At 63.5% G+C, this 57671-nt stretch carries 48 protein-coding genes and 8 pseudogenes (2 of these 56 running past the window's edge); 44 read left to right on the top strand and 12 right to left on the bottom strand.

Annotated features, from left to right (window positions below):
• The 5 genes and pseudogenes from GO608_RS00860 to GO608_RS00840 form a co-directional block, all read right to left on the bottom strand.
• Positions 1-1309, bottom strand: the 5' portion of a protein-coding gene (locus GO608_RS00860) for an aldehyde dehydrogenase family protein (RefSeq protein WP_169199930.1). It extends 164 nt beyond the left edge of the window; 1309 of the gene's 1473 nt are visible here — the first part of the coding sequence; it begins with the start codon at positions 1307-1309; its stop codon lies off the left edge, out of view.
• Positions 1310-1666: 357 nt separating this feature from the next.
• Positions 1667-1837 (bottom strand): annotated as a pseudogene (locus GO608_RS19620) (transposase); the annotation flags it as partial.
• Between the two features lie 750 nt (positions 1838-2587).
• The gene (locus GO608_RS00850) at positions 2588-4906 is read right to left on the bottom strand and encodes a diguanylate cyclase (RefSeq protein WP_169199931.1); all 2319 of its coding nucleotides are present in this window, start codon (positions 4904-4906) and stop codon (positions 2588-2590) included.
• A 21-nt stretch (positions 4907-4927) separates the two neighbouring features.
• Positions 4928-5467, bottom strand: a complete 540-nt coding sequence (locus GO608_RS00845) for a hypothetical protein (protein ID WP_169199932.1) — start codon at positions 5465-5467, stop codon at positions 4928-4930.
• Positions 5464-6532, bottom strand: a pseudogene (locus tag GO608_RS00840) (ABC transporter ATP-binding protein). The gene GO608_RS00845 and the pseudogene GO608_RS00840 overlap by 4 nt, the downstream one beginning before the upstream one ends.
• A gap of 86 nt (positions 6533-6618) precedes the next feature.
• On the opposite strand from GO608_RS00840, the pseudogene GO608_RS00835 reads away from it, so the two are divergent.
• From GO608_RS00835 to GO608_RS00820, 4 genes and pseudogenes are all read left to right on the top strand, one after another.
• Positions 6619-6744: pseudogene (locus tag GO608_RS00835) on the top strand (transposase); the annotation flags it as partial.
• A 333-nt stretch (positions 6745-7077) separates the two neighbouring features.
• The gene (locus GO608_RS00830) at positions 7078-8103 is read left to right on the top strand and encodes a sensor histidine kinase (protein WP_169199933.1); all 1026 of its coding nucleotides are present in this window, start codon (positions 7078-7080) and stop codon (positions 8101-8103) included.
• Positions 8078-8719, top strand: coding sequence for a response regulator (locus GO608_RS00825; RefSeq protein WP_169199934.1), 642 nt, complete (start codon positions 8078-8080; stop codon positions 8717-8719). The genes GO608_RS00830 and GO608_RS00825 overlap by 26 nt, the downstream gene beginning before the upstream one ends.
• A 19-nt stretch (positions 8720-8738) precedes the next feature.
• On the top strand, positions 8739-9905 hold the full coding sequence (locus GO608_RS00820) for a patatin-like phospholipase family protein (RefSeq protein WP_169199935.1): 1167 nt from the start codon (positions 8739-8741) through the stop codon (positions 9903-9905).
• On the opposite strand, the gene GO608_RS00815 is transcribed toward GO608_RS00820, so the two are convergent.
• Together GO608_RS00815 and GO608_RS00810 are read right to left on the bottom strand one after the other, a co-directional pair.
• A complete protein-coding gene (locus GO608_RS00815; protein WP_169199936.1) occupies positions 9895-10674 on the bottom strand; it encodes a 3-hydroxybutyrate dehydrogenase in 780 nt (259 codons plus the stop codon). The genes GO608_RS00820 and GO608_RS00815 overlap by 11 nt on opposite strands.
• A gap of 55 nt (positions 10675-10729) precedes the next feature.
• Positions 10730-11077, bottom strand: a complete 348-nt coding sequence (locus GO608_RS00810) for a carboxymuconolactone decarboxylase family protein (RefSeq protein ID WP_169119692.1) — start codon at positions 11075-11077, stop codon at positions 10730-10732.
• 487 nt (positions 11078-11564) lie between these two features.
• Between GO608_RS00810 and GO608_RS00805 the strand changes: the two genes are divergently transcribed.
• The 13 genes and pseudogenes from GO608_RS00805 to GO608_RS00745 form a co-directional block, all read left to right on the top strand.
• Positions 11565-12020 carry a hypothetical protein gene (locus GO608_RS00805; protein ID WP_211159544.1) on the top strand — a complete coding sequence of 152 codons (456 nt, stop codon included), beginning with the start codon at positions 11565-11567 and terminating at the stop codon, positions 12018-12020.
• Between the two features lie 135 nt (positions 12021-12155).
• Positions 12156-12626 (top strand): plastocyanin/azurin family copper-binding protein, encoded by a 471-nt coding sequence (locus tag GO608_RS00800; protein WP_169199937.1) that lies wholly within the window; start codon positions 12156-12158, stop codon positions 12624-12626.
• A 78-nt stretch (positions 12627-12704) separates the two neighbouring features.
• On the top strand, positions 12705-13109 hold the full coding sequence (locus tag GO608_RS00795) for a DUF488 domain-containing protein (RefSeq protein ID WP_169199938.1): 405 nt from the start codon (positions 12705-12707) through the stop codon (positions 13107-13109).
• Positions 13081-13791: an FAD-dependent oxidoreductase gene (locus GO608_RS00790; protein ID WP_169199939.1), complete on the top strand. Its 711-nt coding sequence runs from the start codon at positions 13081-13083 to the stop codon at positions 13789-13791. Before GO608_RS00795 ends, GO608_RS00790 begins: the two co-directional genes overlap by 29 nt.
• 226 nt (positions 13792-14017) lie before the next feature.
• Positions 14018-14641, top strand: a complete 624-nt coding sequence (locus GO608_RS00785; RefSeq protein ID WP_211159546.1) for a DUF1674 domain-containing protein — start codon at positions 14018-14020, stop codon at positions 14639-14641.
• 146 nt (positions 14642-14787) lie between these two features.
• Positions 14788-15210 carry a succinate dehydrogenase, cytochrome b556 subunit gene (gene sdhC, locus GO608_RS00780; RefSeq protein ID WP_169199940.1) on the top strand — a complete coding sequence of 141 codons (423 nt, stop codon included), beginning with the start codon at positions 14788-14790 and terminating at the stop codon, positions 15208-15210.
• On the top strand, positions 15207-15620 hold the full coding sequence (sdhD, locus tag GO608_RS00775; RefSeq protein WP_169199941.1) for a succinate dehydrogenase, hydrophobic membrane anchor protein: 414 nt from the start codon (positions 15207-15209) through the stop codon (positions 15618-15620). The genes sdhC and sdhD overlap by 4 nt, the downstream gene beginning before the upstream one ends.
• Before the next feature lie 23 nt (positions 15621-15643).
• Complete coding sequence (sdhA, locus tag GO608_RS00770) at positions 15644-17440, top strand: succinate dehydrogenase flavoprotein subunit (RefSeq protein WP_169199942.1); 1797 nt, start codon at positions 15644-15646, stop codon at positions 17438-17440.
• A gap of 23 nt (positions 17441-17463) precedes the next feature.
• Positions 17464-18243 carry a succinate dehydrogenase iron-sulfur subunit gene (locus tag GO608_RS00765; RefSeq protein WP_169199943.1) on the top strand — a complete coding sequence of 260 codons (780 nt, stop codon included), beginning with the start codon at positions 17464-17466 and terminating at the stop codon, positions 18241-18243.
• 53 nt (positions 18244-18296) lie between these two features.
• Positions 18297-21113, top strand: a complete 2817-nt coding sequence (gene acnA / locus GO608_RS00760; RefSeq protein ID WP_169199944.1) for an aconitate hydratase — start codon at positions 18297-18299, stop codon at positions 21111-21113.
• Positions 21114-21300: 187 nt separating this feature from the next.
• Positions 21301-21642, top strand: coding sequence for a CBS domain-containing protein (locus tag GO608_RS00755; RefSeq protein WP_211159547.1), 342 nt, complete (start codon positions 21301-21303; stop codon positions 21640-21642).
• Positions 21555-21743: a CBS domain-containing protein gene (locus GO608_RS00750; protein WP_211159548.1), complete on the top strand. Its 189-nt coding sequence runs from the start codon at positions 21555-21557 to the stop codon at positions 21741-21743. The genes GO608_RS00755 and GO608_RS00750 overlap by 88 nt, the downstream gene beginning before the upstream one ends.
• Before the next feature lie 98 nt (positions 21744-21841).
• Positions 21842-22450 (top strand): annotated as a pseudogene (locus GO608_RS00745) (transposase); the annotation flags it as partial.
• A gap of 176 nt (positions 22451-22626) precedes the next feature.
• Here GO608_RS00745 and GO608_RS00740 read toward each other — a convergent pair.
• Positions 22627-23550, bottom strand: coding sequence for a CheR family methyltransferase (locus tag GO608_RS00740; RefSeq protein WP_247002716.1), 924 nt, complete (start codon positions 23548-23550; stop codon positions 22627-22629).
• A gap of 260 nt (positions 23551-23810) precedes the next feature.
• Here GO608_RS00740 and GO608_RS00735 point away from each other — a divergent pair, with 260 nt between their 5' ends.
• Together GO608_RS00735 and GO608_RS00730 are read left to right on the top strand one after the other, a co-directional pair.
• Positions 23811-24362, top strand: a complete 552-nt coding sequence (locus GO608_RS00735) for a phasin family protein (RefSeq protein WP_169199945.1) — start codon at positions 23811-23813, stop codon at positions 24360-24362.
• 188 nt (positions 24363-24550) lie between these two features.
• Positions 24551-25608 (top strand): annotated as a pseudogene (locus GO608_RS00730) (IS256 family transposase); the annotation flags it as partial.
• On the opposite strand, the gene GO608_RS00725 reads toward GO608_RS00730, so the two are convergent.
• Positions 25593-25907 carry a helix-turn-helix domain-containing protein gene (locus tag GO608_RS00725; protein WP_169199946.1) on the bottom strand — a complete coding sequence of 105 codons (315 nt, stop codon included), beginning with the start codon at positions 25905-25907 and terminating at the stop codon, positions 25593-25595. The pseudogene GO608_RS00730 and the gene GO608_RS00725 sit on opposite strands and share 16 nt — an antisense overlap.
• 449 nt (positions 25908-26356) lie before the next feature.
• Here GO608_RS00725 and GO608_RS00720 point away from each other — a divergent pair, with 449 nt between their 5' ends.
• From GO608_RS00720 to GO608_RS00680, 8 genes and pseudogenes are all read left to right on the top strand, one after another.
• The gene (locus GO608_RS00720; protein ID WP_169200785.1) at positions 26357-26518 is read left to right on the top strand and encodes a hypothetical protein; all 162 of its coding nucleotides are present in this window, start codon (positions 26357-26359) and stop codon (positions 26516-26518) included.
• Between the two features lie 93 nt (positions 26519-26611).
• A complete protein-coding gene (locus GO608_RS00715; RefSeq protein WP_169200659.1) occupies positions 26612-27877 on the top strand; it encodes an IS256-like element ISAzo34 family transposase in 1266 nt (421 codons plus the stop codon).
• A 32-nt stretch (positions 27878-27909) separates the two neighbouring features.
• The gene (locus tag GO608_RS00710) at positions 27910-28581 is read left to right on the top strand and encodes a hypothetical protein (protein WP_247002714.1); all 672 of its coding nucleotides are present in this window, start codon (positions 27910-27912) and stop codon (positions 28579-28581) included.
• Complete coding sequence (locus GO608_RS00705; RefSeq protein WP_247002712.1) at positions 28581-28979, top strand: phage holin family protein; 399 nt, start codon at positions 28581-28583, stop codon at positions 28977-28979. Before GO608_RS00710 ends, GO608_RS00705 begins: the two co-directional genes overlap by 1 nt.
• On the top strand, positions 28976-30163 hold the full coding sequence (locus GO608_RS00700) for a DUF3618 domain-containing protein (protein WP_247002710.1): 1188 nt from the start codon (positions 28976-28978) through the stop codon (positions 30161-30163). Before GO608_RS00705 ends, GO608_RS00700 begins: the two co-directional genes overlap by 4 nt.
• 328 nt (positions 30164-30491) lie before the next feature.
• Positions 30492-30731 (top strand): helix-turn-helix domain-containing protein, encoded by a 240-nt coding sequence (locus tag GO608_RS00695; RefSeq protein WP_169199908.1) that lies wholly within the window; start codon positions 30492-30494, stop codon positions 30729-30731.
• Positions 30732-30835: 104 nt separating this feature from the next.
• A pseudogene (locus GO608_RS19615) lies at positions 30836-31301 on the top strand (IS91 family transposase); the annotation flags it as partial.
• Positions 31302-32514: 1213 nt separating this feature from the next.
• Positions 32515-33003 carry a hypothetical protein gene (locus tag GO608_RS00680; RefSeq protein WP_169199906.1) on the top strand — a complete coding sequence of 163 codons (489 nt, stop codon included), beginning with the start codon at positions 32515-32517 and terminating at the stop codon, positions 33001-33003.
• Positions 33004-33169: 166 nt separating this feature from the next.
• On the opposite strand, the gene GO608_RS00675 is transcribed toward GO608_RS00680, so the two are convergent.
• Positions 33170-34768 carry a hypothetical protein gene (locus GO608_RS00675; RefSeq protein ID WP_169199905.1) on the bottom strand — a complete coding sequence of 533 codons (1599 nt, stop codon included), beginning with the start codon at positions 34766-34768 and terminating at the stop codon, positions 33170-33172.
• Between the two features lie 557 nt (positions 34769-35325).
• Between GO608_RS00675 and GO608_RS00670 the strand changes: the two genes are divergently transcribed.
• The gene (locus GO608_RS00670; protein WP_169199904.1) at positions 35326-37299 is read left to right on the top strand and encodes a methyl-accepting chemotaxis protein; all 1974 of its coding nucleotides are present in this window, start codon (positions 35326-35328) and stop codon (positions 37297-37299) included.
• A 246-nt stretch (positions 37300-37545) separates the two neighbouring features.
• Here GO608_RS00670 and GO608_RS00665 read toward each other — a convergent pair.
• Positions 37546-37719, bottom strand: a pseudogene (locus tag GO608_RS00665) (tyrosine-type recombinase/integrase); the annotation flags it as partial.
• A gap of 258 nt (positions 37720-37977) precedes the next feature.
• Here GO608_RS00665 and GO608_RS00660 point away from each other — a divergent pair.
• The 14 genes and pseudogenes from GO608_RS00660 to GO608_RS00595 all read left to right on the top strand — a co-directional run bounded on the left by GO608_RS00660 (position 37978) and on the right by GO608_RS00595 (position 55090).
• Positions 37978-38619 carry a response regulator gene (locus tag GO608_RS00660; protein ID WP_169199902.1) on the top strand — a complete coding sequence of 214 codons (642 nt, stop codon included), beginning with the start codon at positions 37978-37980 and terminating at the stop codon, positions 38617-38619.
• A gap of 202 nt (positions 38620-38821) precedes the next feature.
• Entirely contained in the window at positions 38822-39394 is a 573-nt protein-coding gene (locus tag GO608_RS00655; protein WP_343316726.1) for a chemotaxis protein CheD, read from the top strand.
• Positions 39395-39406: 12 nt separating this feature from the next.
• Positions 39407-40213: a CheR family methyltransferase gene (locus tag GO608_RS00650; RefSeq protein ID WP_169199900.1), complete on the top strand. Its 807-nt coding sequence runs from the start codon at positions 39407-39409 to the stop codon at positions 40211-40213.
• A 13-nt stretch (positions 40214-40226) separates the two neighbouring features.
• The gene (locus tag GO608_RS00645) at positions 40227-41315 is read left to right on the top strand and encodes a protein-glutamate methylesterase/protein-glutamine glutaminase (protein WP_169199899.1); all 1089 of its coding nucleotides are present in this window, start codon (positions 40227-40229) and stop codon (positions 41313-41315) included.
• Between the two features lie 155 nt (positions 41316-41470).
• A complete protein-coding gene (locus GO608_RS00640) occupies positions 41471-41839 on the top strand; it encodes a response regulator (RefSeq protein WP_169199898.1) in 369 nt (122 codons plus the stop codon).
• Positions 41840-42485: 646 nt separating this feature from the next.
• Positions 42486-43133 (top strand): annotated as a pseudogene (locus GO608_RS19610) (methyl-accepting chemotaxis protein); the annotation flags it as partial.
• 12 nt (positions 43134-43145) lie between these two features.
• A complete protein-coding gene (locus GO608_RS00630) occupies positions 43146-43481 on the top strand; it encodes an STAS domain-containing protein (protein ID WP_169199897.1) in 336 nt (111 codons plus the stop codon).
• A 25-nt stretch (positions 43482-43506) separates the two neighbouring features.
• Entirely contained in the window at positions 43507-45753 is a 2247-nt protein-coding gene (locus GO608_RS00625; RefSeq protein ID WP_169199896.1) for a chemotaxis protein CheA, read from the top strand.
• A 3-nt stretch (positions 45754-45756) separates the two neighbouring features.
• A complete protein-coding gene (locus tag GO608_RS00620) occupies positions 45757-47400 on the top strand; it encodes a methyl-accepting chemotaxis protein (RefSeq protein ID WP_169199895.1) in 1644 nt (547 codons plus the stop codon).
• Positions 47401-47561: 161 nt separating this feature from the next.
• On the top strand, positions 47562-49205 hold the full coding sequence (locus GO608_RS00615; RefSeq protein ID WP_169199894.1) for a methyl-accepting chemotaxis protein: 1644 nt from the start codon (positions 47562-47564) through the stop codon (positions 49203-49205).
• Between the two features lie 9 nt (positions 49206-49214).
• Positions 49215-49787 carry a chemotaxis protein CheW gene (locus GO608_RS00610; protein ID WP_169199893.1) on the top strand — a complete coding sequence of 191 codons (573 nt, stop codon included), beginning with the start codon at positions 49215-49217 and terminating at the stop codon, positions 49785-49787.
• Between the two features lie 169 nt (positions 49788-49956).
• On the top strand, positions 49957-51030 hold the full coding sequence (locus GO608_RS00605; protein WP_247002729.1) for a response regulator: 1074 nt from the start codon (positions 49957-49959) through the stop codon (positions 51028-51030).
• A gap of 141 nt (positions 51031-51171) precedes the next feature.
• Positions 51172-54792, top strand: a complete 3621-nt coding sequence (locus GO608_RS00600; protein WP_169199891.1) for a PAS domain S-box protein — start codon at positions 51172-51174, stop codon at positions 54790-54792.
• A complete protein-coding gene (locus GO608_RS00595; protein WP_169199890.1) occupies positions 54785-55090 on the top strand; it encodes a hypothetical protein in 306 nt (101 codons plus the stop codon). The genes GO608_RS00600 and GO608_RS00595 overlap by 8 nt, the downstream gene beginning before the upstream one ends.
• Positions 55091-55496: 406 nt before the next feature.
• On the opposite strand, the gene GO608_RS00590 is transcribed toward GO608_RS00595, so the two are convergent.
• On the bottom strand, positions 55497-55838 hold the full coding sequence (locus GO608_RS00590) for an alpha/beta fold hydrolase (protein ID WP_169199889.1): 342 nt from the start codon (positions 55836-55838) through the stop codon (positions 55497-55499).
• A gap of 451 nt (positions 55839-56289) precedes the next feature.
• On the opposite strand from GO608_RS00590, the gene GO608_RS00585 reads away from it, so the two are divergent.
• Positions 56290-57288, top strand: coding sequence for a UPF0149 family protein (locus tag GO608_RS00585; RefSeq protein WP_211159535.1), 999 nt, complete (start codon positions 56290-56292; stop codon positions 57286-57288).
• Positions 57289-57507: 219 nt separating this feature from the next.
• Positions 57508-57671, top strand: partial view of a PepSY domain-containing protein gene (locus tag GO608_RS00580; protein ID WP_169199888.1) — the 5' end (the start) only. It continues 256 nt past the right edge of the window; 164 of the gene's 420 nt are visible here — the first part of the coding sequence; its start codon is at positions 57508-57510; its stop codon lies beyond the right edge, outside the window.

Below are 57671 nucleotides of genomic sequence, written 5' to 3'. Positions count from 1 at the left end.
TGCCGGCGCGGATACGCTGGGCGAACTGCATGCCACGGGAGATATCCCTCGTGAATACGGCGCTGGATAGCCCGTACTCGCTGCTGTTGGCCAACGCCAATGCATGCTCGGCGTCGCGAGCGCTCTGGATGCCGACCAGCGGACCGAAGATTTCCTCGCGGGCGATTTCCATATCGGCGCTCACGTTGCCGAATACATGCGGGGGCATGACATTGCCTTGTGGTTCGCCACCCACAAGCACCACCGCTCCTTCCTGTTGCGCCTTGCTGATTTTGGCCTTGAGGCCCGCCAGCTGTTTAGCGTTGATCACCGGGCCGACGATCGTTTCCGGTTTGCCCGGATCGCCATAGGGCAATGCCTTGACCCGCTCGACAAAGCGCCGTGTGAACTCTTCGAGCAGAGGGGCTTCAACGATGATGCGGTTGATGGCCATGCAGATTTGCCCCTGGTGGAGGAACTTGCCGACCACCGCTGCGTTCACCGCCGCATCGACATCCGCATCGGCCAGCACCACAAAGGGACTGTTGCCGCCCAGTTCCAGCGCTACGTGCTTGAGGTGCGTACCGCCGCTAGCAAGACGACCGATGTTGCGGCCGACTGGCGTGGAGCCGGTAAAGGAGATAAAGGACGGCACCGGGTGCTCGACGAAGGCATCGCCGATGTCCGAACCGGCACCCACCAGTACACTCAGCACGCCCGCCGGTAGCCCGGCTTCCTCAAAGATGCGGGCCAGCAGCAGGCCGCCGGTGATCGGCGTATCACTGGCTGGTTTGATGACCACGGCGTTGCCCAGCGCCAGCGCGGGAGCAACTGAACGGGCACTCAGGTGTAGCGGGAAGTTCCACGGACTGATCACTCCCACTACACCCAGCGGCGCGCGGTAAACGAGGCTTTCCTTGCCCGGCACATCCGAAGGCAAAATACGTCCATGAACACGGCTCGGCAGACTTGCGGACTCCACAGTGATGGCGCGGGCGGAAGCCCACTCGATTTCGGCCTTGATGTGGGTACTGCCGGATTCACGAATCACCCAGTGAATGATTTCTTCCTTGCGCTCATCGAAGATTTCGACAGCCCGACGCATTACATCACCACGCGCTGAGGGCCCCATTGCTGCCCATTCAGCTTGCGCCTTTTGCGCCGCATGATAAGCCTGGTCCAGATCCTCACAACTGGCCATAGGCAGGCTCAGCAGGGTTTCGCCGGTGAAGGGGTCGGTGACATCGAGATTGCGTTCAGCGCTTCCCGCTCGCCACTGCCCGGCGATCGGCTGCAATTCAAGGTTCTGATAGGGCGGCTTGCTCTTCATGACATCTCTCTCCTTGTATCCGCAGCCCTCCGCGGCAAACGCTGTGATCAAAGCGACTCGGCCGACTTCGGAAGGGATCGAGCACACCATTCCGGTTTCCGTCTCAAGCGTCAAGCTTTGTTTCCGCTTTGAGAATAGGCGGCGAAAGTGGCTGCCGGCAACGTACATGGCCTCCAAATTCGAACAACGCAGAAATCTGGGCCGATTCCGCATATGTGCAAGGCTGCGCCTGCAAGGCATGACATGCAGGAGGACGCTATCGACCCTTATGGAATTGCTTCCATAAGCCGGAGGATTTTGCGTCGCCTTCCGCAATCTAGCCGAATATCGCGAGAGCAGCCGCTCCAGGGCGTCGCTCAGATTGCCCATAAGGTGCCACGGGTCAGCCAGCTGGATGGCGGCGGGGGTAACACGATGGGCTGCCTCGGCATAGGCACCGGCCCGGTCCCGGGCAATGACCTGGATGCCGGGATGGTTGCGAAGCCAGGCGGCCAGCGTATCCGCTTCCCGGTTTGCGAGCAGCTCGATCGGACGTCGCGGTTCCAGATCGACGATGATGGTGCCGTCCCGGTGGCCGCGCGCCAGCGCTCAGTCACCGACGCCGATCACCGTCAGCGGCGCTGAGCCAGCATCCGTCTCTGCTCGGCGTATCCCCCGCAGCAGCGTGTCCCCGCTGGTCCGCATACCCAGCCGGGCAGGTCGCCGGGCACCGGCTAGGCCGCCTATAGTGAGCCCGATTTCGCGCCGTGCTGCCGCGAGCTGCTGGGTAGAATGCTGACGCGGCGCCGCGAGCGGGGCAATCGGCTCACCGAAGGTGCGCCGCGGACAAGCCGCGTTCCCGCATCGAAAGCACAGCACTTCGACCTCGAGCGACACCGGATGGCTCAAACAGGGACATTCGGAAAGGTGGCGCCAGTAATGGCCATGCCGTTGCGGCTTGGCCGGCCGCACTCCGGACATGAGGCACTCCGACGACGCTGCGGGCGCTCACTCTCAATCGCTGGCCAACCCCCGTCACCCGTTTCCCGACCCCGCGCAGCAGGGACGCAAGAATGTCGAGGATCATAGAGGACCCCCTTGAACCGTTCATCGGCAACGGCTCATGGCCCAGCGTCACACAACGTGTGAAAGAGCCAGTTTTGCGTATTCATATCCGCTGTAACGGTCACCGCTGATAACCTGCCATAAACGGCGCCGGAGTGGTCCAGCCCTGTCTCAGTGAGCAAGAAGAAAGCAGGGCATCAAGGAACTGGCAACGCTGTCGCCACTGCCAACGGGTCAGGCTCCAATCTCCCCATCTTCTGAGCCCCCATTTTCCGATCTAACGTAGGGAAAGTAGTCGCGGTCCTTGCTGGCAATGTGGTGCGCAACCACGTCGCGGGCGAGAAAGGTGAAGAGCGCGCCGATGTCCCCGCGGCCGCCGCTGAAGTCCTTGATCAGCACGGCCGCCTGCCTCGTCAGCGCCTCGTGTAGCTGGACGTGCGCGGCGAGATCGGGGTATCCGATGTGCTGCAGCAGCCGCTCTTCGTCGTAGAAATGCCGCACCATGTTGTCGAACAGCGCATCGATGGCCACGCGCAGCTCCTCAAAGGGCCGCTCCGCGACGATCAGCACCCACAGTGCGTTGATTTCGTCAAAGAGCCCCTGGTGCTCGGCGTCCAACTGCGGGTTGCCGCTCTCGAACGCGGGATGCCAGACGATCTGGATCAGCCCGCCATGCGCGGCGGGGCGGCCGAGGGCCGTGCGATCGGCCTCGACAAGATTGCGTCCGGCCTTCTTTGCACGGTATAGGGCGGCGTCGGCGCGGGCGATCCATTCATCGCGCGACTCAGTCTCGCCCAGCTCCGCGACGCCGAAACTCGCGGTCACGCGTCCCACGCCTTCGAAGTCGTGGGCGAAGATGGCCGCTCGCGCCCGCTCGGCCAACGCCAACGCGCTCTCGAGATCGGTGTCGGGCAGCAGGGCGAGAAATTCCTCGCCGCCCCAACGCGTAAGCGAATCGGGCTTGCGCAGCACGCCGCGCAAACACTCTGCAACGGCCTGCAGGACCTCGTCGCCCGTGCCGTGACCGAAGCGGTCGTTGATGGCCTTGAAAAAATCGACGTCAAGCAGGATTACGGCAAGCGGACGGAGATAGCGGCGCGAACGTTCGATTTCCCGCCCCACGACTTCGTGGAATCGATGTCGACTCCATGCTCCGGTCAGGGCATCCGTTCCAGCCAACTCGTCGAGCTGCTCCAGGGTCTGCAGCAGGGCTTGCTCCTTCTCGTTCAGTCGTCCCACGAGACTGTTAAATCCGAGAAGCAGATCCCCCACCTCGTCACGGCGCGTCACGGGCAGAGGGGCGAGCTCGCGTTCTCCTTCGGCCATCTCACGCAGCGCCCGGGACGCGGTCGTCAAGGGGCGCAGCAGGCGCGGCAAAAAGACCAGCATGACGAGGAGCAGGAAGATGATCGTCGCGAACGAATTGTGCCACAGCAAGCGGCGCAGCTCGGCAATCGGCTGCGACACTTCCCCCGTAGGCCGATGCGCGACGACGAGCCAGTCCGTGCCAGGCACGGGCGCGATAGCCGCGAGCGCTTCGATGCCCTGCGCGTCGATCACGATGTCGGCGCCGGGACGACCAGTCAAGGCACGTTCGAGCAGCGGGCTGCGGTCGCGATCCGGAATGGGCTGGAGCGCCATCATCGGGTCGTCCGACGCGATGAACAGTCTCCCGGCAGGGAAGATCACGAGAAATCCGCCGCTCGCGCCCAGCCGCGCCTGCTGCAGCGCCTCGAGAAAGCCGCCCACATCGGGCCGTGACTCCCCTGCCAGCACGGCTAGCACACGTCCGGCGGCGTCTCGCACGGACGCTGCGAAGACCGTCACCGGCCGGCCTTCGAAGCCATCGCGGCGAGGCGTACTGATCACCACTGCGGACGCGAGCGCGGTGCTGAACCATCCAGCTTCGGACAAGGCGGGCGTGGTGGGCAGGTGAGCGTGCTCCGCAGCCTTCGGGCTTTGGGCGAGCAGCGCGCCGTCGGGGCGCAGGACGCGTAGGCCGCGCGCAAACAGTGGGTTCAGACGTTCGCGCTCGCCGAGCCAGGCGGCAAGTTGCTCGGGCTGTTGCAGCAGCGCAGGCGGAAGCGTACCCGCCAATTCGCCGACGAGGTCGCTGCGTCTTTGCAGGCTCCGTCCGATATCTCCTGCGACATACGCCGCGATCGACAGCTGTGCTTCCGCCACGACTTCGTGCACGCGGTCCCGCACCGCCGGTAGCATGACGAACAAACGCACCAGCACACCGAGGACGATGAGCGCGACGCCGAGTGCGATCAGGCGGAATTTTATGGTGCGGAAGGGCGACATAGGTAAAGGAACGACGAAAACTGGGTCCAGTGTATCGGTCTTTTTCGCGCAGCTCTCGTGACCGGTTCCGCGGCGGTCCCAATACTCCGTTCGGATTAATCGCTCCGCGGGCGCGAGGACCCAATCTGCGATGGCCGCATCCTGCTTCTGCCGGTCGGCGCTGTCCCTCTCGAGTAAATAGCGCTCGATGAAGCGAGCCCTGCGCAAGCGGCGTTCTTTTTGTGCGACTTCCCTGCGCGGAGACAACGGAGCGTGTCAGGGTGCTATTTACCGCGGCAAACGCTTGTCGAAGCTGCGGCACGGCCTGTTCCCACGGGGTTCGAATGCAGCGGCAGTCGTGATCAAGCCAAGAAACCCGAGGACGAGTTGCGAATGGATTCCAGGCTCTGGCACGGCGAGAAGCTCAATGTCGCCCAAGAGCGTAGGACGAAGGCTGCCTGAGCTACTGTACCGTTGGCCTGAGCCACACTCCTTCAAAAATTGAAATCCATCGAGGATGTCGTCGCCGGGGCCGCAACAGCGCGTCAGTGCGAAAACGTGCTTGCCTGCTGGCTGCGTGAGCGCGAGGAAGGGATCCGCACCGCTGACGGACCCGTCAGAAAGCGCCTCCAGGCTCGTTCTGCCGTCGTCGCCAAAGGTGATGAAGTCCGCGCCGCCAAGCGTTCCGTCGTCGCGGAAAAAATACAGCAAGGTGTCCGGATTTCCCGCGTCAGTCCGCACATTAATCCAAAAGCGCTCACCGCCGATCTCGATATGGAAAAAGCCCACTTCCGCAGACACGACGTTGCCGCCAGCATTGAGGTTCAAGTCCAGCCGCCGCCCTCCTCGTGAAAGGCGACCACGTGGTTCGCTTCGACCCGGATCCCGATTCGCTCTGCGACGGCGTGATCGAAGTGGCTCGGCAGTAGCGATAGGACGCGCAATCCGCTGTCGAGCTCGAGGGTGTAGAGGAATTCGGCGCCGCGGAACGCTTTGGCGGCGATACGCGCTTTCATGCTGCTCGCCTCGTCGCACACGATATCGTCCAGGCGTAGCAGCACATCCACCTTGCATCCGCGCGGACAGCCCGCGATGCACTGCTCCGGGACGTTTCCATTCAGGATCCCCAACTCAATCCCCACCTGACGGGGCGCCAGCACCCGACCAGGCAACAGCACGCCTTCGCCTATGAAGTGAGCACGAAGCGGGTGGCGGGCCAGTGATACAGGTTGTACGGGGTGTCCCACTGTTCGATGTGCCCCTCGTGCATGATCCCGATCTCGTCGGCCACCGCGAAGGCTTCGCGCTGGTCGTGGGTCACGAGGATCGCTGTTGTTTGGGTCGCCTTAAGAATCTCCCGCACCTCGCGCGCAATCCGCTCGCGCAGTTCGGCATCGAGAGTCGAAAAAGGCTCGTCGACAGCAGCAGGTGAGGCCGCGGCGCCAGCGCCCTTGCGAGCGCCGCGCGCTGCTGGTGCCCCCCCGAAAGTTCATGCGGCCACGCATGTTCTCGCCCTGCAAGCCCGACCGCAGCCAGGACCTCGGCGACACGGGCTCGGCGGCGCGGAGAGTCGAGACCGCGCAGGCCGAAGGCCATGTTGTCGGCCCCGCGAAGATGAGGAAACAGGGCGTAATCCTGGAACACCATGCCGCACTGACGTTGCTCCGGTGGCACGTGGACACGACCGCCGCTCACCACTCCGCCGTTGAGCAGAATTTCACCTTCGGAGATTCGCTCGGAACCCGCTATGCAGCGCAGGACCGTAGTCTTGCCGCAACCCGACCGTCCAACCAAGCAGCCGATTTTCCCACGCTCGAGGGATAGTGAAAGCGAATCCAGCGTGCTGCGCGTACCGTAAATGTGCGACACGTTTCGGAGTTCGACGAGGCTCATTGCACCCCCGATCGGATGAAAGAGTTTGAGCGCCGCTCCCCGCCGCCGCACTCGCGATGTCCGCGATTCCGCGAACAGCCTACCACCCGAGCATCCGCAAGAAGCTGTGGCGCGGCGCCTTGTGGTCGCCCAGCTATTTCGCCGGGAGCTGTGGTGGCGTACCCACCGAGGTCATCCGCCAATACCTCGAGCAGCAGCAGACGCCACCCTGAGGCAAAGGCAAGGACGGCTACGCCGTCCGCGCTAGGGCGAGGTTTGCCGCGCAACTGATCAAATCTTCCTGACAGACGTGCGGGTCCATGAAAGCTACACTCCACCTGATCAGTAAGCGAAGTCAGAGCTGCGATGAGCGTGCGGTGATCGCGTCGCGTCGATGTGTCGACGTTTTGGCAAAACGACGCGATCGCTTCGCCGAATCCAAGCATTCGCCCACTAGCCTAGCGCTGCGGTTACTCGAGGCGGCGTCCCTGTAGGAGAAAGGCATAGCCATCAGCTGTGTATTCTTCAGGTCCGGCTTACGCGAGAATCGTGCTGTCCGTGTTGCGGTGATCTTCGCGGTGACGCTCGCCGTCATCGTCGCAGACTTCACGACGTGGATCGAACTCGACGTCGCCACGATCTACGGACTGCCTCTGGTCCTCGGCGGCGCGACACGTAGTCGGGTTCTGCTGTGGACCCTGACAGGGTTGCTTATCGCAGCGACGTTCGTTGTGTATGCACTGCAGGTCCCGGCGGGTTCATTCAGCTTGGCGGAGACCTTTTTCGTCAATCGAGTGCTCAACGCGGTTTCATTGCTGCTTCTGGCAGGACTGCTGCACCTCTGGATGAGATCCGCCGCGACCGGCGAAGCGCAAGCGGAACTCATCAAGGAGCAAAACGAGAAGTTGCAAGCTGCCAAGGCGTCGCGCCGAATGGTTGAAGTTCAGGAAGCGGAGCGACGGGCGCTGGCCAGTCAGTTGCACGACCTGGTTGGGCAGAAGCTGACTGCGCTCAGTATCAATTTGACGATTGCCAAGAGCCAGCTGTCGCCGGCTCACGCGGCGCAGACCGGAGCCCGATTGGACGATTCGCTCAAGATGGTCGAAGAGACAACCCAGAGTATTCGAGACGTCATGGCCGAACTCAGGCCCGCCGTCCTGGACGACTTCGGACTCGCACCCGTATTGCGCTGGTACGCAGAGGAGTTCACCAAGCGCACCGGGGTGGCGACCTCGGTTGTGGAAGAGGGGCGAGCTCGTCGGTTGACGCCAGCGGCCGAGCACGCGCTCTTTCGTATGGCCCAGAACGCGCTCGCGAACGTGGCCAAGCACGCGCGTGCCGACAAGGCCGTGTTGACCCTTCGAACGACGCCGCATTCGATCTGCCTGACCGTCGCCGACAACGGCGAAGGCTTTGACCCGACGGCAGTCCATCAACCGGCCCGAGACCACGGCTGGGGTTTGATGATCATGCGTGAGCGCGCAGCAGCGATCGGCGCGCACTTGAAAATCGACTCGGCGCCCGGGCATGGAACCCGAGTCATCGTGACAATAAATGGGGATACGCATGATCAGCGTTCTGCTCGCGGATGATCACGCCGTTGTGCGTGACGGCCTGCGTGCTTTGCTCGAAGCGCAGCCTGGAATCGACGTGGTCGGGGACGTCGCGAATGGACGCGAGGCGGTGCGCGAAGCGCAAAGACTGCAACCGGACGTGGCGATCATGGACATTGCGATGCCCGACATGAATGGAATCGAGGCGACGCTGCAGATGCAAGATGCTTGTCCCTCAACGCAGATCCTGATTCTGTCAATGCATTCGACGACGGAACATATTTTCCGTGCCCTCCGGGCAGGCGCGCGCGGCTACCTGCTGAAGGACTCTGCCGGAGCCGAGGTGGTCGAGGCCGTTCGAATTGTGCACGCAGGGCGGCGCTACCTCAGTCAGAAGATTGCCGCGACCGTGATTGACGACTATATCGCCGAGCGCCACCGGACGAGCCCTCTGGACAGCCTGAGCCGTCGCGAGCGGCAAATCCTGCAGCTGATCGCGGAGGGGAAAACAAGCGCCGAGGTCGGGACGATGCTTTTTCTGTCGCCGAAGACGATCGATACCTATCGCAGTCGAATGATGCACAAGCTGGGGATCGGCGATCTCCCCAAGCTGGTCAAATTCGCGATCCAGCACGGGATCACGCAACTCGACTGAGCGCGAGCGGCTCATCCAAATGGGTGGAACAACAGGAAGGATCAACGCCGTGGCAGGGAGTCTCAAGTTTCCGGTGCGGCCGGGTACGCGACGCGTCGCCTTGGTGTTGCAAGGAGGCGGCGCCCTGGGGGCGTATCAGGCGGGGGTGTTTCAGGCGCTCGACGAGCATGGATTCACGCCGGATTGGGTGGGCGGCACGTCGATCGGCGCGATCAACGGGGCGATCATCGCCGGCAACCCCCCCAACCGACGCCTCGAATGTCTGAAGCGCTTCTGGAACGCCGTACTGCACGAGGATCCGATCGATTTGCGCGGACTGCCGGACGCCGTACGCCAGACCTACAGCTGCTGGACGGCGATGGCATCCATGATCGGCGGGCGACCGCACTTCTTCTCACCCCACCCATTCCTGCCCTTCGGCGTCGGCAATGCAGGATCCGCAGACACGGCAAGCTTCTACGATACGGGTCCGCTGCGTGAATCCTTGCTGGAGAGCATCGATCTCGAGTACCTGAACAACGGATCCATACGTTTCAGCCTTGGGGCGGTGCATGTCACGAGCGGCCGACTGCGGTATTTCGACAATTCACTCCAGCGCGTCGGCATCGAGCACATCCTGGCAAGCAGCGCGCTACCCCCGGCCTTTCCTCCCGTGCTGGTCGATGGCGAGCTGTACTGGGACGGCGGGGTCTACTCGAACACACCACTCGATGTGGTGCTCGACGATTATCCACGAGTCAACACGCTGTGCTTCATGATTGACCTGTGGAGCGCGGGCGGTGACGGGCCTCATTCCATCAGCCAGACGCTGGATCGACAGAAGGACATCATGTACGCGAGCCGTTCCGACCGCAACATCGAGACCTATGAGGCGATGCACAATCTGCGCCGAGTGATCCGCGAGCTCTATGGCCAGTTGTCGGAGGCAAAGCGCAAGGACCCGAAAATGCGAAAGCTCGCGGAACGGGGGTGCCACACGACCATGGACATCGTGCATCTGGGCAACCGTGACCGGGGCTGGGAGCTCGCCAGCAAGGACATGGATTTCTCCCGCACGGCCATCGACGAGCGCTGGCAACTCGGCTACGCCGACGCGATGCGGGTGCTCGATCGGGCGGCCTGGATGGATCCGGTCGATCCGCTGGTCGGCGTGGTCGTGCACCGGATGCCGGGCCTCACTGCATGAACCATCCGTGACTCACCACCAGCGATTGTCCCGTGAGTGCATTGCTGGGGAACGCGGCGAACAGGAGCGCCACCTCGGCAACGTCTTCAACCGTCGTGAATTCGCCGTCGACCGTTTCCTTCAACATCACCTTCTTGATGACGTCATCCTCGGAAATGCCGAGTTCCTTGGCTTGTTCGGGAATTTGACGATCGACGAGCGGGGTGTGCACGAAACCGGGACAAATGACGTTCGCGCGAACTCCGTGCGCGGCGCCTTCCTTCGCGACCACCTTGGCGAGTCCGATCAACCCGTGTTTGGCGGTAACGTAAGGCGCCTTCAGTACTGACCCTTCCTTGGAGTGTACCGAGCCCATGTAGATGACACTTCCACCGCCAGCACGGTACATGTGGGGCAAGCACGCACGGGTGGTGAGAAATGCGCCATCGAGGTGAATGGCGATCAGCTTTCTCCAGTCGGCGTAGCTGAACTCCTCCACCGGGTGGACGATCTGGATGCCGGCGTTGCTGACCAGGATATCAATCCCGCCATAGGCGGCGACCACCGCTGCCACACCGTCATTGACCGCGTCTTCGCAGGTGACGTCCATCGCCACGCCGGATGCTTCCCCGCCAGCGCTCTTGATCTCCGTGGCGGCCGCCTTCGCGGCATTGAGATCGAGGTCGGCGATGGCGACCTTCGCGCCTTCACGGGCGTAGCGCTGCGCGATGGCCTTGCCGATGCCGCTTGCTGCCCCGGTGACGATCGCGACTTTGCCTTCGAGTTTCATCGGTAGTCCTTCCAGCCATGAGCATCAACGGGACGTATTGCGCGATAGACATCGTTCACGCACTTGCCTTGGCTTCCCCTTTATGCATGGCGTCGATGGCGATAACCGAGTGTGCGTACGCTGCCCCGGCACGCATCTCGGCGGCAACCCATATCGCTTCCATGAGTTCCTGCTCGGTCGCGCCTTTTTGCGTCGCAAGCTCTGTGTGACCGCGGATGCAATAGGGGCACTGCGTGACATGCGCGACCGCCACCGCGATGAGCTGCTTGGTCTTCTCCGGCAAGGCGCCATCGGCAAAGACACGCTTCCCGAATTCGCGAAACGCGCTGTGAATTTCCGGCGCGAGTTCCCTTCGCTTTTGCGCCAGCTCTTTCGTGGTATTCGGATACATCTGCTGTTCCATTTTGGACGCTCCTTTCGAGGAACTACGCTCCCCGTCCTGAGTTGCGATCGTCACGGCGGCAGCTCGATACGCAGCTTCTTCGGTGCCGCTGGCGGTATTCGGCATTCTGCACACCGCGGATCAGCGGGCATGGCGCCGAATGACTTCGGCGTTGCCTCCCTCAAGCCGACGTCACGTCATTACTTGCGCAACTGCGATTGAACGAACTGTGTCTGGGTTCGACCCGAACGACCATCAGGATTGCTTGATGATTTGTGTAGGGAGATTAGGATCATCCGATAGGCGCGTTGCAGCGATCCGTCCGGCATCAAGAAGTCTGCACGCGACGCGTCAAGATCCGCCTACATTCGCGCCTTCAAGGCCGCGCTAGTGTCGAAGCATCGTCGACACGCACAAATCGAAGCCGCGGCTCGCCAAAACGGGGGCTCCGCGCCTCGACGGCGTTTCGATCCTCATTGAACATCTTTTTTACTCGAGGAGATTCGACATGACGAGAAACGGCAGCTCCCTTTTTGTTCGGTGCCGCGGCACGGTTGCCGGTCTCGCGCTGATGCTGCCCCTGGCAATGGTTGCGCCGCCAGCCGCCGCCGCGGACATCACGACGTCGCCGCCGGCGAGCTTCAAGAAAGTCAGTTCGCTGGTCAAGCTGCCGGACTTCGTGCCGGGATTGGGAACGCTATACGTCGATCCGGCGACGTTGCCGGTCGGACCGTTTCTCGGCTACAGCCGCGAGGGCAAACTGATCAACATCACGTACATGGTTCCGCTCAAGGACATCGAGGCTCACAAGAACTTCGAGACGTTGGGCGAGGCGGCCGCAGGCATCAAGCTCAATCACACCGACATTCAGTACAACCCGGGGCATCCCGGCGTGGAAGAGCCGCACTATCACGTCGTTCAATGGCTGATCAGCCCCGCCGACGCCAAGGCGCAGACGAAGTAAACGCCGGCCGTGCAAAGATGCTTGGACAGGAAGTCCGTGTGGGTGAAGGCGGCCGTTGGACGCGCGGCTCTCCTTGCCCTGTGTTTTGCGAGTGCGGCAACGCTCGGCGACGCGACGCCCGCAATCGCCGCAACGGTGGAAATCAAGCTCGTGCAGACGCCGGCTGGCGAAACGTATTTCGATCCGGCCGGCGTTCACATCGCCCCCGGCGACACGGTGCGGTGGGTGCAGCTCAGCGGGTTTCATTCGATCGCCGCCTACCATCCGAGCAACGACAATCATGAGCTGCGGATCCCCGTGTCGGCCAAGCCGTGGGATTCCGGAGTTCTGCTCGCAGATGACCCCCAGCGTGCCGCGGCGTTCGAGCACGTATTCACCGTGCAGGGCGTCTACGACTATTTTTGCAAGCCGCATGAAATGGCCGGCATGGTCGGACGCATCGTGGTCGGCGATCCCGGCGACGGCCCGGGAACGAAGCCTTTTGCCTATGCACCGGGCGAGGGCTGGAAGCCGGTTCCGGAAGTCGCGCGCGCCGCGTTTCCCACGATCAGTGAAATCCTGGAGAAAGGGACGGGGCGCGGGGCGCGGGGCGCCGCGTTGAAATGACGTACCGATTGACAATAAAGCAGACCGAGCGGAGCGATCGGATGATCGACGCTCCGGGCGGTAGCCGGAGGTCCGTCCATGATCGAGCTTCAGCGAGTCTACGAGCATCACGACGCCCACGGAACCCGGTTCCTCGTCGAGCGGCTTTGGCCACGCGGGATCAGGAAGGAATCCCTGCAATTCAGCGACTGGCTCAAGGATGCCGCACCGAGCGATTCGCTGCGCCGCTGGTTCCGGCACGACGTGACCAAGTGGCCGGAGTTCCAGCGCCGCTACAGGATCGAGCTCGACGCCCATCCCGAGGCGTGGGCTCCGATCGTCGAGGCTGCGCGCGTAGGCGATGTCGTTCTTCTGTACAGCTCGCACGACACGGAGCACAACAACACGGTGGTATTGCGCGACTATCTCCACGAGAAGCTCGGCCACGGCGTGCAAGTGAAGGAGGATTTGCAGCATGCAGACCAACGTCAAACTGATCCGTAAAGAGACGATTGCGGACGGCACCATGGCATTTCATTTCGCCAAGCCGGAAGGATTCGAGTTCCGCGCCGGACAATTTGCCGACTACACGCTCATCGACCCGCCGGAGACGGACGGTGAAGGCAATACGCGCGGGTTTTCACTGGTGCAGGCGCCTTACGAGCCTGATCTGGTCGCAGCGACACGCATGCGCGATACCGCCTTCAAGCGAGTACTGAAGAATCTGCCGATCGGCACCGAGGTCAAGCTCGATGGGCCGTACGGTGACTTCACGCTGCACAAGACCGAATCTACCCCGGCGGTTTTCATCATCGGCGGCATCGGCGTCACCCCGGTGCGCAGCATCGTCGCGCAAGCTACTCATGACAAGACCGCACACCGGATCACCTTGCTGCACGCCAGCCGCACCCCGGCCGATCTGCCGTTCAAGAGTGACTTCGAGCAACTGGCCAGGGAGAATCCGAACTTCCGTTACGTCATGACCGTCGACTCGGGGCCCGACGGATGGCCGGGCGAGCACGGGCGCATCGATGCCGGGATGGTAAAAAAACACGTGCCGGATCTGCGCGGGGCCATCTACTACCTGTCCGGTCCGCAAGGCATGGTCAAGGCCGTGCGCGCCCTGCTGGTGGACCTCGAGGTCAATGAGGACAATATCCGCACCGAAGAGTTTACCGGTTACTGACTGCGCTCGAGGTGTTGTGAGCTCGCGCATATTCTGAAATGACTGCGCGTGTCGCGTGCCGAGCAGCCGATCGGTGGTGCCGGTTATGCGTGTGCTGCAACTGGCGCCCAGGAACGGTGCGAATGAAATACCCGGAGGGTATCGAAATGAATGGCCTGAACGTTGTAACGAGCAAGTTCCCGGTAAAAGAGGCCATCAACGCGCTATGTTCAGGAACGGGCCGGTGATGAGGCAGCAAATCGCATTTGTCGAAAAACGTGACGGGAGTTCCGCCGCCCACCAGTACGCCTTGCAGACACTGCGCGCGTATCGGAGCGCTGCGCAATTCCGGAACGACGCCAATCAGCGCCATTTTGCGCACGATCGCATCTATCGTCGATTCTTTGTCGTCGCTATTTGCGAGATCCGCGACTATTTGCAGACCGATCACGGACCGTCTGCGATTCCGACGGAGCGATGGCGGGCGTCATTACAAAATCAGCTGATCGGCGGATATTGCGGAAGCGCCTGCGTGACCTCGGCCGCTGACGTGATGACCGCGGATGTCATCTTGTTGCCGGCCAACCGGCTACCTGCCCGACGTCTTGTCGGTGATGGAGAAACGCGGATTCGTGCATATCCCCGTCATCGCCGAGGACTCGAGACCATTGGGGGTGATCAACGTGCGCTGCGATCCGACATGGTGCCCGAACAACCTACCGATCGATCCGCACCTGCTCCGGCGCCGGCGCCGGAACCCACGAACCCGTCCGGCTCCGGGCGCCGCGAGCGAGCCACGCCCGAGGGCGACGACCTCGATCCGACGCGTTACGGCGATTGGGAGAAGAACGGACGGTGCATTGATTTCTGAGCGGTCTTCGGTGCGGCCGTCGCGGCGCGCGGTTGCAGTCTGCGCGACCCGTTTGTCGTTCGCGCATCGCCGGCCGCCGATGTGGCCTTTTGCGCTGCGGCTGATATGGGGAACGTGATTCGCGAGCATTGACCAGGAGCCCGTCCATGTCCAATACCCGACCATTGTCGCCCCATCTCGTTATCTACCGCTGGCGCGTCAACATGCTGCAATCGACGCTACATCGGCTGACCGGATTGTTCCTTTGCCTCGGTGCCCTGCTGGTGACGTGGGGGCTGATCGCGGCCGCCGACGGCCGGGTCGCATGGAACGTGTTCGCTGGGTTCTGGAGCAGCGGGATCGGCCTGGTGCTGTTGTTCATCTGGACTTGGTCGCTGTTGTTCCACCTCTGCAACGGCATCCAGCACCTGCTGCGTGACACGGGGCGAAACTTCGGCCTGCCGACGCGGGACCGCACGCACGACCCGGTCTACTGGTCCACGGGATGGTTCGTGATCGCCATCAGCATCGCCTTGACGGTGCTGGTCTGGGTGCTGCTAATCGTGCGGATGCAAGGGGGCGCGGCATGAGCGCTTATCCCGGACAGGAAGGCCTGCGCGATCCGCTCAAGGTAGCGCGCGGCCTGGGGTCGGCGAAGACCGGCGTGCATCACTGGTGGCTGCAGCGGACAACCGCGGTGGCACTGGTGCCACTGTCCATCTGGTTCCTGTTCCTGGTCGGCGACCTGGTCCCTGCCGACTATCCGATGGTGCTGGCCACGATCGGGCAGCCGGTCAACGCGGTGTTCCTGATCGTGTTCGCGGTCTGCCTGATCTGGCACGGTGCACTCGGACTCCAGGTGATCGTCGAGGACTATGTGCACACCCGCTGGCTGGAACTGACATTGCAGATCGCTTTGCGCTTTGGCGCACTGCTGGGCGCACTGGCCTGTGTGATGGCCATGCTCGCGATCTGGCTCGCCGGCACCCCCCACTCCTGATCGCATTCGAAAAAGGGACACGCATGCCTGTAGAAAGCTACAAGGTCGAAACGCATCAGTACGACGTGGTGGTTGTCGGCGCCGGGGGCGCGGGCCTGCGCGCAACGATGGGGTTGGCCGCCAAGGGGCTCTCCGCTGCCTGCGTCACAAAGGTGTTTCCGACGCGCTCGCATACCGTAGCGGCACAAGGCGGGGTAGCGGCGGCGCTCGGCAACATGGGCGAGGACGACTGGCGCTACCACTTCTACGACACGGTGAAGGGCGGCGACTGGCTGGGCGACCAGGATGCCGTCGAATACATGTGCCGCGAGGCAATTCCGGCGGTCATCGAACTGGAGCGCTTCGGAGTGCCGTTCTCGCGCACGAAGGGCGGCAAGATCTATCAGCGGCCGTTCGGCGGCATGACCACGCGCTACGGCGAGGGTCTGGCGCAACGCAGCTGCGCGGCGGCCGACCGCACCGGCCACGCGATCCTGCACACCCTGTACACGCAGGCGCTGAAACACGACGCAAAGTTTTTTGTCGAATATTTCGCGACCGACCTCATCAAGGATCCGGCCAGCGGCCGCATCGTCGGCGTAATCGCGATCGATCTGAATGCAGGTGCGCTGCACCTGTTCCGCGGCCATGCGATTGTACTGGCCACCGGCGGTTACGGACGCGCCTACTTCTCGTGCACCTCGGCGCACACGTGTACCGGTGACGGCGGCGGCATGGCGCTGCGCGCCGGGTTGGCGCTGCAGGACATGGAGTTCGTGCAATTTCACCCCACCGGGATCTACGGCTCGGGTTGTCTGATCACCGAGGGTGTGCGCGGCGAAGGTGGTTATCTCACCAATTCCAACGGCGAGCGCTTCATGGAACGTTATGCGCCGCACGTCAAGGATCTGGCCTCGCGCGACGTGGTCAGCCGCGCGATCACCGTAGAGATCCGTGAGGGTCGCGGCGTCGGCGAGCACGCCGACCACGTGTATCTGAACCTCGCCCATCTCGGCCCTCAGGTGCTGCACGAACGCCTTCCGGGTATCTCCGAGACCACGCGCATTTTCGCGGGCGTCGATGTAACAAAGGATCCCATCCCGGTATTACCCACCGTCCACTACAACATGGGCGGCATCCCGACCAACCACCACGGCGAGGTGGTGCAGAAGGTCGGCGATGACCCCGACGTCGTGGTGCCCGGGCTGTTTGCGATCGGCGAGGCTGCATGCGTCTCGGTGCACGGCGCCAACCGGCTGGGGACCAACTCGCTGCTGGACATCGTGGTGTTTGGACGCGCGGCTGCCGAGCGCTGCGCCGAAGTCATCCGGCCCGATACCCCCCATCGCGACTTGCCATCCGATGCGCTGGAGCCAGCGCTGACCCGCCTCGACAAGCTGCGCCGTGCCAACGGTGGTACGCCCACCGCGCAGCTGCGCCTGAAGATGCAAAAGACCATGCAGACCGATGCCGCCGTGTTCCGCACCGCCACGACACTTGAGGAAGGCTGTACCAGGATCGACCAGGTGTACGCCGAGTTCGCCGATATCCGCGTCAGCGACCGCTCGCTGATCTGGAATACGGATCTGGTGGAATCCTTCGAACTGGCCAACCTGCTTGCCCAGGCGGTCGCGACCATGCATTCGGCCGAGCAACGCCTGGAAAGCCGCGGCGCACACGCACGCGAGGACTTTCCCGAACGCGACGACGTCAACTGGATGAAACACACGCTTGTCACGGTCGGCGACAAGGGTGAATGCAGCTTCGATTACCGACCGGTGCGCTCGAACACCATGACCGACGAAGTCGAACCGGTCCCGCCCGCGAAGCGCGTGTACTGATCCCTGCCCCCGGAGTTCGAGTAATGGCCGAATTCACGCTACCGAAGACGTCGAAAGTCCAGAAAGGCAAGCATTTCGCCGCCCAACCAGGCGGCAGGAATCTGCGCACCTTCCGAGTATATCGCTGGGATCCCGACGTCGGTGGCAATCCGTGTCTGGATACCTACGAGGTCGATGTCACGGGTTCGCCGATGGTCCTCGACGTCCTGTTAAAGATCAAGAACGAGATCGACGCCACGCTAACGCTGCGTCGCTCCTGCCGCGAAGGCGTGTGCGGATCGTGCGCGATGAACATCGATGGCGAAAACACACTCGCCTGCACCAAAGGACTGGATGAACTTCCGGACGGCGACGTCGATGTGTATCCACTGCCGCACATGCCGGTGGTCAAGGACCTGGTACCCGACCTGACGCACTTCTATGCCCAGTACGCGTCCATCAAACCTTGGATGCAGACCGAAAGTGCGGCGGGCTCGCGCGAGCGTCTGCAATCGCCTGAGGACCGCACGAAGCTCGACGGCCTGTACGAGTGCATTCTGTGCGCCTGCTGCACCGCAGCTTGCCCGAGCTCGTGGTGGAATCCGGACCGCTTCCTCGGGCCCGCGGTGCTGCTGCAGGCCTACCGCTGGGTCGTCGATTCACGCGACGAAGCCACCGGCGAGCGACTCGATTATCTCGACGATCGGTTCCGCCTGTATCGCTGCCACACCATCATGAACTGCACCAACACCTGCCCGAAGGGCCTGAATCCGGCCAAGGCGATCGCCGGAATCAAGCAGTTGCTCGTCAACCGTACAGTATGAACATCAGGCGGGGGCCGGCATGACCCCGACCCCTGTCAGGAGGAGATCGCGTCATGGCAAGCAAGAACAGCTTCGGAGCCCGTGGAACCTTGCAGGTCGGGGCGAAGGCCTACGAAATCTACCGGCTCGACGCGGTCGCTGGCGTGGGGGCCGACGTCGCAAGCCTTCCGTACGCGCTGAAGATCCTGCTCGAGAACCTGCTGCGCACTGAGAACGACGGCGATGTCACCGCGGACGACATCCGGGCCATGGCCGCGTGGGAGGCGGGCGGGAAGCCCGACCGGGAGATCGCGTTCACCCCCGCCCGCGTGATTCTGCAGGACTTCACGGGCGTGCCCGCCGTCGTCGATCTGGCTGCGATGCGGGAAGCCATGAGCTCGCTCGGCGGCGACCCGGTGTTGATCAATCCGCTTGCACCGGTCGAGCTGGTCATCGACCACTCGGTGATCGTCGATGTATTCGGCAAGCCCGAGGCATTCGAGCGCAACGTCGAGATCGAGTACCAGCGCAACCGGGAGCGGTATCAGTTCCTGCGCTGGGGGCAGGACGCCTTCAATGACTTCAAGGTCGTGCCCCCCGACACCGGCATCGTCCACCAGGTCAACCTGGAGCACCTCGCCCGTGTGGTCTTCACTCGGGAGGAGAACGGGGCCACCGTCGCCTATCCCGACACCTGCGTCGGAACCGACTCTCACACCCCGATGGTCAACGGACTCGGGGTGGTCGCGTGGGGCGTGGGCGGCATTGAGGCGGAGGCCGCGATGCTCGGCCAGCCGGTGTCGATGCTGATTCCGCAGGTGCTCGGCTTCAAGCTGACCGGCAAGCTGCCCGAAGGCTCCACCGCCACCGACCTCGTGCTCACGATTACCGAGATGCTTCGCCGCCACCGCGTGGTCGGCAAGTTCGTCGAGTTCTACGGTCCCGGTGTGAGCGCGGTCCCGCTGGCCAATCGCGCGACGATCGGCAACATGAGCCCTGAGTACGGCTCCACGATCTCGATCTTTCCGATCGACGACGAAACGCTGCGTTATCTCGAACTGACCGGGCGCTCGCCCGAGCAGATCGATCTCGTGCAGGCCTACGCCAGGGCGCAAGGGCTCTGGCACGACCCGCAGGCCGAACCGCGCTACTCGGAATCGCTCGAACTCGATCTCTCCACCGTGATTCCCTCGATCGCCGGCCCCAAGCGTCCGCAGGACCGCGTCCCCCTCTTCGAAGCGAAGGAAGCGTTCCACGGCGCTCTGGCGACATTCATCCACCAGCCGGAGCAGAAGCAGCAGGGATACGATAAGGCGGTTGCCGAGTCGTTCCCGGCTTCGGATCCCCCGGCCTACGAAGACTCGGCGGCGGCCCGCTCGCCTTCCCCGAGTGATCACCTCGCAGAGGCGCCCCCCGACGGCAGTCGCTCGCGCGAACCGGTATCAGTCACGCTGGCCGACGGCGCCGAGTGCGAGATCGATCACGGTTCGGTGGTTATCGCCGCCATCACCTCCTGCACCAACACCTCGAATCCGACAGTGATGCTTGCCGCCGCCCTGCTGGCAAAGAAGGCGATCGAGAAGGGGCTGACCCGCAAGCCGTGGGTGAAAACCAGCCTCGCGCCCGGCTCCAGGGTCGTCACGGACTACTACGAGCGCGCCGGCCTCACTCGCTACCTCGATGCGCTCGGCTTCAACCTCGTCGGCTACGGCTGCACGACCTGCATCGGCAACTCGGGACCGCTGATTCCCGAGGTGAGCGAAGCGGTCAGGCAGCACGATCTGTCCGTCGTATCGGTACTCTCCGGCAACCGCAACTTCGAGGGCCGGATCCACGCCGAAGTCAAGATGAACTACCTGATGTCGCCGCCCCTGGTGGTCGCTTACGCGCTGGCCGGGACCATGGATATCGACTTGTTCGTGGAGCCTCTCGGCAAGGGCCGCGACGGTCAGGACGTGTTCCTGAAGGACGTCTGGCCGTCGGCGAGCGAGGTCCAGGCGGTGGTCGAAACGTCCATCGTCTCGGATATGTTCAAGACCGGCTACGCCGACGTGTTCGCGGGCGACGAGCGCTGGAAGTCCCTGCCCACGCCGCACGGCGATCTTTTCGCCTGGGACCCGGCCTCGACTTACGTGCGCAAGCCGCCGTATTTCGAGAACATGCCGCGCCAGCCCATGCCCGTCGCCGACATCACTGGCGGCCGGGTGCTGGCGCTTCTGGGCGACTCGGTGACCACCGACCACATCAGCCCTGCCGGCTCCATCGCGAAGAATTCCCCGGCCGCGGCCTACCTGCGCTCGCACGGCGTGGCGCAAGACGACTTCAACTCCTACGGTTCGCGCCGGGGCAATCATGAAGTGATGATCCGCGGCACCTTCGCCAACGTGCGGCTGCGCAACCAACTCGCGCCCGGCACCGAGGGCGGCTACACACGCGACTTCACGAAGAGCGATGCGCCGGTCACCACGATCTTCGACGCCTCGCGATCCTACATCGCGGCCGGCATCCCGCTGGTCATCCTCGCCGGCAAGGAGTACGGCTCGGGATCGTCGCGTGACTGGGCCGCCAAGGGCACGTTGCTGCTGGGCGTGCACGCGGTGATCGCCGAGTCCTACGAGCGCATCCATCGCTCGAACCTGCTCGGCATGGGCGTCATGCCGCTGCAGTTCCCCGAAGGCGAGAACGCCGCGTCGCTCGGCCTGAGCGGAGAGGAACACTTCGACATTGTCGGCATCACGGCGCTTGACGAGGGCCGCACCCCGGCAACGGTGAAAGTGAAGGCCGGAGATGTCGAATTCGACGCGATCGTCCGCATCGAAACGCCCAGCGAGGCGGATTACTACCGCCACGGCGGAATCATGCAGTACGTACTGCGCAGCCTGCTGCGGTAGGGCAGGGCCGGGAAGTCTTTCCCGGCCCGGGCTGCCGTGGCTCTTCACCGCGTCGCGCATGCGATCGCGCTCTTCGGGCATGCCTGCAGTCCCTTGCAGCCATTGCCTCCTGCGCAGCGGTCGTGTCTCCCGGCCGAAGATGCAAGCAATTTAATAGGATTTGTCCTGAATAGGAGAAGTGAGGGTCATGAATACGAAGCTGGTCAGCAGCATAGGAGACGTTGCACGTTCGCGCCTGGTAATCGTCGGTGTCGATGCCTTGCTCATGGACATCGCGACGCTGCTCGCGGACACGCAGGTCAGTCTTGTCGTCGTTTGTGGTCCCGATGGGGCAATGGCGGGGGTCATCACGAAAACGAACATAGTCCGGCTGATCGGCGGATGTTGCGGCGACGCTTGCAGGACCCGGGCTGCTGACGTAATGACTCAGGAGGTCACCTCCTGCCACCCGACCGACTGCTTACCCGATGTCTTGTCGATGATGCAGCAACGCACCTCCCGGTCGTCGACGAGAATTACAAGCCGGTAGGAGTCATCAACGCCCGTGACGCACTGCGGGCGTTGATGGCCGAAGAGGAGTACGAAGGGACGCTACTCCGCGATTATGTGATGGGCATCGGCTATCACTAACCCGCAGCGCATCGATCCTTCAGCGCCCCGGGACAGAAGATTCGGGCTAGCGCAGCAGGCTCGTGTTCAGGTAATTCCTGTTCATCTGTCAAATGCTGCAGTTTCGCCGCTGGACCGATGCGGGCTGTTTCGAGGCGATGGTGAGCGAGATGCGTTCGATCATCCGAGTCGGCGTCGGACACAAGGGCCAGCCCAGTGCTGTGATCCTCGAGGGACGAACGCTGCAAAGCAGCTGCGAAAGCGGGCCGCGGGCCGGCTACAACAGCTACAAGCTGCGTCGGGGCAGCAAAGTCCATGTGGTCGTCGATACGCTGGGGCAACTCGTTGGGCTGACCGTCATGCAGGCCAGTGAGTACGAGCGCGTAGGTCAAAAGGACCTGTGCAAGGCGGTGCAGCAAGTCACGAGCGAAACGATGAAAATTGCGTGGACCGATCAGGGCTACACGGGTGACAAAACCCGGAAAGCGGCCAAGGCGGCAGGCATCGATCATCAAATCGTCAAACTTTCCGAGGCGAAGAAGGAATTTTTCTTGCTGCCCCGGCGCTGGGTGGTCGAGCGCAGTTTCGGGAGGTTGTCCCGATTCAGACGGCTGAGTCGGGATTTCGAGCGGATGCCGCACGTGTTGTCCGGATTGCATTTCGTCGTCTTCTGCATCCTCATACTGCCCAAGGTCCCGTTCTGGATGGCACTCAAAGCAAATTCATAACACGCTCTAGCTAGAACGCCGGCCAGCCCGCATTTCTCACCGCTTACGAGAGCGTGTTTTCCAGCGTGATTTGATCGGGCGGGAACGGTGTGGCTGAGGCAGAGGGTCGGGAGGGTCCATTTTTGATGCCACAAGAAAGGTTTCGAGCCGGCATCCCACAAAGAGCGCACTCAGGGTCAAGTTTTATGTCGGAAGCGTCGCGACAGCGCGGAAAAGTCGAACTGCAGCGTCACCGCGATCGCCTTCTTGACGTAGATCTTGTGCTTCGTGTCGAGCGTCCGGTACATGTCGGCGCACTTGTCGACGGTCTCGGCGCTGCCCAGGAGCAGGAAACCGGTCGGCTTGAGCGCGTAGTGGAACAGCGTCAGCACTTTCTTCTGCAGCACCGGACCGAGATAGATCAGGAGGTTGCGGCAGCTGATCAGGTCGAGGCGCGAGAACGGCGGGTCCTCGACGACGTTCTGTTTCGCGAACAGGCACATGGCGCGGATCTGCTTGCTGATCCGGTAGCCCTGCTCGTCGTGCGTGAAGTGGCGCGCGAGCCGCGCCGGCGACACGTCGGTGGCGATGCTGTCGGGGAACACGCCGGCACGCGCGGTGTTGATCGCATGGGTGTCGATGTCGGTCGCGAAGATCTGGATCGGCAGGTGGAGGTCGGCTTCCTGCATGCATTCGAGCAGCGCGATCGCGATCGAATACGGCTCCTCGCCGGTCGAGCAGCCCGGCACCCATATGCGCACCGGGTTGCCGCCGCTGGCGCAGCGCTCGATAATCCCCGGCAGGATGTCGCGCGCCAGCGCGTCGAACACAGCCGCGCCGCGAAAGAACGCGGTGACGTTGATCAGGATCTCGGTGTAGAGCGTGTCGATCTCGGCCGGCCGCTCTTGCAGCAGCCTGACGTAGTCGCCAAGTCGGTTGAGCCGGTGCACGAGCATGCGGTCTTGGATGGGGCGGTGGATCGTCGTGTGCTTGTACTGCGCGAAGTCGACGCCGGTGCGCACGTGCAGCAGGATGAAGAGCTTGTCGAGGTGCTGCGCGTCGTCGGCGGAGAAGGCAATCAGCTCACTCCTGAACTCGCCGTCCTCGCTATACCCTTGCATGGCTACTCCTGGTGGACGCGAGGCCTCCGTGCTCGGCGCTCGCCTAGATCTACATCGGTGCGAGGAAAAACGTGTTGCCGGTAAATCTTGCCATAACCTATGCCGCGAACACCTTATTTTATTTACAGGTTAAACAGTATTTACATCGCGCTGAACGGCGGTATAGTCCAATCCGCAATGCATTTCTGTATCCTCATGGTCTTATCCATTCGATACTTTTGTCATTGCATACTTCCACCATACTGCCCAGGAAATTGCCCATGAATGCTATCGCCACCCCCGAGCAGTTCGCTGCCGCCAGCCAAACCACCATTGAAGTGCTGACGACACTGGCCAACGCCGCTTTTACCCAAGTCGAGCGCCTGACTGCCCTGAACCTGAATACTGCCCGCTCGGCGGTGGAAGAAAGCGTTATCACCGCCCGGACGATGCTGGCCGTCAAGAATCCGCAGGACCTGGTCGGCCTGCAGACGACGACTCAACCCATGCTCGACAAAGCGGTCGCCTACGGTCGCAGCGTGTATGAAATCGCTGTCGACGCTCAGCAGGAATTCGCCAAGCTGTGCGAAGCGCAAGTCAATCAACGGAACAAGACCTTCACCGAGATGTTGGACAAGGCTGCCAAGTCCGCGCCCGCCGGTTCAGAAGCCATGTTTGCCGGGCTCAAATTGACCCTCGACGCTGCCCACAGCATGTACGAACACGTTAATAAGGCGACCAAGCAAGTCACCGAGATCGCTGAATCGAACTTTGCGGCCGTGACCGAAGCCGCCCTAAAGGCCACGAAAACCGCCGCCGGAGCGTCTGCGTAATCGGGGGCGGGCGGACGGACCGAGCTGAACCGGCTCGGTCAGGACACCGCCGATCGCATTGGGTTTCTACTGTGTGGGATTCTGGTGGTGAGTTGGGTGGATAATCTCGTGCGACTTCTGGTCATCAGCAATGCCGAGCCTGTCAGAAATTTTGTGTGTGAGGCATAACATGTCGGCAAGGAGCATGTATGCCAAGCAAGACAAACAAGAAGCAAGCCGCAGCGGCGCTGCCGAGCATCCCGAAAGAACTCATTGACCGGTTCGTCAGCGGTCCGCTGAGCGCCGAGGCGGTCAATGCCGCCGCGATGGCGTTCAAGAAGGCGCTGATCGAACGCACGCTGGGCGCCGAGCTCACCCATCACCTGGGTTACCCGCCCGGCGCGGACAAACCCGCCGAGCGCAGCAATCATCGCAACGACGCCACCGGCAAGACCGTGCTGACCTAAGACGGGCCGTTGCGCATCGAGGTGCCGCGCGACCGGGCCGGCAGTTTCGAGCCGCTGCTCATCCCGAAGCACGAGCGGCGCTTTACCGGGTTCGACGACAAGATCGTCGCCATGTACGCGCGCGGGATGAGGATCCGCGAGATCCAGGGCTTTCTGGCCGAGCAGTACGGCACCGAAGTCTCGCCCGAGTTCATCAGCTCGGTCACCGAGGCGGTGATGGGTGAGGTCACCGCCTGGCAGTCGCGCCCGTTGGAGCCGATGTAGCCGGTGGTGTTCTTCGACGCGCTGCGGGTCAAGATTCGCGAGGACGCTGTGGTGCGCAACAAGGCGATCTATCTGGCGCTCGGTGTACTGCCCGACGGCACGCGTGACATTCTGGGGCTTTGGATCGAGAACACCGAGGGCGCCAAGTTCTGGATGAAGGTCTTCAACGACCTCAAGACCCGGGGCGTGGCCGACATCCTGATCGCGGTCACCGACGCGGCCTGAAGGGCATGCCCGAAGCGCTCGAGGCGGTGTTTCCGGCCACTACGCTGCAAACTTGCATCGTGCATCTGATCCGCAACAGCCTCGACTTCGCGAGTTGGAAAGAGCGCAAGGCGCTCGCGGCAGCGATCCGGCCGATCTACACCGCCCCCAGTGCCGAAGCGGCGCAGGCCGAACTCGATGCGTTCGAGCAAGGCCCCTGGGGCGAGAAATTCCCGACCGTCACCGCCGCCTGGCGCCGGGCCTGGGATCGGGTGATTCCCTTCTTCGCGTTTCCCGCCCCGATCCGCCGGGTGATCTACACCACCAACGCAGACTGCTTCAACCTGTGCAAGAGCGTATAGACCCCGGATATCGAGTACGTGGCGCCGAATTCTCTGGCCAGGAATTCACGCATGTCCTTGCCGCGCCACGCGGACAGACCGGAGTCGGCCGGTGGTTCCGCATGCAATCGCTCCAGGAACGCTTTGACTTGCTCCGGTCGCAGGCGCGAAGGCTGGCCTGGCCGCGGTCGATCCGCCAATCCTTCCAGCTCTTCGTCGTTATAGCGCTTGATCCAATCCCGGATCTGCACCGCGCTCAAGCCAAAGATTCCGTCCGCCTCGAACGACATGCGCCAGGGCCCGAAACTCCTCTGCCGTCCGCGACGACCTCAACTCAAAAGCCTGCTCAACACTACTCTCCTACTGACTACCGCCGCTTACGCAGCATCACAGTTCGACAGCAGGTCACTATGTGAAGTCCGTATCAGATCCGGCTGCCCGGCGTTATTGCCGACCCGACAACAAGATTCCGTTCGGGCCAGGCTTGTCGAAGCCCCGGCAGCCTTTCTACAAGCACAAGGCGAGCGGCTGTATTTGATTGCCGGATTCGTAACGTCCGGGACTACCCCAGCCTGCGCGTCGGACAAATCTTCCCCAGCAAACCGCGCCGGTTCCACTGTCCTTCCTCGTTCACCGTCGAGCCTTCCATAGAAGGCACACCGATTGCCTGTCTTCGCCGTGATGGCCGGGCCGCTGCTCTGGCCATGAATGGACTGCAACCGAGTGAGAGGAGGCGACGATGAATACGAACAATCCGGACATCCCCGGCGCGGGCGACGCGTTTCGCATGTCGACCGGCGGCACTGCGGCAGGGCCGTCGGCCGCAGGGGCCGCGGCAGGTGTCGGCACGGCAATGGAAGTGGGCACGCCGGGTGGAGATATAGTCAAGACTGGTGTATGACCAGATCCTGATAGAAGGGCTTGATGAGGCGGCGTGCCTCTGCTGAGAATTGAGTTGTCGAGACCAAATTTTCAGCAACCACGGAGGCGCGCCTTGAAGAAGGATACGAGTGAGCAGTCGGTTGAGCAATCGGAAGTGGGGCTGTCGCTGGAGGAGCTGATCCGGCGCGGCGCGCGGGATCTCATCGAGCGGGCGATTGAAGTGGAGGTGCAGCAGTTGTTGGCCGAGTACGAGAACGTGCGGATGCTGGGCGGGAGCCGAGCGGTGGTCAGAAATGGCTACCTGCCGGCACGCGAGGTGCTCACGGCGGTCGGCAACGTCGAGGTGCGGGTACCCAAGGTGCGTGACCGCTCGGGCGCTGGGGTGAAGTTCAATTCCGCCTTGGTGCCGCCGTATGTTCGCCGCTCGGCGCGGGTGTCGGCGGCGTTGCCGTGGCTGTACCTGAAGGGCATCTCGACGGGCGACATGCGCGAGGCGCTCACCGTGCTGCTCGGCGATGAGGCCAAGGGCCTCTCCCCCAACGTGGTGAGCCGCCTGAAGGCCGAGTGGGCGAGCGACTACGCCGGCTGGATGAAGCGGGATTTGTCCGGCAGCCGCTACGTCTATTGGTGGGCCGACGGCGTGCACACCAGCCTGCGCGGCGAGGACGATGCCCGCCAGTGTCTGCTGGTCGTCATCGGCGTGCGGCTCGACGGCACCAAGGAACTGGTCACGATCGGCGACGGGCACCGCGAATCGAAGGCGTCCTGGCTCGAGTTGCTGCGCGACCTCAAGGCTCGTGGCCTCGAAGTCGGTCCGCGCCTGGCAGTAGGCGACGGGGCGCTGGGCTTCTGGGGGGCGCTCGACGAGCTCTACCCCGAAACCCGCCGGCAGCGCTGCTGGGTGCACAAGAGCGCCAACGTGCTCAACGCGCTGCCCAAGAGCCTGCAGGCCAAGGCGAAGGCGCAGCTCCACGAGATCTGGATGGCCCCGACGCGCGCCGCGGCCGTGAGCGCCTTCGAGCGCTTCGTCGAGAGCTACCAGGCGAAGTACCCGAAGGCGGCCGACAAGCTCGTCAGGGATCGCGACGCGCTGCTCGCCTTCTACGACTTCCCGGCCGAGCACTGGATTCACCTGCGCACGACCAACCCGATCGAGTCGACTTTCGCCACCGTGCGTCACCGCACTACCCGCACGAAGAACTGCGTGTCGCGCTCGAGCTTCCTCGGTCTCGCCTTCAAGCTCGTGCAGGAAGCCGAGAAATCCTGGCGGCGGATTCGCGGCGTTGAGCGCATTGCCGAACTGATGGGCGGCGTCGTCTTCAAGGACGGCGAACCCGTGAAAGACGAAGAGCACGAACAGCAGCGGCTCGCCGCCTGATCAGCCATGCCGGACGGGTCCATACACCAGAATTGACTTTAGCTCCGCCGGGTGACACGAGTGCCGGCAGGGGCAACGCTTCGGGTGACGGAGGCGACGGCGGGCGCGGCCGGTCGGAGCGGGAGATCCGGCGCGAAGCGAAACATCTCGCCGAGTCGCTGTTCGACAGCCAGAAAAGCGGCGTCGCGAAGGGCGCGGGCGGTCTCGCCCGGGCATTGCGGCGTGCCGGCGACGAGCTCGAGCAGCAGGAGCAGCAGAGCGTCGGCCACTACGTCGACTGGGCTGCGGACCGGCTGGAAGGTTTTGCGCGGTCGATGGAGCACAAGAAGGTCGACGGCCTCATCTCGGATGCGCAGGACCTCGCGCGCAGGCAGCCGGCGCTGTTTCTCGGCGGCGCGGTGGTCCTGGGGTTCGGGCTTGCGCGAATGTTGAAGAGTTCCGCGCGGCGGCCGCACGAACAGGAGCGCGCCGGCGAGCGGGATCGCGGGAGCGACTTCGAGCGCTATCAAGGGCGCGCCGGTTTCGAACAGGACGACGCAAACGTCCCCATTGCCGCGCACGCACCCGCGGCAGAACACCCGTTCGGCACAGGTCATTCGACCAATCCGCTCGATCGCACCGTCTCCGGCGCAGATCCCTCGGTCGGTACCGCCGTCACTCCGGGCGAACGGGAACCCAAGCTGCCGGCTGGAGGGCCAGTGTGATGGACATCAACAAGGAAACCCGCAGCCTGCCCGAACTCTTCACCGATCTGATGCGTGAAACCTCGACGCTCGTGCGCAAGGAGATTGATCTCGCGAAGGCGGAGATGAGCGAAAAGATTTCGCAGACGACGTCCGCGCTGACCTCGCTCGCGGTGGGCGGGGTCATCGCGTTCGCCGGCGTGCTGGTGCTGCTCGACGGCATTGCGCACGCGATCGCCGTGTTCGCCGACATCGGCCTGTGGGCCGCTGCGCTGCTCGTCGGCGTCATCGTCCTCGTCATCGGGCTGGTGATGCTGAATCGCGGCCGCCACAACCTCGACGCGCGCAACCTCGTGCCGCGGCGCACCGCGCAATCGCTGCGCAGGGACAAGGAATTCGTGAAGGAGCAGACGAGATGAACACGGACGATCCCAGGAATGCCACTTACCGGCAGCCGCAGCAGTATCTCGACGAGGGGCAGACGCGCGCGCCCGATGCGCCGATGACATCCGACCGAAGCCCGGACGAGATCGAGGCCGAGATCGCAGCGGAGCGCGCACGGATGGGCGACACGCTCGAGGCGATCCAGCGCCGGCTGTCGCCGGGGCAATTGCTCGACCAGGTGCTCGACTACACGAAGCGCGGGTCGGGCGATTACGTGGCGAATCTCGGCGCCAGCGTCAGGGACAACCCGCTGCCGGCAACACTCGTCGCGGTCGGCCTCGCGTGGCTGATGGCGTCGGGAACGGGCACGCATATGCGCAGTGCAGAGCACATCGCTCGCCCGAGGGCTGCGGACGACGAGTCCTCGACCGGACGGATCAAGGGCGCGGCCGAGCGTGCGAGTTCGGCGGTGAGCGACGTGGTCCATCGCGTCGGCGACGCCGCGCGCAGCGTCAGGGAAAGTGTCAGTGGCGCGGCTCACAGCGCGCGAGAAAGCGTCGGGCACGCACGCGAATCCGGATCGCACGCCGGCGAGCGGATGCGCGAACAGGGCCGCCACGCGCGCGATTCGGCCAAGCATTACGCGGAGCGCGCCTCCAGCGGTTGGAGCTATATGGCCACCGAGCAGCCGCTCGTGCTCGGCGCGATCGGCGTGGCAATCGGCGCCGCGCTGGGTGCGGGACTGCCGTCGACGCGGCGTGAAGACGAACTGCTCGGTGAATACCGCGATGAGCTTGTCGATCGCGCCACGGAGACCGGCAAGGAGCAACTGGAGCGTGGCAAGCGGGTCGCTACGGCCGCGGTCAGCGCCGCCGCGTCCGAGGTCGATCGCAAGGCCAGGTCAGCGGAGGCAGGCGACGACACGACCGGCGCGGGACCGGGCGGCATGGAGGCGGTCGCCAAGGCGGCTGCTGCCGCCGCGAAGGGAGAGGCCGAGCGGCAGGGGATCCTGCATATCGGTTCGGGGTCCGCGACGAAGTCGGGGACGGCCGAGAGCGCGCAGGCGACCTCGACGTCGGGCGCGAGTGGAATTGCGGGCGGTTCTTCGGCCGCGACGACCGGGTCGTCGCCGTCTGCCCACGGGACGAGTCCCGCCGGCGCGAGCGCCTCCGCCTCTGGCGCGACTCCAGCGTCCACGAAGTCGCCGGGCAGCAGGTAGCACCGCTGATCGCAAGCAAACCGGGCGGGCGCAAGAAACCGGAGTCTCCCGCGAACGATAATGTGACGCGCGACGGCGAGGTGAGGTCAAGACCCCTCGCCGTCGATTTTGCAGAAGCGTTCCGCGAATCCGGCTTATACGGACCCCCACTGACTCTCCTGCGGTCGAGCGCTGAGGCTGCACAAGCGACGATGGATGGCAGGAGAGCGCTGATGTCGCGGATGCTGGAGGTGGTGCCGACGAAGTCGGTGGAAGAGTTGCGGGCGCTGGCGCATGGGGAGCGCGACCCGCGGCGCGCCTGCACGCCGGGGCGCCGCCCTAGAGCGGATTGCCTGCCTGGCGGGGTGAAGATATCCGCGGCCGGCTGGCGGAGGAATTCGGCGTCGACTATTCGCTGTGGGGAGTGTACGCCCTGTTGCACCGGTTGGGCCTCGTGGCCGAATGGGGACCCGATCTCGGCCGATGGCCGACTGTCACCCTGACAGAAGACCCTCGGCGCCTGGGCTCATTGACCGACTATCCCTGGATACAAACCGCTCGGCAGCAACAAACTACGAAGGAAATTTAGGGGGATGCGTATTATTCCCCCGACGAGCTCCGGCGGAGGCGTCCTCCCTGATGTTGAGCTCGCCCACCCTGCAGCTCAGAGTCGCCGCTGACAGCCCGCAGGTGCCGCTGCGCAGGTGCGAGTGGGTGGTTATGCCAAGCGTCCGTTCGCCGGTCCCGAGGCCGTATTGGCCTACCTCTCCCGCCACACCCACCGGGTGGCGATCTCGAACCGCCGATTGGTGGCGATGGATGAGAATGACGTGTCCTTCCGCTGGAAGGACTACCGGGCCAAGGGGCGTACCCGCCACAAGACGATGACGCTCGCCGCCGACGAGTTCATGCGGCGCTTCCTGCTGCATGTGTTGCCAATGGGTTTCCACCGCATCCGTCATTACAGACTGCTGGCCAATGCGGGGCGACAGCAGAATCTGGCCACGGCAGGCGCCTTGCTCGATGTGCCTCGAGCCGACCGATCGACAACGAAAGCCCGGTAACGCCCCCGCCGACCTTCGTCTGTCGCTGCTGCGGCGCCGCCATGCTGGTCGTCGAGATCATGACGCGCCGACAGCCGATTCGCGCACCGCCATGATCCACAGCCAGCAGCGCTTTCGTCATACGACAGCATCGGCGCCCGAGTTCCCGGCGCCGGGAGCGGCCGGCTGTCGCTCGATGCCGTATCGCCCGCATTCACCGCTTCTGGCACGCGCGATCGTGGCGACAATGACCGCCCTCGGTGCCGATCTGTTCGTTGCCGACGGTTCGATCCGCCAATCATCGGTCATCCCGGGAACAGCGGCTGACTTCAAATCACCATAGGCCATGTCCTGCCCGAACCGCGCACCAGCGTTCCGCGGTTTCGTCCCTGGAGGTTTATTCAACGTCTGCCCGCAGGCGCTCTCGCGTCATCCAGCCGCGTCACGTGGAGGGCAGACGTCAAACAAACCTAAACCTCAGCTGCCGGCCCGCCCGCGCAGATCGAGCGGCGGCAGTGCTGAGGTGCGGATACACCCGGTGGATGCAACACATTAGAGCCTGCGCCTGCAGGCCTTCGTGCCGCGTCTGACCAAAGGGCAGGTGACGAAGTACAGCGGCCGTTGGAGATGATTGGTCGGAGACGCCTCCTCGGCCTGTCCGGACGTTCGCCAGCCCCCGGCGTCGGTCAGCAATCCGTAGGTCACCTGCCGTTCACATAAATTTCGAGCTGAGAGGCAGCTCCTTTGTCCTGGGAATGCGAGTTCCCGACCCTCAGCGGCCCTTGATACTTTTCGGGCCAGGACTTCCCCTGACGTCTATAAAGCAGACACAAGTTCAGGACAATCTGTGTCCCCGGCATCAATGCGCAATGGCCCCACGAGGCTGTAAATGCCGCGGGTGTCTGACGGCCGCTGGGGGCAACGGCGGGTATTTCGGCATGACGGTCGATGTCGGCGCCGACAGCAAGAGCGGAGTGATTCATACCGTGCGAACGAGCACTGCCAAAGTTACCGACTGCGTCGAGGCCGAGCATCTGCTTCAAGGTGAGGAGCGGCGCGTTTGCAGATTGCGGTTACGACTACCCGCAGGTGCATCAGGCGATCGATCGCTTGGGCGCGGCGCTTCATGCTCGCTTGTTCACCGATTTCTAACGGGCGACTCAAATCAAAAGCGACGGTTTGAGCAAGACAATGACGTTGAGTTGTTGGGTTTCAGTGGGTTTCGAGTGCAGCAAGAACAATCGTGCCGGCCTCTCTCCAGGATGTCGGCATGCGGAATATTCTCCGATTTGATTCCATAATACCGCGTATAAAGCTAGGAGAAACAGCATGCTAAAGCCGATTCGGCATTGCGGCTTGCGACTAGCCTTCAGTGCATTGATCCTTGCTGGAGGTCAGACTTGCTTTGCCAAGGCCTTCAACTGGGTGTACGAAGAAATTCCAGCCTCGACGGGGTCGAAGGTGTTAAAGGCGTACACCCTTGCGGCCCACGCAAGGCAACTTACCGTGCTGAGGACATCCAAGGGTCGCATCGCTGTTTTCTACCATCCGGTCGGACAAGAGCTCTGCACCAGAACATGCGACATTACCGTCGAATTCGGAAATGGTGACGATGACACTGCCAGACGCGTATACGCGGCGGATCATGTCAGCCCCAATAGCAATGACATTTATGAGTCGTATCGCATCCGAGAGGCTGACGATTTCTTTCAACGGCTGCAACAGGTGGAGAAAGTCTCCGTTGAACTCGGACCGAAATCGCCCGTCCTGTTCGAATTCGACAAATTAGACGTTAAGAGGCTTCAACCGTCCGAGTAAGTTCGGCTGTGCGTGTGCTCAGTGAAACCGCTAAGACTCGGATGCCGCTGCGGCGACAACTTGGCTGACCATCCGCCCCCCATCGCACGGGCAAAGGGTTTTCCATGGGCGGCTCGAAATGGGGGAGCCTGGGAAGCCGCCCCTTGCGAAAACGAAGCTCGTCCCTTCAGGACGCTGGCCGGACAGCGGGGCAGGCAGTGGCGGCGCCCGGGATACGCGCGAAGTAAGGCCTCGTCTCGGCCGCGACGGCTGCTTCTCGGATGCGACCAGGCACCGCTTCGTACCAGAAGCCCTGTCGGTGGAGGCCACCTGTCGCGGTCTTGTATTCACAAACGAGCAAGCGCGCCCCGTCTTTGTCCATCGCGGCGGCTTCCCTCCGGATTGCCATGCCTAGGACGGAACCCGCCGAAACGCGTTGCGCTCCGATGACCCCGAAGAGATCGATCGGTGCGAGGCGGGTCAGCGCAATACGATAGAGGGCGTCGGGCGCCTCATTTCGATCGAGCTGGATTAGAAGCGGAATTTTCGCGCGAGCGTCCGCCGGCAAGGGAGGCGTAAAGCCCGGCGCCACCGCCTGTTCGTAAGAGATTCGGGTGTAGAGGCCCTCCCGCCATTCGCGGGGACCGGCCGAGGGCGCAACAGCCGAGCCGGCATGGGAACAGTCGACTTCGATGTAGCCCCACTGCTTCGACGAGATTTCCTTCGCGCACTGCGCCTGCGTGAGGCTGAATTTCCCCCAGGCGGCCCGGTAGACGCACTGCTGGTTTCCCCCATCGCTGGCTCTCGCGTCGGTCAGGCAAGCGGTGGTCCGCGGCGCGTGGCTATCGCTCCAGGATCTGTAGTCACGATGACGTTCGGCGCAGCTGTAGAGCCCGTCGTTGCCGGGCATGTTCAACATGTACGTGCCATCCACAAACGGATTCGCCGCGAGCGCGTCGAGCACGCGCGACGGAGGCCCCATCGAGGCGAGCTCCTTGACGTAGCACGCGCACCATTCATTGGCGGTGCCCGGCTGGCTGCGCGAACAGTTGTCAAAAATGGTCTTGTACAGCTTGTCGTCGCCCGGCCGCCGCACCGGCAGCCGCCATTTAAAATTGAGTCTGGCGGGCCCTTCCTGCGAGTAGTCGCGGAGCTGGTTCACCATCCGGAGCGCCTGAGGGCTTTCGCAGCCGTAACGGGTCGCGAAAAGTTCAGCGTCGTGCTCGGCGGCAGCACCGACGGTGCTCACCAGCGATTGCGCCGCATCGCGGTTGTCGGCGGTGGTGCGATCACAGCGCTCTTGCGCTGCCGTCCGGCTCTCAACCGAGGGATCATAGTGGCACGCCCGCTGCTCATTGAACTGCATACCGGCGCCGAGGGCCAGGAGCCACAGCTCCTCCGCGCTCGACTGGCCGGCCACGAGTCGTTCCCCAAACTGAACCGTCGTCGCAAGCATGTACGACAGCATGTCCAGACTTCCGTCGGCCAGCGGGAGATTCGGGCAGCGCTTGCCCAACTGCGCGGCGAATGGCCAGAAGAATTTAAACGTTTCGAACGACCCCGGGGCAAGCTCGGAGAAACGGCCGTCGTACAGGGCGTGCACCTCCTTGCCATGACGCAGTCCCTGCACATCGACTGGCGGCGGGGACGCGGGGTCGCCCGCAGGCGCAAGCACGCGGCCATCGATTTCGAGAATCCGAGCACTTCCCGGAGAGCCGAGTTCGGTACCTGACGCGTGTGTGACGGCAAGGAATGAGACCAGAGTCAACAAGGCGGCCATCTTCATCCGGGACTCCTTGGGTTTGAACCCGTTTTTCATCATAGCTCACCGAATAAGGAGGTTCTGCTCGCGATTTTTCGGCTCCTGTGGAGGCTCGCGCCAATGAAGCGCATCGGCAAGAGCAGAGATGCTTAGTCCAGCTGCTAGCGCAAGATTTTTCCGTTTTCTGAGAGCGGCCCTCCTGGTTGAACTGTCGGCTCCGCCTCGAGACCCAGGATTGGAAAAGCGCGGTCGTCGACTGATCGCTTGACCTGCACATGACAATGAACATCGTCCACCGCCTGACCATGGCTTGGTTCCCCGCGCTCCACATCGTCCTCCGCCATCGAGAAACGAGGTGTCTGCGCTCTGTCGAGCGCAGGACGGCTTCTCGGCTCAAGTCGTCCCGGTTTCTGCCGTTACCCACATTCACAAGTGGACCTGGCTGAATGGCCTTGCCGCCCATCGTCAAGTCCGACGGTTATCGAAAACGGTTGAACGGCAGCGGTCTCGTGGCATCTGCCCTTGTCCGATCTTCTAGGCGCCAGTCCTAATGCGGATATTCTGAATGGAAGGCGCGAAAAATGCTTTTTTTGGATCGGACTAGTCTGCGCGGGCTCCTCGCCGCACTGGTCGCGCTGGCGGTCGGCCTCCTTGTGGTCGCGGGAGGCGCCTATCTCGCCGAACAACATGAACGCTGGAAGTCCGCCTCGGAGACGCGTGATTTTGTAAATGTCATGCTTCTTGCCAGCCGCTATGTGCATGAAATCCAACGCGAGCGGGGACAGAGTGCCGGGTATCTCGCCAGCGCCAGCAGCACGGGCGATGCGTTGCAGCAACAGCGCGCAAGTACCGATGCAGCTGTCTCCGCGTTCGACGAGGCCGCTCGTGCATGGCGCGGCTTCGGACGTGAGGAGCTCTCGAAAATCGTTGCATCGCTGGCGGAGTTGCGTGGTTTGCGCACACGCGTGGACGCTCGGTCAGGCCCGGTCGGGGAAGCTACTGCAGCCTACACCTTCATCATCTCAACCGGCGTAAACGCCCTCTCGGCTGCGAGCTTCAAGCTGGCGGCTGCAAGCGCCGACGAGCGGCTTATCGGAATAATTTTTTCGTACGTCGATCTCGAGTGGGCAAAGGAATTTCACGGTCGCGAGCGCGCGCAGACCAATGTCATTGTCGGAGCCGAGGCGATGAGCATTCCGCAGCGTGACCTGTTGATGGGGACGCGCGCACTCGGCCGCAATGCGCTCGACCTGGTGCGTGCGAGAACGCCTGATGTGGCAGTCGAAGTCGATCGTGCGACGGCCGCATCCTCCCAGGTGGTTATGCTCAGTCGTGACGCGGTCGCGCGGGAGGAGTTTGCGGCGGTGCCACCGACGCAGTGGTGGGGGCAAATCACGGAGTATATCGATGGACTGTGGTCTGTGATGGAAGCGCAGGCGGAGCAGATTCGCATCTCGGCAACGGAGGACGCCGTCGCCGCACGAAACAGGCTTGTCCGGGCGCTGGCGCTCGGTCTGACAGGCATTTTTCTCTTCGGCTGGTTGGCTTGGTCAGTTGCAAGTCGCCTTAATCGCGCCTTGGGCGAAATGCGCCGCGTGATCACTGACGTAGAGGGCAGTGGGGACTTCAGTAAACGCATGACGTACTCGTCGGACGACGAAGTGGGACAGGCCGCCAAGGCATTTAACAGTTTGCTCGCGCAATTCGGTGCAATCGTCCGGGAGGTTCAGCAGTCCGGTGAGGGCATCGCCGATGCCGCACGCGCCACGGCTGCATCAGGCATCCAAGTGACCAAGGGCTCATCGACACAATCCGAGGCTGCGGCCTCGGTCGCAGCGGCGGTAGAGGAGACCTCCGTAAGCATTTCGGAAACGTCACGCAACGCAACGGTCGCCGACGAAGTCGTCGAACGCGCCCGGAGCGGTATTGACCAGGCGATGGTGACGATGCGCGAAACGGTCGCTAACGTCGAGAGCGTCGCGTGTCTAATTCGGAATGCCCGCGATGATGTCAATCAACTTGACGAGGACTCGAAGAAGATCGGCGGCATCGTCCAGGTGATCAAGGAGATTGCCGATCAGACCAATCTGCTCGCATTGAATGCAGCGATCGAGGCCGCGCGCGCGGGCGAACAGGGACGCGGCTTTGCGGTAGTGGCAGACGAAGTGCGTAAGCTCGCCGAGCGCACGTCGCAGGCGACCGGAGAAATCGCCAAGCTGATCGGCGGCATCCAGAACCAGGTCAGGCACACGGTCTCGGGCATGCGGGACGCGAACGCCCAGACGGATCAAAGTCTCGAACTGGTCGAGCGTACGGCAACCACACTGCGGGCGGCCGAGGGCGAGTCGGCTAGCGCCGCGATCAACGTCCGCAGTATCGCTGACGCGGTCCGCGAGCAAGATGCTGCCGTCCATCAGGTGGCCAACAGCATCGAGAAAATCGCTCAGATGACCGAGGAGAACAGCGTGGCGGCGGAGGCGGCGGCAGAAACCGCCGCAAGGTTGGATGCGCTGTCCGGGAAGCTGCTCGACCAGGTGGCACGGTACCGAACATGAATGGCTGTCGTTATTCGCGTGTCAGCTGGATGTCGCCGCTTTATCCAAGCGGCAATGTCGCCAGGTAGCCCGAGCGGGACTGTGCTGAGAAGTGTCAAAAGCCCAAGCGGGCTCGATGATGTAGGTAAAACGCAGCTGCCCCAAGCAGTTTTATGCCTGCCTGTCTTCCGGCTTTGGCCGGCGTCCCGTTCCCGCTACACCTACGGCACGATGCCTTCGGCACCGTCGGCATGGCCGTCGCGCAATTTAGATCATCGCGGTGGAGACTTCGGAGTGACCGAGTAACCCCTGCATGGCGCGAATGTCATGGCCCTTTTGCAGCAGGGCGGTCCCAAAGGAATGTTGCAAAGTATGCAGCGGAGCCGGTCCTGCGATATCGTCACGTGCGAGAACGTGCTTGAATGCTAGCGGCAAAGCTTGCTCGTAGAGGTGGGGGCGTCACGCAATACGTGACCCAGTGCACGGTAAAGCATCTTTCGCGCCCGACCGGCGCATTCCTCTCCCCACAGATGACATAAGATTGGCAGCGAGAAATCGACGACGCGGCTTGATGGCCGCCGCCGTTCGAAAGACCATCGCTGGCCCGTACTCCGGACCACTTGGCTCACTCGACGTCACTCACGCCCTCAAGGCGGCCCCTCAGCGCTCCCCGAACCGGCAATACCTCGAATCATGCAAATGAAGCTGCGCATCCTGATCGCGGACGATCACAAGATGATCCGCGAAGCCTTACGACACCTCATCGAGGCCGTACCCGACCACGAGGTCGTCGCCCTGGCAGGCGACGGTGACGAGGTCCTGCGTCTCGCGGCCGAAAGCTCGCCCGACATCGTCTGCATGGATATCGACATGCCCGGCATGAACGGCGTCGCAGTCACGCGCCGGCTCGTCGCCGCTTCCCCCGGTATCAAGGTCATCGCGCTGTCCAGCTTCTCCGATCAGCATTACGTGCTCGACATGCTTAGCGCGGGGGCACAGGCTTACGTCACCAAAGCGGAAGCGTCGGAAGAACTGCTGCGAGCGATCCAGGCCGTGCGGCGCGGACGGGTTTATCTGTGCCCCGACGTCGGCGCGGCAGTCACGACGAACTTGACGAACCGGGGCGACGAAAGAGCTTTTCTGAACCAGCTCGCGCCGCGCGAGCGCGAAGTCCTGCAACTGGTCGCGCAAGGCTACACCTCGGTCCAGATTGCAAAGCGGTTGCATATCGCCCCGTCCACTGCCGACGCGCACCGGCGCAACATCATGCGCAAGCTCGACCTGCGCGGCATCGCCGAACTGACACGCTATGCAATCCGAAACGGCATCGCAACGGTCTGAAGGGGCCTCGCGGCCGCGCACGCTCCGTCTCTGCCGGCTACGCAAAACCGGGTAAACACCTCCCGCAGCTATGGCGATATCTCCGGGCGGTGCGTCTTCCTATGCTTTCGGTGGTGTACCCGATCGCGTCCGACGGCAGCAATCGGGAAAGGCCGAGCCGGAAGCGGCGCGCAATGAATCACGTGATTTCGGAACACTGTCAGTGAAAGCAATCAACGAAGGCCGAGAGCTGGAACGGTTTGCGCGCACCATCGGGCCAGGCGACTGGGCGATCGAAGCGACGCGGCCGATCGGGACGCTGCTCGGTTCGTGCGTCTCCGTCTGCCTGTGGGATCCGCGGGCAAAGATCGGCGGCATGAACCATTTCATGCTGCCGAGCCGCTCGCCCGGGCGGGCGACGACCGACTTCGACGTGCTGCTATGCGGTGATTTCGCGATGGAGGCGCTGATGAATGCGATGCTCGCCCGCGGCGCGCGGCGCGAGCGGCTGCAGGCCAAGGCTTTCGGCGGCGGCGCCGTGGTTGCCGCGCTGACCGAGACCGGCATTGGTGCCCGGAATGTCGAGTTCGCCCGCGAATGGCTCGCGCGCGAAGGCATCCCGCTGCTCGGCACCGATTTCCTCGGGCCATGGTCGCGCAAGATCGTGCTGAACCCGGTCACCGGCGACGCTTTCTGCCGACGCAACCAGGCGGTTCCGGCGCAGCTCGTGCAAGCCGAAGAGCGCTATGGCCAGACGCTGGCCTTGCCGCGTCAGACCGCGGTGGAACTGTTCTGAGCCCGGACCGACATGAACGCAACGATCACCGACCGGGAATTCTCGCTGTTCCAGCAGCTCGTCCACCAGCTCGCCGGCATCAGCCTGTCGCCGGCGAAGAAGATCCTGCTGGTCGGCCGCCTTTCAAAACGGCTCAGCCATTACGGCTTCGACAGCTTCACCGATTACTACCAGCTGCTCACGTCCGGGAAGCAAGCGGAAGAGGTGCAACAGTTCGTCGACCTGATGACGACCAACGAGACCTACTTCTTCCGCGAGCCACAGCACTTCGATTTCCTGCGCGACGAAATTGTGCGCGGCTGGCCGCGCGGCGCACCGTTCAGGATTTGGAGCGGGGCCTGCTCGAGCGGCGAAGAGCCCTACACGATGGCGATGGTGCTCGCCGAACATCTGTCGCACGCCCCGTGGGAAGTGTTCGCGTCCGATATCAGCCGCAGCATGCTCGCCCGCGCGGCGACCGGCATCTATCCGCTCGAGCGCACCGAAGGCATTCCGCCCGGCTTCCTGCGCAAATACTGCCTGAAGGGCGTCCGGTCGCAGCAGGGCAAGCTGCTCGTCGCACCGGTGCTGCGCGAGCGCGTACGCTTCGCGCAGCTCAACCTGACCGCCCAGATCGCCGGCGTCGGCCTGTTCGACGCGATCTTCCTGCGCAACGTGATGATCTACTTCGACGTCGAGACGAAGCGCAAGGTCGTCGAGAACATGCTGCCGAGCCTCAAGCCGGGCGGTTATTTCATCGTCGGGCACTCGGAATCGCTCACCGGCCTGACCGACCGTCTCGTCTCGCTGCGGCCAACGATCTACCGCAAAGAGACATGAGACCTCCTGCGACATGAGCACCGCGCCGATCCGCGTGATGATCGTCGACGACTCGGCCGTGGTCCGGCAGGTCGTCTCGGACGTAGTGACCCGGGCGCCGGGGATGGAAGTCATGGCGACCGCGTCCGACCCGCTGTTCGCGCTCGGCAAGCTGCGCAGCGAATGGCCGGACGTGATCGTGCTCGACATCGAGATGCCGCGCATGGACGGCCTGAGCTTCCTGCGGCGGGTGATGGCCGAGCATCCGACGCCGGTGATCATCTGCTCGTCACTGGCCGAAAGCGGCAGCGCGCCGACGATGGACGCGCTCGCCGCCGGGGCGTTCGCAGTCATCCCGAAACCGCGGGCCGGGCTGAAAGACTTCCTGCAGAGCGCTGCGGAGGACATCGTCACGACGATCCGTTCCGCGGCGCGCGCGAACCCGCGGCGGCTTCTGGCGCACGCGGCCTCTGCCCCGCCCCGGCCGAAACTCACAGCCGACGCGATCCTCACCCCCGCGCCCGCTTCGGCCGCGCTGCGCGAGACGACCGACAAGGTCCTCGCGCTCGGCACCTCGACCGGCGGCACGCAGGCGCTCGAAGCCGTCCTGACGCGCCTGCCGGTATCGGTGTCGGGAATCGTCATCGTCCAGCACATGCCCGAGCGCTTCACCGCGATGTTCGCCGAGCGGCTCGATGGCCTGTGTGCGATCCGCGTCAGGGAAGCCCGACACGGCGACCGGGTCGCGCCCGGGCTTGCACTGATCGCGCCGGGTGGACGCCACATGATGCTTCGGCGCAGCGGCGCGCAGTATCACGTCGACGTCGTCGACGGCCCACTCGTCAATCGCCACAAACCGGCGGTGGATGTGCTTTTCCGTTCGGTGGCGAAATGCGCCGGAAAGAACGCCGCAGGCGTGATCATGACCGGGATGGGCGACGACGGCGCGCGCGGCTTGCTCGAGATGCGCGAAAGCGGCGCGGCGACGATCGCCCAGGACGAGACGACGTCGGTCGTCTTCGGCATGCCAGGCGAAGCGATCCGCCTCGGCGCCGCCGAGCGCGTCCTGCCGCTGGGCCAGATTCCGGCGGCGCTGATTCAGTTCTCCGCCGCACCCCGCTAGCCGCCCGCCGCCCCGCTACCAAGAACTAGGTAAACAGGTCTCGTGGCCACCGGGATATTTGCCGGGCCTCGCGGCGCCTATTCTTTCCGGATATCAATCGGGGCTGCACCGGCAATTCCGAAGGCGGGCCGGCAGTGCAAACAGGGACTCGATAAATGAGCAAAACGATTTTTCTGGTCGACGACTCCGCGACGATTCTGATGAGCGTCTCGGCGATCCTCGGCAAGGCGGGCTACTCCGTGGAGAAGGCCGGCAGTGCCGAAGAGGCGCTGAAAAAGCTCAACGCCGGAGCCAAGGTCGATCTACTGATCACCGATCTGAACATGCCGGGCATGAACGGTATCGAGCTGATCAAGGAGGTGCGGAAACTGCCGGCCTACCGTTTCCAGCCAATTCTCTTCCTCACCACCGAATCGCAGCAGAGCCGGAAGGCGGAGGCCAAAGCGGCAGGCGCCTCGGGGTGGATCGTCAAGCCGGCGACGGCCGACGATCTGCTGAACACGATCAAACTGGTGCTGCGCTGAGGCCATGACATTCAAGGCGCGACACGACGAAGATCTGCACGTCCCGCAAAGATCGCACGCGTCGCTGATCGGTGGGGCGGCCTGTTTCCTGACGGGCGGGCTCGCGTTTGTCGTACAGCCGTGGCTGCAGGGCCTCGATGCGCTGTTGTCAGCGCGGGGCGCCGCGGCGTTGCTCGTCGTCGCCGGCGTGGCAGGCGCCGCGGCTGTCCGGTACGGGCTATCGGCAGTCCTGTCTGGGAGTCACCGGCGCTCGGGAGGACCGCTTTCCGACGAATCGGGGCGCGGCCAGGAAGAGGAAGTCTGGCGCCAGCTCGTCGTGCCGGAACTGAGGACGGTGCCCCGGTACGCTGAAGTGCTGAGCGGGCACTTGGGAAGCGCCGTCCGTCAGACCGAGGAAGCAGCCGTCGATATCGGTTCGCGCCTCGCGACGATCGACGACGTGGTTACCCGTCTCAAGCGCTTCGTCGATTCGCGCGTCGCCGAGTCCGCCTCACTGGCGAGAGAAGCCGAAAGTCAAGCGGGCAGGAATCGCGCCTTGATCGGCGAGCTTGAAACCTTCATCCACGCGAACATGGCCGAAGCCGAGCGGGACATCCTGCGCGTCACCGAAATCATCGACAAGGCGAAGAACCTCCAGATCTTCGTCGAACTGATCAGGGAGGTCGCTGGGCAGACCAATCTGCTGGCGCTCAACGCGGCGATCGAAGCGGCCCGTGCGGGCGAGGCGGGACGCGGCTTTGCCGTGGTCGCCGATGAAGTGCGCAAGCTCTCGAACGAAACCGAGGTTGCCGTGCGCAAGATCAGCGCGGGCATCGACGACATGGCGCGCACGATCGACAACCAGTTCAAGGACAAGCTGGCACGCGAACGCGCACACGAGCAGAAGGCCACCCTCGAGCTATTCACTGCCCATCTGGAAAAGTTCGGGGAACGCTACCAGGCGTTGATCCAGCGCGAGAAAGACACGCTTGACACCATTGACGACGGCAGCCGCAAGCTCGCCGAAATGTTCATCGAGGCCCTTGCCAGCGTCCAGTTCCAGGACGTCACGCGCCAGCAGATCGAGCAGGTGGTTGGCGCGCTCACGGCCCTCGGCGGGCACATGTCGGTGCTCGCGACGCTGCTCGACAGGCCTGCTGAGGCCGCCCAGCGGCCGGAAATCGATCCGCTTGCGACGCAGCTCGACCGGCTCTTCGCGAGCTACGTGATGGATCAGCAGCGCGTCAGCCATCAGGCGGCGACCGGGACCCACGCATCGGCTCCAGCGCCGAGCGCCAGCGTCGAACTTTTCTAGGACGAATCCGACATGACCCACACTCAGGCGCCGTCCGCCGGCGCAGCGGGCGCGGCTGCGCTCGCCGTCACCGACGACATGACGGTGTACAGCGCACGCGCACGCAAGGAAGAACTCCTCTCGGCGCTGGCCGCGTCGACCGAGCTGGAACTCGACCTTTCCGCGGTCACCGCGATCGACGTCGCGGGCGTCCAGCTGCTGATTCTGCTGAAACGGGAAGCCGCGGCACAGGGCAAGACGCTGCGGTTCTCAAATCACAGCCCGGCCGTCGTCGAGACCATCGATTTCTGCAACCTTGCCGGGCCGTTCGGCGACCCGATGCTGATCGCCGCGCACTCGGCGGGTTAATCGCGGACCAAGGGGGACACGCAACATGGACGAACTCACCGCGACCTTCATCGACGAGAGCCGGACTCTGCTCGCTGCGATGGAAGGGGGGCTGCTGCAGCTCGAACAGGCGGACGCCGGCGACGACAACGTCGGAGGGATCTTCCGCGCGGCGCACACGATCAAGGGCGGCGCCGGCGTCATCGAATGCCGCTTCATCGAAGCCTTCACGCACATCGTCGAAAACGTGCTGGACCGCGTGCGCGCGGGCGACATCCCGGTCAGCCCGGGTCTCGTCAGCGTCATGCTCGCATGTTGTGATCATATCGGCGCCCTCCTCGGTGTGCTCGTCGCCGGCCAGCCTGCCCCGCCGCAGGAAGTCGCGGCCGAGGGCGATGCGCTGCGGGCGCAGCTCGGCCAATGGGGTGACGACGACGGGCAGGCCGCGGATTGCGCGGACGGGAGTACGGTGCCGCTGTCCGAAGCCGTTACCGCCAGCGGCGGCGGTGTGGTGAGCAGCGACGCGTGGCACATCTCGGTGCGCTTTGGCACGGACGTGCTGCGCATGGGCATGGATCCGCTTTCGTTCCTGCGCTACCTGACGACGCTCGGCGAAATCGTGACGATCGAAACGCTCGCCGATGCCATGCCCGATGCTGCGGAAATGGATGCCGAATCGTGCTATCTCGGCTTCGAAATTCGCTTTCAGACCCGCGCCGGAAAGGCCGAGATCGAGCGCGTGTTCGATTTCTGTCGTGACGACTGCGCGCTGCACATCCTTCCGCCGCAAAGCAAGTGCAGCGACTACCTGCAGCTCATCCAGGAGCTGCCCGAAGACGCGATGCGCCTTGGCGAAATTCTCGTGCGGATCGGGGCGCTGACGCAGGCGGAGCTCGACGCGGGACTGGCCGCGCAGGCGCAGCCCACGTCGGTCGAGTTCGACGGCGACGAGAGCGGAGCGCGCGCGCCGCTCGGCGAGATCCTGGTCGGCCAGCAGGCGGTGCGCCAGGAGGTCGTCGACGCTGCGGTTCTCAAGCAGGCGACGGTCAAGGACCGGAAAATCGCCGAATCGCGCATGGTCCGCATCCAAGCCGACAAGCTCGACCAGCTGATCGACCTCGTCGGCGAGCTGGTCATCTCGGGGGCCAGCACGCATCTCTTCGCGCAGCGCAGCGGCCTGTCCGAGCTGATGGAGTCGACGTCGGTGCTGTCGCGCCTCGTCGAGAGCATTCGGGACGCCGCGCTGCAACTGCGCATGGTGCAGATCGGCGAGACCTTCAACCGCTTCAACCGCGTCGTGCGCGACGCCTCGCGCGAGCTGGGCAAGGACATCCGGCTGGCCATCACCGGGGGCGACACCGAGCTCGACAAGTCAGTGGTCGAAAAGCTCGGCGATCCGCTGATGCATCTGGTGCGAAACGCCGTCGACCACGGCATCGAACCCGCGGCAGTACGCGCTGAACGGGGCAAGCCGCACCAGGGAACGGTCCGGCTCAACGCCTATCACGATTCGGGCAGCATCGTCATCGAGGTCGGCGACGACGGCGGCGGACTGGCGATCGAAAGGATTCGCGCGAAAGCGATCGCGCGCGGCCTGATCGCGGAAGACGCAGTCATGTCCGGCGCGGAGATCAGCAACCTGATCTTCGAAGCCGGCTTCTCGACTGCGGAACAGGTCACGAACCTGTCGGGGCGCGGCGTCGGCATGGACGTCGTGCGCCGCGACATTCAGGCACTGCGCGGCACGATCGAAGTCCGTTCCACCGAAGGCGTGGGTGCGGCGTTCTGCATCCGCCTGCCGTTGACGCTGGCGATCATCGACGGCTTTCTCGTCGGGGTCGGGTCGGCCACATACGTCGTGCCGCTCGATTCGGTCGTCGAATGCATCGAGCTGCAGGAGACGACCACCGGCCGCAATTACCTCAACCTGCGCGGCGAAGTGCTGCCGTTCGTACGCCTGCGCGAAATGTTCGAGATCGGCGGCGACGTGCCGGCCCGCCAGAACGTCGTCGTCGTCCAGCACGCCGGGCAGAAGGCGGGACTCGTCGTCGATCGCCTGCTCGGGGAGTTCCAGACCGTCATCAAGCCGCTCGGCGCCCTCTTCCAGCATCTGCGCGGGATCGGCGGCTCGACGATCCTCGGCAGCGGCGAAGTGGCGCTGATTCTCGACGTACCGGCGCTGCTCGCGCTCGTCACGAGCGCCGAAGAAAAGCTCGTCTCGCCGGCGCCCTCGAGAGGCCGGCCGTCGGGTACCCCGGATTCGCAACATCTCATCCTGCAGCCTTCGGAGTAATACATGTGCAAAAACCTGAAAATCGGCGCCAAGCTCGGACTCGGTTTCGGCCTGACGCTGTTGATGCTGGTCGTGATTTCGGTGACCAGCCTCACGCGAATTAGTGCATTGAACGACAACACGGCAAAGGTGACCCACCACCTCTGGCCGTGCATCGTTCTCCTTCAGACGGGCCTCGCCGGGGTCAACGAAATCGCGCTCGCGTCGCGCAATATGGTTCTCGCACCGAACCCCGAACGGGCGCAACAGGCGAAAGCCGACATGCTCGCCGGTCGTGCCGCGATCGCCAAAGCATGGGAGGAACTCCAGCCCAGGCTGACCGTGCCCGAGGCGACAGAGATGATGCAAAGCATTCTGGCGAGCCGCAACCGCTTCATCGCTCTGCAAGACGAACTGATCGGCCTGGTCGAAAGCGGGAACCAGCAGGCCGCCGTGTCGCTTGTCAACGGCAACTACCAAGTGGTGGCCGAGGAGTATCGCAAGCAGGTCAACGACATGGTCGCGATCGCCGGAAATCTGACGACCGCCGCAGGCGAGCGGGCGGCAAGCGCCGCGGCGACCACGAAGTCGCTCATCATCGGAATGTCGATTGTGGCATTCCTGCTCTCGGCGCTGGTTGCCTACGCCGTGACCCGCACGATCACCCGACCGGTGCTGAGCGCCCTCGGCGTCGCCAACGCGATCGCCGAGGGCGATCTGTCGGCGAAGATCGAAGTCACGAGTCGTGACGAAGTCGGTCAGCTGATGGCCGCACTGCAGGCGATGACGGCAAAGCTCGCGCAGATCATCGGCGACGTGCGCGGCGCCGCCGACAACCTCTCGAACGCCTCGGGCCAGGTGTCGGCGACCGCGCAGTCGCTGTCGCAGTCGTCGTCCGAACAGGCCGCGTCGGTTGAAGAGACGACCTCCAGCATGGAGCAGATGACCGCGTCGATCGCGCAGAATACCGACAACGCGAAGCTCACCGACGGCATGGCTTCGAAGGCCGCCAAGGAAGCCGAGGAAGGCGGCGGTGCGGTCGGCCAAACGGTAGAAGCGATGAAATCGATCGCCGACAAGATCGGGATCATCGACGACATCGCCTACCAGACCAATCTGCTCGCGCTCAACGCCGCGATCGAAGCGGCCCGCGCTGGCGAACACGGCAAGGGCTTTGCGGTGGTCGCCGCCGAAGTGCGCAAGCTCGCCGAGCGCAGCCAGGTCGCCGCGCAGGAAATCGGCAACGTCGCGAAGGACTCGGTGAAACTCGCCGAACGGGCCGGCACGCTGCTGACCGAGATCGTGCCGTCGATCCGCAAGACCTCCGACCTGGTGCAGGAGATTGCCGCCGCGAGCCAGGAGCAGACCGCAGGCGTGGGCCAGATCAACGCCGCGATGGGGCAGCTGAACCAGGCGACCCAGCAGAACGCCTCCGCCTCCGAAGAGCTCGCCGCGACCGCCGAGGAAATGAACGGGCAGGCGCTGCAGTTGCAGGATCTGATGAAGTTCTTTCACCTCGAGCGAAACCCCGGGCAGACGAAAACAGTCCTGGCGCGCGCGCCGGCTGCAGGCCGAAACGGCAACGCCGCGGCAGACGACGGCCTGTCCCGCCGCCCGCCCTTCGGACCGGCGCTGCAAACCGCGGCCGCCGACTTCGAACGTTTCTGAACGGCCCTGCGCCTCCGGCCGGGCGAGCGGTCGCGTCGGCACCGGAACTCGAAACTTGGGTTCCGATGCGGATGACCGGAATCCGGCCGGTTCAACGGCGATTCCGTGGCGAGCAACAACAAGCGCAATAGCGCCTACACACACTGGAGGAGATCAAACAAATGTTCAGGAATCTGCGTCTCGGCTTGCGGCTCGGCCTCGGCTTCGGCTTCGTCCTGATTCTGCTGATCGCGATCGCGTCGCTGGGCTATCTCCGGCTGAGCGCGCTCGACGCGGAAATCGAAGACGTCGTGAGCAAAAAGTTTCCGAACGTCGTCATCGCGACCGACATCGTCGAACGGATCGCGCGCTCCGGCAACAGCTTCCGCAACGCGGTTCTGCTGACCGACCCCGCTGACATTCAGCGCGAACTCGACGACGAACTGGCGGTGGCCAAGGTCGTCCCCGGCTACCTTGCCGAGCTCGAGAAGACCCTGGTCTCGGATGAGGGCAAGCGGGTGCTCGCCGGGATCGTCGAAGCCCGGAAACCCTTCGCTGCGAACCGCGTCAAGCTGATCGAGCTGATGGGCGCAGGCCGGCACGACGAAGCACGCGCGCTGATGCTCGGCGAAATGCGCCCCGCACAGGCCGGCTACGCAGCCGCGCTCACCCGATTGGCAGCCTTCCAGTCGGATCTGATGAAGACGGCAGCGGCGGAAGCGAGCAGGAACGCCGCCAACGCGCGGCAGATGATCTTCGTGCTGGCGCTCGTCGCAGTGCTATTGGCCGTTGCCTTCGGCTGGTGGGTCACGACCAGCATCACGCGGCCGGTCGGTCAGGCGCTCGGCGTCGCGAATGCCCTCGCCGACGGCGATCTGTCGGCGAAGATCGAAGTCACGAGCCGTGACGAAGTCGGGCAGCTGATGGCCGCGCTGCAGGCGATGACGGCAAAGCTCGCGCAGATCATCGGCGACGTGCGTGGCGCCGCCGACAACCTCTCGAACGCCTCGGGCCAGGTGTCGGCGACCGCACAGTCGCTGTCGCAGTCGTCGTCCGAACAGGCCGCGTCGGTCGAAGAGACGACCTCCAGCATGGAACAGATGACCGCGTCGATCGCGCAGAATACCGACAACGCGAAGCTCACCGACGGCATGGCTTCGAAGGCCGCCAAGGAAGCCGAGGAAGGCGGCGGCGCGGTCGGCCAAACGGTCGAAGCGATGAAATCGATCGCCGACAAGATCGGCATCATCGACGACATCGCCTACCAGACCAATCTGCTCGCGCTCAACGCCGCGATCGAAGCGGCCCGCGCCGGCGAACACGGCAAGGGCTTTGCGGTGGTCGCCGCCGAAGTGCGCAAGCTCGCCGAGCGCAGCCAGGTCGCCGCGCAGGAAATCGGCAACGTCGCGAAGGACTCGGTGAAACTCGCCGAACGGGCCGGCACGCTGCTGACCGAGATCGTGCCGTCGATCCGCAAGACCTCCGACCTGGTGCAGGAGATTGCCGCCGCGAGCCAGGAGCAGACCGCAGGCGTGGGCCAGATCAACGCCGCGATGGGGCAGCTGAACCAGGCGACCCAGCAGAACGCCTCCGCCTCCGAAGAGCTCGCCGCGACCGCCGAGGAAATGAACGGGCAGGCGCTGCAGTTGCAGGATCTGATGAAGTTCTTTCACCTCGAGCGAAACCCCGGGCAGACGAAAACAGTCCTGGCGCGCGCGCCGGCTGCAGGCCGAAACGGCAACGCCGCGGCAGACGACGCCCTGTCCCGCCGCCCGCCCTTCGGACCGGCGCTGCAAACCGCGGCCGCCGACTTCGAACGTTTCTGAGGAGTCAGCATGTCATCCATACTTCAGGTCCGACAGGCCGTTCCCGCGGTTCTTGCAGGCTCTCAACCGGTCGTCCGCGATGACGCCGGCTCCCTGCAATACCTGACCTTTTCGTTGAACAGCGAGATGTTCGCCGTCGGCATTCTCAACGTGAAGGAAATCATCGAGTACGGCGGGCTCACCCAGGTTCCGATGATGCCGGCCTTCATCCGCGGCGTCATCAACCTGCGCGGGGCCGTCGTACCGGTCATCGATCTGTCTGCACGTTTCGCGAATGAGACGACCCGAATCAGCAAGCGCACCTGCATCGTTATCATGGAGGTCGTCGAAGGCGAGGTGCGCCACGACATCGGCATCATGGTGGACATGGTTTCGGAAGTACTCGAGATCCCGGCGGCGGACATCGAGCCGCCGCCGAGTTTCGGCGCCCGGATTCGCGCCGATTTCATCGATGGGATGGGAAAGGTCGCGGGAAAATTCGTGATCCTTCTAAACATCGCGAAAGTCCTGTCTACCGAGGAGATCTCCACGCTTGCCGCCGTCTATCCCGGCGACGCGCGGAACCCGCACCTCGATGGCTGATCCACCTGCGGTGATTCCAGCGGAAAATCGCGACGTGCATAGCCTCGGCGAAGTCTCGTCGTCGATACCCGCGAGCGACCTCTCTGCGACGAACTACAGCGGAGGGCCGGCGGCCAGAGCGTACCGATCGGCTTGCGCCCCTCGCGCGCCGTCTGCGGGGAAAGCCGAAATCCTGATTGTGGACGACGTAGGCGAGAACCTCACCGTGCTCGGGGCGTTGTTGCGGGGAGCTGGTTATCGCGTCAGAGCCGCGAGCACAGGGAGGATGGCGCTGCGCTACGCAGCGCAGCTTCCCTCGCCCGACCTCGTTCTCCTGGATGTGATGATGCCGGAGATGGATGGTTATGAAGTGCTGCGGCGGCTACGCGAAACGACCTCGACCCGCCACATTCCGGTGATGTTCATCACCGCACGCGACGACCGAGAGGACGAAGAGCGCGGCCTCCAGCTTGGCGCGGTGGACTACGTAACCAAGCCGATGAAGCCCGAAGTGGTCCTCGCCCGCGTCCGGAATCATCTGTTCGCGAAGCACTCGCAGGATCAGCTTCGGTGTGAGAGGGCGCGGCTTGAAGCCGAACTCACCAGACAAACGCAGGAAAACGAGCAAATCCAGGCCGCGGGTATCCGCACCTTGGCCTACCTTGCGGAAACCCGTGATCCAGATACCGCGAACCATATCCTACGAACACAGAATTACGTGCATCTGCTCGCCTTGAAGCTCTCGCGGCATCCGTCGTTCGCCGCGATGCTCGATCGCCCTTACATCGAAACACTTTCTCGCTCGGCACCTCTACACGATATCGGCAAACTCGGAATTCCCGATCACATTCTGCTCAAGCCCGGCCAACTCACGGCGGCAGAGCGGAAAATCATGCAGACGCATACGAAACTCGGCAGCGATGCGATCGACCGGGCGGGACAAGGCGCGGGAACGCCGGTGGAATTTCTCATGCTGGCGAGAGAAATCGCGCGTTGGCATCACGAACAGTGGGACGGCCACGGCTATCCCGACGGTTTGTGCGGGCACGAGATTCCGCTTTCCGCCCGCATCATGGCCGTGGCCGACGTCTTCGACGCGCTCATTTCGGCCCGGCCGTATAAGGCACCGATGCCGGCCGACGAGGTTCGCGAGATTCTCGCCGCGGCACGCGGACGCCAGTTCGATCCCGCAGTGCTGGATGTCTTCCTGGCGCATTTCGATGAATTCGTCACGATCGCTTCGAGATATCGCGACAACGACTGACGTCGATCAGCGGGGCGGTAGGAAAATGTCGGGGGTCTTCGAGTCGGGAAACCCCGGACCTCACTTGGCATGGAGTGGAGGCTGGCAACCGATTACGGCTGATGCCGCAACACGCCGTTTTCGGCAACACCGAGTTGAATCATGCTGGAACTTGCAAAAAACGCGGCGCTTCTGATCGTCCTTTGTCATTTGCACGCCATCGTCCTGGGCGCCCGATTGCGTGACGGCGTCGTCGCGCGGTTCGCGTCCGGGTTACTGGTCGGCGGGATCTGCATCGCTGGGATGCTGACCCCGTTCGAGGCGGGGCCGGGCTCGCTGCTTGATGCGAGGACGGCCGTTCTCAGCATGGCCGGGCTGTTCGGCGGGCCCCTCTTGAGCCTGACGGCCGCGAGCGCGGCCGCCGTTTTTCGCGCCTTCCTGGGGGGCGCGGGAGCGGAAGTCGGGATTCAGACGATCGTTGCAAGCACGCTGCTGGGGCTGATCTACCGCTACTTTCGGAATCGTCATCACCTAGGCATCGGCGGCGTGCAGCTGCTGTTGTTCGGCATTGTCGTCCATGGCGCCATGCTGCTGATCTGGCTCCGACTTCCCGGCGAGGTGCGCGATGACGTGTTCCGCCACGGCGCGGTCCCGTTTCTTTCAATCCTTGCTCCGGCGACAGCACTTCTTGGCATGCACCTCGTGGAGAACCTCCGACGGGCTCGCACGATTAGAGCGCTCGAAGAAAGTGAATCGCGTCTTTTGGCGACCATCAATGCGATGCCCGACCAGTTGTTCGAAGTCGGACTTCACGGCCGCATCTACGACTATCGCTCGCCCCGCTCCGGGCGGTGCCCGCCACGGAGCGAGCACTTCGTCGGCAAGCCCCTGCACGACGTGCTCCCGTACAACGCAGCCGATTCATTCGTCGCTGCACTCAACGAAGCACAGGAAAAAGGCACGTCGGTCGGAAAGCAATACGCGCTGTTGGAAGACGGCACCCAATCGTGGTTCGAGCTTTCGGTTGCCGCCAAACCGGTCCGCGCCGGAAACGAACCACGATTCATCGTCCTGGTACGCGACATCACCGATCGCCAGCAGGGAATCCTGGCGCTCGAGTCGTCGAGGGCGAGTCTCGGAGAGAACCTTTCCTACACTCAGCTGCTCCTCGACTCGGCGATGGATGCCGTCATCTCGATGGATCACCATGGCAGGGTCGTGAGTTGGAACCGTCACGCAGAGCGCATTTTCGGCTACTCGTCGCACGACGCGGTCGGACGGGAAGCGTGCGACCTGATCATCCCCGCTCGCCTGCGCGACGGACACCGTGAAGGTCTGATGCAACTTGTTGAAACCGGCACGCCGAGCGTTGTCGGCAAGCGCGGGGAATTGTTCGGCATGCGTGCCGATCGATCGGAGTTTCCAATGGAACTCACGATTTCGGCGCTGAGTCAGAAAGGATGTTATTTCTTCTGCGTCTACGCACGAGACATAACCGAGCGCAGGGAGACCGAGGCGCAATTGCAGAAATTGTCGTTAACGGTCGAACAAAGTCAGAACATCGTCATCATTACCAATCTCGATGGCGAAATCGAGTATGTCAACGAAGCGTTCGTCGCCAACTCAGGGTACCGCCGGGACGAGGTGATCGGCCGCAATCCGAGTTTTTTGAACTCGGGCAGCACGCCCCGACAGACCTTTGACGATTTCTGGGACGCGATGCGCAGGGGACAGCCCTGGAAAGGGATGTTTCATAACCGTCGCAAGGACGGCAGCGAATATGTCGAGTTCGCGATCGTCTCCCCGATTCGCGAAGCGGACGGGCGCGTGACGCACTACGTCGCAGTGAAAGAGGACGTCACCGAGAAGAAACGCATGGCCGAGGAGTTGGATCGGCATCGCAACCACCTCGAAGAACTCGTCGTAAGCCGCACTGCGGAACTGGTCGAGGCGCGCGAGGCGGCGGACGCCGCCAACCGCGCGAAAAGCACTTTCGTTGCCAACATGAGCCACGAGATCCGCACGCCGATGAACGCAATCGTTGGCCTCACCTATCTTCTGCGTCGCGCCAGTCTGACTCCACAGCAATCCGAGTTACTGAGCAAGATCGACACGGCTGCCGGGCACCTCCTGTCGATCATCGACAACGTCCTCGACATATCTAAGATCGAGGCTGGCCGACTCGAGCTGGAGAAGACGGATTTTCATCTCCCTGCTCTGCTTGGCGACGCGCGTTCGATGATTGCGAGCCAGGCACAAGCGAAAGGGCTGGCGCTTGAAGTCGAGGCATGGAACGGACCAAGCTGGCTGCGCGGAGACCCGACGCGGCTTCGCCAAGGCTTGCTTAATTATCTGGGCAATGCCGTTAAGTTCACGGACACCGGCAAGATCAGTCTTCGCGCCACCCTTCTCGAAGAGAAAGGCGACAAGGTGGAGATCGCGTTTGAAGTCGAAGACACCGGCATCGGCAGTGCACCGGAAAGAATTCCGGCGCTATTCGAGGCGTTTGAACAGGCGGATGCGTCCACGGCGCGGAAATACGGCGGCAGCGGACTCGGGCTGGCAATCACCCGGCGACTCGCCCGCCTGATGGGCGGGGATGCCGGGGCAGTGAGCGAACCGGGCCGCGGCAGCACTTTCTGGTTCACGGCGGAACTTGAGCGCGGACAACGCATCGCCCCGCCTGCGTTCACCTGCCCCGTCGAGGCCGAGGCGGAACTGCGCTGGCGCTGCGCCGGCGTGCGCGTGCTGCTCGTCGACGACGGTTCCCTCAACAGGGAGATCGCAGGCGAAATGCTGCGAGGCGCCGGACTGGATGTGGTCGCCGCGAAAAGCGGACGCGAAGCGGTGGACCGCGCCCGCGACGACGCCTACGGCCTGATCCTGATGGACATGCAGATGCCGCAGATGGACGGGCTGGAGGCGACCCGCCTCATCCGGCGCCTGCCCGGTCGGGAAGTCACCCCGATCGTCGCCGTGACCGCCAGCGCCTTCGACGAGGACCGCCAAGCCTGTCTGGACGCCGGCATGGACGACTTCATCACCAAACCCGTGACACAGGAGAGGATGTACGCAGCCTTGCTCAAATGGCTGCCACGCGAGCATCCTTCTCGCTGGTCCGCGACGACCATCGCTCCACTCGCCTGCAGCCGCACTCCGGTTGCGGACGTTCCTGGCTGGCTGACGGCAATTCCCCAGCTCGACTCGGCGGGGGGACTGGCGCTGGTTAACGGGGACCAAACGAAATATCGTCGGGTGCTGGCGCTGTTCACGGCTAGCCACGCGCGGGAGGCGGAGCGCCTTGCTGCGGCGTTCGCCTCCGGGAACCTGGAGCTTGTCCGGACCTTGGCACATGCGCTTCAGGGGGCGGCTGCAATGATCGGAGCGACCAGGGTTTCGGCAGCGGCAAGAGCGTTACATCGCGCCGTAGGACAGGGGACCGAAAATGAGGAAACGGTCGCAGCTTGTTCGGCACTGCTCGCCGAACTCACTCCGCTCCTCGACGCGCTCACGCCTTTGGTCACGGAGAGCCCGGTTTCCCGTGATTGCCCGCAACCCGCCCGCGCGGACGAGGTCTTTACCCGCCTGCGTACGCTGCTGGAAACGGGAGACATCGCAGCCAACGACCTTGCGTGGGACGAGGGGGCGCTGATACGCACCTGCCTGGGTGAAGCCGCCGGGAGACTGAAGAACCTGATCGAAGCCTACGATTACGAAGGCGCGCTGACGGTACTCGATCGCCATGCCCCACAAGTGGCCCGGAGACTCGAAGCGCTTGCATGACAAGCCCAAAGGCTCGATGTCTTTCGAGCTCGTTTGGCTGGGGAAAGCCTCTTGCTGTAGCACTATCGACAGGCGGCTGTACGACCACTTCCCCTGGAACCGGCAAAGTGAGGAGTGGGTGCCGCTGCCGACCTACTACGGCTATGACGAGAACAAGTTCATTCACCCCGCCGGATTCCCCAAGAAACGTGCCTTCGAGGCGGTCCCACTCAAGGAATATTTCATCGGTGAGTTGAATCCGCGCTTCAACCAGAACGGACGACCGAAACCCGGCAAGCAGTTGCCTCCCAAGGTGTGAGCCTCGAGCAACTGCTCCGCCACCGCCACGGGGAGGCGCTCGTCAGCGAGCGCGTGATGGTCCGCCCCCAGTCGTACCTGGCGCACTACCGCGTTTGGTTCCACCGCTCGGACTCGAACACGCTGTTGCGGGCTCAGATACCCGGCCCCATTCCCTACATGACACAGCTGACGCGTCGTGGACGCGGATCAGCTTCAAGGCTATCTCGCCGACGTCCTCAGGCTCGTGCGATTTGATGCTCCGGCCCCGGGGAATCCGCGCCCGCTTGGCCGATCGGAGGCTGAAGCGGCGTGTCGTCGGGTCCGACCGGCCGACGCAGGTAGCGGGGCCGCGCGGTCGCTCGCCACCGCCCCCGAACGTGCGGTACCCGATTCTTTCATCGATGTGCGCACGCAGATGCCAGCGATCACGCGCCGCCACCATCAGTCCAGTGGCGCACCGGCTCAGCGACCCATACGCCGTCGTCGAGTGGAAGGTCGTGGCCTGCGTAGGGGTGGATCCGCAGCGAGCAGTTCCACGCCACAGCGATCGCCTTCGAGCACTCGACGCGCACCGGCCGGTCGTTCCGGCTCGCGAGGACGAGCACCGGCGGGGCAGGGCGGTCGCGCGGCGGGCGATAGCGCGCCGCGGCGAAAAGCTGGCGCGCCGCGTTCGCGAGCGTCACCGGATGACGAACGCGCAGCGTGACCCGTTCGTCGACCAGCCGCTCATCACGCTGCCCGTCAGCCGGAGGATCATCGTCTCCCACGCGCGCGCGCCGTCGCGCAGCGCGAGTTGCAGCAGGGGCGCATAGCAGCGCGGGCGAAGGCGGCGGTAGAACGGGCCACCGTTGCGGGCACGGCGGCCGTAGCGGGGGCGGCGGCAGGGCCTCGGCCGCTGATGCCGCTTATGTCCAGCGCACGCCGCATGTCGTGCATTGGACAGCAGTGGGTCGGCTGCCGTCCGCCGGGCGTGGCAGCTGAATGGCCGGTTCCAAACGGAAGCGGCCGGACGGCCTACGGAAGCACGTCGGCCAGCTGCCGGTCAGCCTGTGCCGAATGAGCGGCAGCAGGGTTGCGGAAAGCTGCCGCACGGCTCTCAGCGTCGTCCAACGGTCGGTCCGCGGTTACCCAAGAGCTTAACGCCTCCAGCTAGCCTGGTCGGCGAGTGATCGTCATCCCTACTGCTACCATGGCGACCTCACACAGGACGCGCGCCCAATGTACGACGAACCTGACCTGATCCACTCCCCGCTGCAACGGCATTACACCGTCGGTACTCATACGGTCGAGATCTGCATCTACCGAATGCCGCATACCGCCTGGACACTGGAGGTCGTCGACGAACATGGCAACTCCACCGTTTGGGACGATCAGTTCGGAACTGATCAAGCCGCACTTGATGAAGTCATGCGAACCATTCGTGAGGACGGAATCGAGTCGCTGATTGGTGAACCTAGCCAGGCGGCAGGAAGCTCAGGCATGGGGAGCAACCCGCTACGACTTGCAACCCCTTTGTCGGACGAGGAGTTGGAAGAGCTGGATGCCTTCTTGCTGTCTGATGCCACATCGGATGAAACGATGTTGCTCGATCACCTGGACGGCTATCTCACGGCAATCATCGTCGGTCCGACCAGCTTGAACATGAGTCAGTGGTACTCGGGCATATGGGGAAAGCGTGCAGAAGACGCACCCCACTTCGAGACCATGGACGAGGCGCAGCGAATCATGCAGATGATCATGCGTCACTACAATGGCATCATCTGGAGTCTTGAGCATGATGCAAACTCCCACGAACCGCTCTTCGACATCTTCATTCCTGAAGACAAGTCCAAGGAATTCATCGATGCCGAGATGTGGGCCGCCGGTTTCATGGACGGCATCGCGCTTTGTCGCGCCGATTGGCAGCCACTGTTTGATGATCCGCGGGGATATGAGCGGCTCAACCCGATTCGTCTGCTAGGCGGTGACGATCTCAGCGAGAACGAGCTGGCGCTCGCGGACAAACCGGCGCAGCGTGAGGATCTCGCCAAGGACATACCAGCATCCGTTGCGGCTATTTACCGCTTCTGGTTGCCTTATCGACGGGCGATATATGAGCTCCAGCAGGCCAGAACCGTCACGCGCGAGCACCCGAAGGTTGGTCGTAACGATCTATGTCCTTGCGGAAGCGGGAAGAAGTTCAAGAAGTGCTGTGGAGCAGCCTCGACACTTCATTGAATCTTATGCTATCGACCTGACCTGCCGTTCGGCTGCCGCTGCGTTTGCCGGCCTGCTAGGGGATGTCGGCGCCACCTGGTCCTGAGGTCCCTCGCGCGGCAGGGGCCGTGGCGTCCTGAGCTGTAAATCAGGATGAACGATTCACTCACGGACGTGCTTCATCTTGCGTTCAACTTCGGGGCCGTACAATCCTGGCCAAATTGAAAGGAGAAATGCGCCATGAAACCCCGTCACCCCCTTGCCCACGGCGTGCTGGCTCTATCCTTGAGCCTGTTGGCGGTACTCGCCGAGGCGGACGACGATTGCGACGTTCCGATCCAGCGCTGGCAGTCGCGCGACGCGGCCTTGCGAATGGCCGCCGAACGGGGTTGGCAGGTACAGCG

Source organism: Aromatoleum buckelii (assembly GCF_012910785.2).
Lineage (GTDB): Bacteria > Pseudomonadota > Gammaproteobacteria > Burkholderiales > Rhodocyclaceae > Aromatoleum > Aromatoleum buckelii.
This window is presented reverse-complemented; position numbering and strand designations above follow the sequence as displayed.

What these genes read in the sequence shown, in the direction of transcription:
- GO608_RS00825 (WP_169199934.1), top strand. Translation starts at nt 8,078, where the DNA reads ATGATCAGCGTTCTGCTCGCGGATGATCACGCCGTTGTGCGTGACGGC.
- GO608_RS00820 (WP_169199935.1), top strand. Translation starts at nt 8,739, where the DNA reads ATGGGTGGAACAACAGGAAGGATCAACGCCGTGGCAGGGAGTCTCAAG.
- GO608_RS00815 (WP_169199936.1), bottom strand. Translation starts at nt 10,674, where the DNA reads ATGAAACTCGAAGGCAAAGTCGCGATCGTCACCGGGGCAGCAAGCGGC.
- GO608_RS00810 (WP_169119692.1), bottom strand. Translation starts at nt 11,077, where the DNA reads ATGGAACAGCAGATGTATCCGAATACCACGAAAGAGCTGGCGCAAAAG.
- GO608_RS00805 (WP_211159544.1), top strand. Translation starts at nt 11,565, where the DNA reads ATGACGAGAAACGGCAGCTCCCTTTTTGTTCGGTGCCGCGGCACGGTT.
- GO608_RS00795 (WP_169199938.1), top strand. Translation starts at nt 12,705, where the DNA reads ATGATCGAGCTTCAGCGAGTCTACGAGCATCACGACGCCCACGGAACC.
- GO608_RS00790 (WP_169199939.1), top strand. Translation starts at nt 13,081, where the DNA reads ATGCAGACCAACGTCAAACTGATCCGTAAAGAGACGATTGCGGACGGC.
- GO608_RS00785 (WP_211159546.1), top strand. Translation starts at nt 14,018, where the DNA reads ATGAGGCAGCAAATCGCATTTGTCGAAAAACGTGACGGGAGTTCCGCC.
- sdhC (WP_169199940.1), top strand. Translation starts at nt 14,788, where the DNA reads ATGTCCAATACCCGACCATTGTCGCCCCATCTCGTTATCTACCGCTGG.
- sdhD (WP_169199941.1), top strand. Translation starts at nt 15,207, where the DNA reads ATGAGCGCTTATCCCGGACAGGAAGGCCTGCGCGATCCGCTCAAGGTA.
- sdhA (WP_169199942.1), top strand. Translation starts at nt 15,644, where the DNA reads ATGCCTGTAGAAAGCTACAAGGTCGAAACGCATCAGTACGACGTGGTG.
- GO608_RS00765 (WP_169199943.1), top strand. Translation starts at nt 17,464, where the DNA reads ATGGCCGAATTCACGCTACCGAAGACGTCGAAAGTCCAGAAAGGCAAG.
- acnA (WP_169199944.1), top strand. Translation starts at nt 18,297, where the DNA reads ATGGCAAGCAAGAACAGCTTCGGAGCCCGTGGAACCTTGCAGGTCGGG.
- GO608_RS00755 (WP_211159547.1), top strand. Translation starts at nt 21,301, where the DNA reads ATGAATACGAAGCTGGTCAGCAGCATAGGAGACGTTGCACGTTCGCGC.
- GO608_RS00740 (WP_247002716.1), bottom strand. Translation starts at nt 23,550, where the DNA reads ATGCAAGGGTATAGCGAGGACGGCGAGTTCAGGAGTGAGCTGATTGCC.
- GO608_RS00735 (WP_169199945.1), top strand. Translation starts at nt 23,811, where the DNA reads ATGAATGCTATCGCCACCCCCGAGCAGTTCGCTGCCGCCAGCCAAACC.
- GO608_RS00725 (WP_169199946.1), bottom strand. Translation starts at nt 25,907, where the DNA reads ATGTCGTTCGAGGCGGACGGAATCTTTGGCTTGAGCGCGGTGCAGATC.
- GO608_RS00720 (WP_169200785.1), top strand. Translation starts at nt 26,357, where the DNA reads ATGAATACGAACAATCCGGACATCCCCGGCGCGGGCGACGCGTTTCGC.
- GO608_RS00705 (WP_247002712.1), top strand. Translation starts at nt 28,581, where the DNA reads ATGGACATCAACAAGGAAACCCGCAGCCTGCCCGAACTCTTCACCGAT.
- GO608_RS00700 (WP_247002710.1), top strand. Translation starts at nt 28,976, where the DNA reads ATGAACACGGACGATCCCAGGAATGCCACTTACCGGCAGCCGCAGCAG.
- GO608_RS00680 (WP_169199906.1), top strand. Translation starts at nt 32,515, where the DNA reads ATGCTAAAGCCGATTCGGCATTGCGGCTTGCGACTAGCCTTCAGTGCA.
- GO608_RS00675 (WP_169199905.1), bottom strand. Translation starts at nt 34,768, where the DNA reads ATGAAGATGGCCGCCTTGTTGACTCTGGTCTCATTCCTTGCCGTCACA.
- GO608_RS00670 (WP_169199904.1), top strand. Translation starts at nt 35,326, where the DNA reads ATGCTTTTTTTGGATCGGACTAGTCTGCGCGGGCTCCTCGCCGCACTG.
- GO608_RS00660 (WP_169199902.1), top strand. Translation starts at nt 37,978, where the DNA reads ATGAAGCTGCGCATCCTGATCGCGGACGATCACAAGATGATCCGCGAA.
- GO608_RS00650 (WP_169199900.1), top strand. Translation starts at nt 39,407, where the DNA reads ATGAACGCAACGATCACCGACCGGGAATTCTCGCTGTTCCAGCAGCTC.
- GO608_RS00645 (WP_169199899.1), top strand. Translation starts at nt 40,227, where the DNA reads ATGAGCACCGCGCCGATCCGCGTGATGATCGTCGACGACTCGGCCGTG.
- GO608_RS00640 (WP_169199898.1), top strand. Translation starts at nt 41,471, where the DNA reads ATGAGCAAAACGATTTTTCTGGTCGACGACTCCGCGACGATTCTGATG.
- GO608_RS00630 (WP_169199897.1), top strand. Translation starts at nt 43,146, where the DNA reads ATGACCCACACTCAGGCGCCGTCCGCCGGCGCAGCGGGCGCGGCTGCG.
- GO608_RS00625 (WP_169199896.1), top strand. Translation starts at nt 43,507, where the DNA reads ATGGACGAACTCACCGCGACCTTCATCGACGAGAGCCGGACTCTGCTC.
- GO608_RS00620 (WP_169199895.1), top strand. Translation starts at nt 45,757, where the DNA reads ATGTGCAAAAACCTGAAAATCGGCGCCAAGCTCGGACTCGGTTTCGGC.
- GO608_RS00615 (WP_169199894.1), top strand. Translation starts at nt 47,562, where the DNA reads ATGTTCAGGAATCTGCGTCTCGGCTTGCGGCTCGGCCTCGGCTTCGGC.
- GO608_RS00610 (WP_169199893.1), top strand. Translation starts at nt 49,215, where the DNA reads ATGTCATCCATACTTCAGGTCCGACAGGCCGTTCCCGCGGTTCTTGCA.
- GO608_RS00600 (WP_169199891.1), top strand. Translation starts at nt 51,172, where the DNA reads ATGCTGGAACTTGCAAAAAACGCGGCGCTTCTGATCGTCCTTTGTCAT.
- GO608_RS00585 (WP_211159535.1), top strand. Translation starts at nt 56,290, where the DNA reads ATGTACGACGAACCTGACCTGATCCACTCCCCGCTGCAACGGCATTAC.